Origin of the sequence: Nonomuraea sp. NPDC048892, assembly GCF_040649735.1 — a bacterium.
Taxonomy (GTDB): domain Bacteria; phylum Actinomycetota; class Actinomycetes; order Streptosporangiales; family Streptosporangiaceae; genus Nonomuraea; species Nonomuraea maheshkhaliensis.
In genome coordinates, this window is sequence record NZ_JBEZFZ010000003.1 from 112439 (window position 1) to 170109 (window position 57671).

Annotated in this window: 48 protein-coding genes and 1 pseudogene (2 of these 49 running past the window's edge); 22 read left to right on the plus strand and 27 right to left on the minus strand. The window is 71.6% G+C overall.

The features are described 5' to 3' along the window. From AB0C28_RS10290 to AB0C28_RS10310, 5 genes are all read left to right on the plus strand, one after another. Nucleotides 1-1237, plus strand: partial view of an acyclic terpene utilization AtuA family protein gene (locus tag AB0C28_RS10290; RefSeq protein WP_358074408.1) — the 3' portion only. The gene continues 509 nt to the left of window position 1, outside the view; 1237 of the gene's 1746 nt are visible here — the last part of the coding sequence; its start codon lies beyond the left edge, outside the window; its stop codon occupies nucleotides 1235-1237. Nucleotides 1238-1328: 91 nt separating this feature from the next. Next, the gene (locus AB0C28_RS10295; protein WP_357844964.1) at nucleotides 1329-2342 is read left to right on the plus strand and encodes a phosphotransferase family protein; all 1014 of its coding nucleotides are present in this window, start codon (nucleotides 1329-1331) and stop codon (nucleotides 2340-2342) included. Nucleotides 2343-2494: 152 nt separating this feature from the next. Beyond that, on the plus strand, nucleotides 2495-2755 hold the full coding sequence (locus tag AB0C28_RS10300) for a hypothetical protein (RefSeq protein ID WP_357844961.1): 261 nt from the start codon (nucleotides 2495-2497) through the stop codon (nucleotides 2753-2755). Nucleotides 2756-2812: 57 nt separating this feature from the next. After that, nucleotides 2813-3664, plus strand: a complete 852-nt coding sequence (locus tag AB0C28_RS10305) for a helix-turn-helix transcriptional regulator (protein ID WP_357844958.1) — start codon at nucleotides 2813-2815, stop codon at nucleotides 3662-3664. A 69-nt stretch (nucleotides 3665-3733) separates the two neighbouring features. Continuing rightward, on the plus strand, nucleotides 3734-4000 hold the full coding sequence (locus tag AB0C28_RS10310) for a hypothetical protein (RefSeq protein ID WP_357844955.1): 267 nt from the start codon (nucleotides 3734-3736) through the stop codon (nucleotides 3998-4000). Nucleotides 4001-4021: 21 nt separating this feature from the next. Here the strand turns inward: AB0C28_RS10310 and AB0C28_RS10315 are convergent, their stop codons facing one another. The 6 genes from AB0C28_RS10315 to AB0C28_RS10340 all read right to left on the minus strand — a co-directional run bounded on the left by AB0C28_RS10315 (nucleotide 4022) and on the right by AB0C28_RS10340 (nucleotide 10237). Then, nucleotides 4022-4981 carry an ABC transporter substrate-binding protein gene (locus AB0C28_RS10315; protein ID WP_358073649.1) on the minus strand — a complete coding sequence of 320 codons (960 nt, stop codon included), beginning with the start codon at nucleotides 4979-4981 and terminating at the stop codon, nucleotides 4022-4024. A 22-nt stretch (nucleotides 4982-5003) separates the two neighbouring features. After that, complete coding sequence (locus AB0C28_RS10320) at nucleotides 5004-5954, minus strand: ABC transporter permease (protein WP_357844949.1); 951 nt, start codon at nucleotides 5952-5954, stop codon at nucleotides 5004-5006. Continuing rightward, nucleotides 5951-6784, minus strand: a complete 834-nt coding sequence (locus AB0C28_RS10325; RefSeq protein ID WP_357844946.1) for an ATP-binding cassette domain-containing protein — start codon at nucleotides 6782-6784, stop codon at nucleotides 5951-5953. Before AB0C28_RS10325 ends, AB0C28_RS10320 begins: the two co-directional genes overlap by 4 nt. A 69-nt stretch (nucleotides 6785-6853) precedes the next feature. Continuing rightward, a complete protein-coding gene (locus AB0C28_RS10330) occupies nucleotides 6854-8251 on the minus strand; it encodes a HAMP domain-containing sensor histidine kinase (RefSeq protein WP_358073650.1) in 1398 nt (465 codons plus the stop codon). Beyond that, on the minus strand, nucleotides 8248-8946 hold the full coding sequence (locus tag AB0C28_RS10335; RefSeq protein WP_346113975.1) for a response regulator transcription factor: 699 nt from the start codon (nucleotides 8944-8946) through the stop codon (nucleotides 8248-8250). The genes AB0C28_RS10330 and AB0C28_RS10335 overlap by 4 nt, the downstream gene beginning before the upstream one ends. A gap of 88 nt (nucleotides 8947-9034) precedes the next feature. Then, the gene (locus AB0C28_RS10340) at nucleotides 9035-10237 is read right to left on the minus strand and encodes a cytochrome P450 (RefSeq protein WP_357844939.1); all 1203 of its coding nucleotides are present in this window, start codon (nucleotides 10235-10237) and stop codon (nucleotides 9035-9037) included. Between the two features lie 84 nt (nucleotides 10238-10321). Here AB0C28_RS10340 and AB0C28_RS10345 point away from each other — a divergent pair, with 84 nt between their 5' ends. Beyond that, complete coding sequence (locus tag AB0C28_RS10345) at nucleotides 10322-10879, plus strand: helix-turn-helix domain-containing protein (protein ID WP_357844936.1); 558 nt, start codon at nucleotides 10322-10324, stop codon at nucleotides 10877-10879. A 129-nt stretch (nucleotides 10880-11008) separates the two neighbouring features. On the opposite strand, the gene AB0C28_RS10350 is transcribed toward AB0C28_RS10345, so the two are convergent. From AB0C28_RS10350 to AB0C28_RS10360, 3 genes are all read right to left on the minus strand, one after another. Then, nucleotides 11009-11467, minus strand: coding sequence for a VOC family protein (locus AB0C28_RS10350; RefSeq protein ID WP_358073651.1), 459 nt, complete (start codon nucleotides 11465-11467; stop codon nucleotides 11009-11011). A gap of 148 nt (nucleotides 11468-11615) precedes the next feature. Next, nucleotides 11616-13121 (minus strand): NAD(P)/FAD-dependent oxidoreductase, encoded by a 1506-nt coding sequence (locus tag AB0C28_RS10355; RefSeq protein WP_358073652.1) that lies wholly within the window; start codon nucleotides 13119-13121, stop codon nucleotides 11616-11618. Between the two features lie 409 nt (nucleotides 13122-13530). Then, nucleotides 13531-14421, minus strand: a complete 891-nt coding sequence (locus AB0C28_RS10360; protein ID WP_358073653.1) for a LysR substrate-binding domain-containing protein — start codon at nucleotides 14419-14421, stop codon at nucleotides 13531-13533. 259 nt (nucleotides 14422-14680) lie between these two features. Here AB0C28_RS10360 and AB0C28_RS10365 point away from each other — a divergent pair, with 259 nt between their 5' ends. The 4 genes from AB0C28_RS10365 (at nucleotide 14681) to AB0C28_RS10380 (ending at nucleotide 20588) form a co-directional block, all read left to right on the plus strand. Then, nucleotides 14681-15667 (plus strand): putative sulfate exporter family transporter, encoded by a 987-nt coding sequence (locus AB0C28_RS10365; RefSeq protein ID WP_358073654.1) that lies wholly within the window; start codon nucleotides 14681-14683, stop codon nucleotides 15665-15667. A gap of 120 nt (nucleotides 15668-15787) precedes the next feature. Further along, a complete protein-coding gene (locus tag AB0C28_RS10370; protein ID WP_358073655.1) occupies nucleotides 15788-16714 on the plus strand; it encodes a pseudouridine-5'-phosphate glycosidase in 927 nt (308 codons plus the stop codon). Beyond that, the gene (locus AB0C28_RS10375; RefSeq protein ID WP_357844919.1) at nucleotides 16711-17640 is read left to right on the plus strand and encodes a PfkB family carbohydrate kinase; all 930 of its coding nucleotides are present in this window, start codon (nucleotides 16711-16713) and stop codon (nucleotides 17638-17640) included. Before AB0C28_RS10370 ends, AB0C28_RS10375 begins: the two co-directional genes overlap by 4 nt. A gap of 83 nt (nucleotides 17641-17723) precedes the next feature. Then, on the plus strand, nucleotides 17724-20588 hold the full coding sequence (locus AB0C28_RS10380) for a hypothetical protein (RefSeq protein ID WP_358073656.1): 2865 nt from the start codon (nucleotides 17724-17726) through the stop codon (nucleotides 20586-20588). Between the two features lie 141 nt (nucleotides 20589-20729). Here the strand turns inward: AB0C28_RS10380 and AB0C28_RS10385 are convergent, their stop codons facing one another. The 7 genes from AB0C28_RS10385 to AB0C28_RS10415 all read right to left on the minus strand — a co-directional run bounded on the left by AB0C28_RS10385 (nucleotide 20730) and on the right by AB0C28_RS10415 (nucleotide 30512). Further along, a complete protein-coding gene (locus tag AB0C28_RS10385; RefSeq protein WP_358073657.1) occupies nucleotides 20730-21080 on the minus strand; it encodes a VOC family protein in 351 nt (116 codons plus the stop codon). A 160-nt stretch (nucleotides 21081-21240) separates the two neighbouring features. Further along, nucleotides 21241-24219, minus strand: a complete 2979-nt coding sequence (locus AB0C28_RS10390; protein ID WP_358073658.1) for an AAA family ATPase — start codon at nucleotides 24217-24219, stop codon at nucleotides 21241-21243. A 173-nt stretch (nucleotides 24220-24392) separates the two neighbouring features. Beyond that, nucleotides 24393-24827, minus strand: coding sequence for a GNAT family N-acetyltransferase (locus tag AB0C28_RS10395; RefSeq protein WP_357844907.1), 435 nt, complete (start codon nucleotides 24825-24827; stop codon nucleotides 24393-24395). A gap of 45 nt (nucleotides 24828-24872) precedes the next feature. Then, nucleotides 24873-26009 carry an acyl-CoA dehydrogenase family protein gene (locus tag AB0C28_RS10400; protein WP_358073659.1) on the minus strand — a complete coding sequence of 379 codons (1137 nt, stop codon included), beginning with the start codon at nucleotides 26007-26009 and terminating at the stop codon, nucleotides 24873-24875. Between the two features lie 3 nt (nucleotides 26010-26012). Next, the gene (locus AB0C28_RS10405; protein WP_358073660.1) at nucleotides 26013-26918 is read right to left on the minus strand and encodes a hydroxymethylglutaryl-CoA lyase; all 906 of its coding nucleotides are present in this window, start codon (nucleotides 26916-26918) and stop codon (nucleotides 26013-26015) included. Beyond that, nucleotides 26918-28936: a biotin carboxylase N-terminal domain-containing protein gene (locus tag AB0C28_RS10410; RefSeq protein ID WP_358073661.1), complete on the minus strand. Its 2019-nt coding sequence runs from the start codon at nucleotides 28934-28936 to the stop codon at nucleotides 26918-26920. Before AB0C28_RS10410 ends, AB0C28_RS10405 begins: the two co-directional genes overlap by 1 nt. A gap of 4 nt (nucleotides 28937-28940) precedes the next feature. Beyond that, nucleotides 28941-30512 (minus strand): carboxyl transferase domain-containing protein, encoded by a 1572-nt coding sequence (locus AB0C28_RS10415; protein WP_358073662.1) that lies wholly within the window; start codon nucleotides 30510-30512, stop codon nucleotides 28941-28943. Between the two features lie 61 nt (nucleotides 30513-30573). On the opposite strand from AB0C28_RS10415, the gene AB0C28_RS10420 reads away from it, so the two are divergent. Next, nucleotides 30574-31185, plus strand: a complete 612-nt coding sequence (locus AB0C28_RS10420; protein ID WP_357844892.1) for a TetR/AcrR family transcriptional regulator — start codon at nucleotides 30574-30576, stop codon at nucleotides 31183-31185. Nucleotides 31186-31312: 127 nt separating this feature from the next. Then, entirely contained in the window at nucleotides 31313-31498 is a 186-nt protein-coding gene (locus AB0C28_RS10425; RefSeq protein WP_358073663.1) for a hypothetical protein, read from the plus strand. 61 nt (nucleotides 31499-31559) lie between these two features. Here the strand turns inward: AB0C28_RS10425 and AB0C28_RS10430 are convergent, their stop codons facing one another. Next, a complete protein-coding gene (locus tag AB0C28_RS10430) occupies nucleotides 31560-32885 on the minus strand; it encodes a hypothetical protein (RefSeq protein WP_358073664.1) in 1326 nt (441 codons plus the stop codon). 198 nt (nucleotides 32886-33083) lie between these two features. Between AB0C28_RS10430 and AB0C28_RS10435 the strand changes: the two genes are divergently transcribed. Next, nucleotides 33084-35303, plus strand: coding sequence for a thiamine pyrophosphate-dependent enzyme (locus tag AB0C28_RS10435; protein ID WP_358073665.1), 2220 nt, complete (start codon nucleotides 33084-33086; stop codon nucleotides 35301-35303). 8 nt (nucleotides 35304-35311) lie between these two features. Here the strand turns inward: AB0C28_RS10435 and AB0C28_RS10440 are convergent, their stop codons facing one another. Further along, nucleotides 35312-37180: a protein kinase gene (locus AB0C28_RS10440; protein WP_358073666.1), complete on the minus strand. Its 1869-nt coding sequence runs from the start codon at nucleotides 37178-37180 to the stop codon at nucleotides 35312-35314. A 45-nt stretch (nucleotides 37181-37225) separates the two neighbouring features. Continuing rightward, nucleotides 37226-37924, minus strand: coding sequence for a M50 family metallopeptidase (locus AB0C28_RS10445; protein ID WP_346113397.1), 699 nt, complete (start codon nucleotides 37922-37924; stop codon nucleotides 37226-37228). A 147-nt stretch (nucleotides 37925-38071) separates the two neighbouring features. On the opposite strand from AB0C28_RS10445, the gene AB0C28_RS10450 reads away from it, so the two are divergent. From AB0C28_RS10450 to AB0C28_RS10475, 6 genes are all read left to right on the plus strand, one after another. Continuing rightward, on the plus strand, nucleotides 38072-39043 hold the full coding sequence (locus AB0C28_RS10450; RefSeq protein WP_357844877.1) for an amidohydrolase family protein: 972 nt from the start codon (nucleotides 38072-38074) through the stop codon (nucleotides 39041-39043). Between the two features lie 4 nt (nucleotides 39044-39047). Further along, nucleotides 39048-39521 (plus strand): nuclear transport factor 2 family protein, encoded by a 474-nt coding sequence (locus AB0C28_RS10455; protein ID WP_357844874.1) that lies wholly within the window; start codon nucleotides 39048-39050, stop codon nucleotides 39519-39521. 19 nt (nucleotides 39522-39540) lie between these two features. Then, entirely contained in the window at nucleotides 39541-40659 is a 1119-nt protein-coding gene (locus AB0C28_RS10460) for a magnesium and cobalt transport protein CorA (protein WP_358073667.1), read from the plus strand. A 218-nt stretch (nucleotides 40660-40877) separates the two neighbouring features. After that, nucleotides 40878-41129, plus strand: a complete 252-nt coding sequence (locus AB0C28_RS10465) for a hypothetical protein (RefSeq protein ID WP_357844868.1) — start codon at nucleotides 40878-40880, stop codon at nucleotides 41127-41129. Beyond that, the gene (locus AB0C28_RS10470; RefSeq protein WP_358073668.1) at nucleotides 41126-43192 is read left to right on the plus strand and encodes a hypothetical protein; all 2067 of its coding nucleotides are present in this window, start codon (nucleotides 41126-41128) and stop codon (nucleotides 43190-43192) included. The genes AB0C28_RS10465 and AB0C28_RS10470 overlap by 4 nt, the downstream gene beginning before the upstream one ends. Next, nucleotides 43189-43740, plus strand: coding sequence for a hypothetical protein (locus AB0C28_RS10475; protein WP_358073669.1), 552 nt, complete (start codon nucleotides 43189-43191; stop codon nucleotides 43738-43740). The genes AB0C28_RS10470 and AB0C28_RS10475 overlap by 4 nt, the downstream gene beginning before the upstream one ends. A 32-nt stretch (nucleotides 43741-43772) precedes the next feature. Here AB0C28_RS10475 and AB0C28_RS10480 read toward each other — a convergent pair whose 3' ends face one another. The 8 genes and pseudogenes from AB0C28_RS10480 to AB0C28_RS10515 all read right to left on the minus strand — a co-directional run bounded on the left by AB0C28_RS10480 (nucleotide 43773) and on the right by AB0C28_RS10515 (nucleotide 54803). Continuing rightward, complete coding sequence (locus AB0C28_RS10480; protein WP_358073670.1) at nucleotides 43773-45350, minus strand: heparinase II/III family protein; 1578 nt, start codon at nucleotides 45348-45350, stop codon at nucleotides 43773-43775. 201 nt (nucleotides 45351-45551) lie between these two features. Continuing rightward, complete coding sequence (locus AB0C28_RS10485) at nucleotides 45552-46370, minus strand: hypothetical protein (protein WP_358073671.1); 819 nt, start codon at nucleotides 46368-46370, stop codon at nucleotides 45552-45554. Continuing rightward, a complete protein-coding gene (locus AB0C28_RS10490) occupies nucleotides 46363-46938 on the minus strand; it encodes an RNA polymerase sigma factor (protein WP_357844853.1) in 576 nt (191 codons plus the stop codon). The genes AB0C28_RS10485 and AB0C28_RS10490 overlap by 8 nt, the downstream gene beginning before the upstream one ends. Before the next feature lie 58 nt (nucleotides 46939-46996). Then, nucleotides 46997-47955 (minus strand): annotated as a pseudogene (locus tag AB0C28_RS10495) (winged helix DNA-binding domain-containing protein). Between the two features lie 3 nt (nucleotides 47956-47958). Next, the gene (locus tag AB0C28_RS10500) at nucleotides 47959-50265 is read right to left on the minus strand and encodes a DUF3488 and transglutaminase-like domain-containing protein (protein ID WP_358073672.1); all 2307 of its coding nucleotides are present in this window, start codon (nucleotides 50263-50265) and stop codon (nucleotides 47959-47961) included. 167 nt (nucleotides 50266-50432) lie between these two features. Then, complete coding sequence (locus AB0C28_RS10505; RefSeq protein WP_358073673.1) at nucleotides 50433-51560, minus strand: DUF58 domain-containing protein; 1128 nt, start codon at nucleotides 51558-51560, stop codon at nucleotides 50433-50435. A gap of 10 nt (nucleotides 51561-51570) precedes the next feature. Next, complete coding sequence (locus AB0C28_RS10510; protein WP_357844841.1) at nucleotides 51571-52647, minus strand: MoxR family ATPase; 1077 nt, start codon at nucleotides 52645-52647, stop codon at nucleotides 51571-51573. 14 nt (nucleotides 52648-52661) lie between these two features. After that, on the minus strand, nucleotides 52662-54803 hold the full coding sequence (locus AB0C28_RS10515; RefSeq protein WP_358073674.1) for a hypothetical protein: 2142 nt from the start codon (nucleotides 54801-54803) through the stop codon (nucleotides 52662-52664). Between the two features lie 237 nt (nucleotides 54804-55040). Between AB0C28_RS10515 and AB0C28_RS10520 the strand changes: the two genes are divergently transcribed. From AB0C28_RS10520 to AB0C28_RS10530, 3 genes are all read left to right on the plus strand, one after another. Beyond that, nucleotides 55041-56240, plus strand: coding sequence for a hypothetical protein (locus AB0C28_RS10520; RefSeq protein ID WP_357844836.1), 1200 nt, complete (start codon nucleotides 55041-55043; stop codon nucleotides 56238-56240). Further along, on the plus strand, nucleotides 56237-57478 hold the full coding sequence (locus AB0C28_RS10525) for a hypothetical protein (RefSeq protein WP_357844833.1): 1242 nt from the start codon (nucleotides 56237-56239) through the stop codon (nucleotides 57476-57478). Before AB0C28_RS10520 ends, AB0C28_RS10525 begins: the two co-directional genes overlap by 4 nt. A gap of 78 nt (nucleotides 57479-57556) precedes the next feature. Further along, nucleotides 57557-57671, plus strand: the 5' portion of a protein-coding gene (locus tag AB0C28_RS10530; RefSeq protein ID WP_358073675.1) for a chromosome partitioning protein ParA. It continues 3203 nt past the right edge of the window; 115 of the gene's 3318 nt are visible here — the first part of the coding sequence; it begins with the start codon at nucleotides 57557-57559; its stop codon lies beyond the right edge, outside the window.

Here is a 57671-nt window from a genome sequence, read left to right on the forward strand (position 1 = left end):
CGGCATCTGGCGGTACGGGTGGGGTCCCGGCGACCTCGACCCGCTGGCCGGGTCCGTGGTGGCGGGGCACGTCATCGAGTGCGGCTGCCAGGCCACGGGCGGCAACTACGCGTTCTTCCAGGACGTGCCCGACCTCGCGCACTGCGGGTTCCCGCTGGCCGAGCTGCGGCCCGACGGCTCCAGCGTGATCACCAAGCATCCCGGCACGGGCGGGCTGGTCTCGGTCGGCACGGTCACGGCACAGCTGGTGTACGAGCTGGGCGGCCCCCGCTACCTCGGCCCTGATGTGACGGCCAGGTTCGACACGATCACGCTCTCGGACGACGGGCCCGACCGGGTGCTGATCTCCGGCGTCCGCGGCGAGCCGCCGCCCGGCACGCTCAAGGTGGCCGTCAACTACCTCGGCGGTTACCGCAACACGATGACGCTCGTGCTGACGGGCCTGGATCTGCCGGACAAGGCGCGGGTGGCGGAGGAGGCCCTGTGGGCGCGGATTCCGCGGGAGTCGTTCGACGAGGTGGACGTGACGCTGACGGACTCGGGGCTGCTGCGGATCACGGTGATGTCCGCCGACGAGCGCACGGCGGGCCGGGCTTTCTCCTCGGCCGTGGTGGAGACGGGGCTGGCCAGCTATCCGGGCTTCTACGGGCTGACGCCGCCGGGGAACGCGTCGGCGTACGGGGTGTACTGGCCGGTCCTGGTGCCGGCGTCGGAGGTGCGGGCGCGGGTGTTCGTGGACGGGGAGGAACTGCCCTACCCGCCGCCGGACGCGCCGGAGCCTTCGGCCCCGCCGATCGCCTCCGCCACGCCCGCTGTGCCCGCAGCCCCGGCCACGCCCGCCGACACGGCCGCACCCGCCACACCTGTCGGCCCGGCCACGCTGGTCGCGCCGGTCGATCACTCGGCGACCGTGCGGATCCCGCTGGGCCGGATCGCCGGTGCCCGGTCAGGGGACAAGGGCGGCAACGCCAACCTGGGCGTCTGGGCCGACACACCGGAGCGTTACGCCTGGCTGGCGGGTCACCTGACGGTCGATCGGCTCAAGGAACTGCTCCCCGATCTGGCGCCGTACCGGATCGACCGCCATCCGCTGCCCAACGTCAACGCGCTCAACTTCGTCGTCCACGGGCTGCTCGGCCGCGGCGTCGCGGCCAGCCCGCGGATGGACCCGCAGGCGAAGGCCCTGGGCGAGGAGCTGCGCGCCTGCCCCACGGACGTTCCCCTCACACTCGTGTGAGGAGAGCGCCGGCCGGAATCCGGGTTGACCGTGCGTGCGACGCTCTCTAGGGTCGAGGCGCAGAACATCGTTCTGGTGAGAAGGGCGGTCCATGACCTCCACCCACATCGACGTCGCCACCGTGGACTTCGACGCGCTCGGCGCGTGGATGGACGCCCAGGGGCTCCCCGGCGGCCCGATCACGGGCGCCGCGCCGGTCCTGGGCGGCACGCAGAACGTCATGATCCGCTTCGAGCGCGGCGGCCGCCCGTACATTCTGCGCCGGCCGCCCGTGCACGCCCGCCGCAAGAGCAACGAGGTTCTGCGCCGTGAGTCGCGGGTGCTGGCGGCACTGCGCGGCACGCAGGTGCCAGCGCCCCGGCTGGTGGCCGCGCAGACCGAGCGGGAGCCGGTGTTCTACCTGATGGAGCCGGTGGACGGGTTCAACCCCTCGACCGGGCTGCCCGAGCCGCACGCGTCGGACCCCGCGATCAGGCACCGCATGGGGCTGGAGGCCGCGGCGGCGCTGGCCGAGCTGGGGCGGGTGGATCCGGAGGTGCTGCCGGGGTTCGGCCGGCCCGAGGGCTTTCTCGAACGGCAGGTCCCGCGCTGGCTCAAGGAGCTCGACTCGTACGGCGAGCTCGACGGCTATCCGGGGCCCGACATCCCCGGCCTGCGCGAGACGGCCGACTGGCTCACCCGGCACCTGCCCCGCACGTTCACGCCGGGCGTCATGCACGGCGACTACCACTTCGCGAACCTCATGTTCGCCTGCGACGGCCCCCGCGTGGCCGCGATCGTGGACTGGGAGATGTGCACGATCGGCGACCCGCTGCTCGACCTGGGCTGGCTGGTGGCCACCTGGCCCAGCAACAACGGCCACGTGCCCGGCCTGCCGGGGCCGCGGGAGATCATCGCTTACTACTCGGCGCTGTCGGAGCGGGACCTGTCGGCCGTCGGCTGGTACGCGGTGATGGCCTGCTTCAAGCTCGGCATCGTGCTGGAGGGCACCCACGCGCGGGCGTTCGCCGGCAAGGCGCCGAAGGACATCGGCGACCTGTTGCACGCGACGACGCTGGGGTTGTTCGAGCGGGCCGGGCAGTTCATGGCCGGCGCCCTCGACTGAACCGGACTTCAACCAGCAAAGCGCCCATTTCTTCCCTTTACCCGACGTTGCCAACTCGGACTTATGTCGTGATTTCCGGAAAAACGATCACACCTCATCTTTGGGGACGTACAATTGCGCGCAATTGCACCTTTCATCGGGGAAGGATCGTCATGCGCATGCGGTTCCTCGGCTCCACTTCGGAGGCGGGCGCCTGTCCCACCCTGTACGAGACCGACCGCGGCACCATCGTCGTCCAAGGTCTGCAAGTCACCGACGCGGAGGCGCTCGCCGATCTCCGCGACGTCCTCGACGGCGAGGCCGCGGTGGAGGTCCCCCGCGAGCTCCTCACCGAGATCGCCCGCCGCGTCCTGCCCGAGTACGCGGCAAACGCTTTCCCGACCAGCGAAAGAACACCCACGGCAACCGGTTGATCACAATTGCGGCAGGCCCTGGCATGATCGACGCAAGCGGGACTAGCCTCTTGCGGCGTGACGTCCTTTCAGCAGGCGCGCATCGACCTCGGCAGTCAGCTACGTCAGCTGCGCGAGGCCGCCCATCTGTCGGGCAAGGAGCTGGCGGAGCGGCTGCGCTGGCAGCCCTCCAAGGTCAGCAGGCTGGAAAACGCCAGGCAGACGGCGACCGAGGATGACGTGGTCGTGTGGGCGCAGGCGGTCGGCGCCTCGCCCGACACGACGGACGGCCTGCTCAGGCAGTCGATCGCGCTGCTGGAGCGGCACGACGACTGGAAGCAGCGCCACCGCAGCGGCCTGGCCGCGCTCCAGGAGGACGTCCGCGACCTCGAATCGCGCACCAAGCTCTTCCGCGTCTTCGAGCCCGGCATCATCGTGGGCCTGCTGCAGACCTCCGAATACGCCCGCCACGTCTTCCAGAAGGTCAAGCGCCTCTACAGCGCGGCCGACCAGATCGACGCGGCCGTGCGGGTGCGCATGCAGCGCCAGGAGATCCTGTACGACCGCACGCGCACGTTCAGGTTCGTGGTGAGCGAGGCCGCGCTGCGCACCGCGCTCGCGCCACCCGAGGTCATGCGCGGCCAGCTCGACCGCCTGCTCGCGGTCAGCACACTGCCGAACGTGGAGTTCGGCGTGATCCCCTTCGGCACCGAGCTGCCGGCCAACCCGGTCAACGGGTTCTGGATCTACAACGAGGCCATGGTCGCCGTCGCCACCATGACGAAGGACCTGATCCTGCGCGACCCCGACGACATCGCCTTCTACGTCCGGGCCTTCGACGATTACGCGAAGGTGGCGGAGTTCGAGGAATCGGGGCGGGAGGTCATCATGGCGATTCTTCACGAATATCGGAAACAAAGTCCACATTAACCGCAGCAATTGCTTGCCTCCCACCACAAGATCGTGCAATTCTGTCGCGAGACGTTGCGGAGGTGACGCATGATGCTCGATACCGCGCTCTGCCTCGAGCGGTTCGCCTGGCACGCCGGTCGGCACGCCGACCTGGCCGTCCAGAGCCTCGCGTTGGCCAGCGACCCGGCGTACGTGTCGGTCCGCAACCGTTTCTCGGCCACCCTCGCCGAGACCGTGACCTGCTCCGACGAGGGAGCGTTCATCACCTCGTGGGGTTATCGCCTGGGCACGGCGGCGGACGTCGAGTCCGCCGCCGCCCGCCTCGCCTTCCTCCTGGCCGCTCTCCCCGCCTGAGACCGTCGCTCTGGCGCCGGGTCAGCAGCCGGCTTTGTAGAGCACCTTCTGCACCTCGGGCTGGTCCACGTTCTGCGCCGTCACGATCGTGGCGTCGGTCGGGATCGACGGCGTGACCTGCTGTCCCTTGACCGCCGCGACCGCCTGCTCGACCCCCTTCGCCCCGATCTCACCGGGCAGCTGAGCGATCAGCGCCTGGACGACACCGTCCTTGAGCTGCTTGACCTGGGCCGGCCCCGCGTCGAAGCCCACCATCTTGACCTCACCCAGCTTGCCCGCCTGCTGCAGGGCCGACCCGGCGCCGGTGGCCGAGTTGAGGTTGGCCGCGAAGATGCCCGCCAGGTCGGTGTCCTTGGCCAGGGCCGCGTTCACGATCCTGGACGCCTCGCCGACGTCGTTGTGCGAGTACTGCACCCCGAGGTAGCCGACCCCCGCGTGGTTCGCCTTGATCTCGTCCTCGAACCCCTTGATCCGCGCGTCCACGGTGCTCACCCCGGGATCGGTCGAGATCACCAGCACCTTGCCCTTGCCGCCGATCTGCTCCGACAGCGCCTTCGCCGCCGCCGCGCCGCCCTTGACGTTGTCCGTGCTGATCCGCGAGAGCCCGATGCTCTGGTCCTCGACCACCGTGTCCACCAGGATGATCTTGATGTCCTGCTGTTTGGCCTGGGTCAGCGGCGCGATCATCGCCTTGACGTCGGTCGGCGCGATCAGCAGGGCGTCGGGCTTGCCCGCGACGACCGAGTTCACGATCGGAGTCTGCAGCGTGGGATCGAACTTCTGCGGCCCCTGCACGTCCAGCGCCACCCCGAGCTCCTGGGCCTTGGCCCGCGCGCCGCACGCCATGGTCTCGTAGAACTCCTCCCCCGCCAGGCCCTGCACGAGCGTCACCCTGACCTGGTCGGTTCCACCACCGCCCCCGCCGCCGCCACACGCGGTGATCAACATCAGCGTCCCGAGTACGGCCATCGCCTTGCGCATGGTGGTGCCTCCTGTCGCCTTGCTACTGATCGCGGGCCCTGCGCCTCCACTGGTCCACGTACACGGCGGCGACGAGCACGGCGCCCACCACCACCTGCTGCCAGAACGGCCGCACGCCGAGGATCTGGAACCCGTTCTGGAGCACGACGGGGATGAAAACCCCGATGACCGTCCCCGCTACCGTGCCGACGCCGCCGAACAGCGACGTGCCGCCGATCACCACGGCGGCGATGGACTGGAGGTTGTCGGTGGAGTGCGCGGACACGCCGGTGATGCCGTACTTGGCCAGCGACAGGTAGCCCGCCAGCCCGGCCAGCAGCCCCGCCAGCCCGTACACCTTGATCAGATGCCCGCGCACGGCCACGCCGCCGCGCCGGGCCGCCTCGGCGTTCGAGCCGATCGCGTACGTGTGCCGCCCGAAGCGCGTGAAGGCGAGCGCCAGCCCCGCGACGGCGGTGATGGCGGCGCACACCCACACGATCAACGGCACCCCGAGCCAGCGCGCGAGGCCCAGCCCCAGGTTCAGCTCGGTCGGCGCGCGCAGGTCCACCCCGCCCGTCAGCAGCAGCGCCCCGCCCAGCGACATGCCCAGCGTCCCCAGGGTGACGATCAGCGCGGGGATGCGTCCAAGCGCCACGAGGACGCCGTTCAGCACGCCCCACCCCAGCCCGGTGACCACCCCGGCCACCGCTCCGAGCGTCAGCGACCCCGTCCCCTCAATGACCTTGGCCGCCACCACGGCGGAGAAGACCAGCACGCCGCCCACCGACAGGTCGATCCCCGCCGTGACGATCACGAACGTCATCCCGGTGGCCAGCAGCAGCAGGATGGCCGCGTCGCTGACCAGGTTGAGCAGGTTGAACGACGTGGGGAAGGAGCCGGGGGCCAGCACGGAGAAGGCCACGAGCAGCCCGGCCAGCACCAGCCCGATCCACACGATCTGCAGCCGGCCCAGCTCACGCACCGCCTTCATGCCCGCCCCTCCCGCCGCTCGTCCGCCGCCTCCGCGGCCCCGCCCTGTGCGGACGTCTCGTCCCGCCCGTTCTGCTCGTCCTGTTCCATGGCGCCGGTCATGGCGCCGACGAGTTCCTCCATCGACGCCCGGCCGGTCTCGAAGGCGGCCACCCGCCGCCCCAGCCGCAACACCTCGACCCGGTCGGACACCGCCATCACGTCCTGCATGTTGTGGCTGATCAGCACGACGGACACGCCCGCGTCCCGGACGCTCCTGATCAGGTCGAGCACCCGCCGCGTCTGCAGCACGCCCAGCGCCGCGGTGGGCTCGTCCATGAACACCACCCGCCGCGCCCACGTCGCGGCCCTGGCCACGGCCACCCCCTGCCGCTGCCCACCGGACAGCGCCGACACCGGCGCGCTCATCGAGGCCAGCCGCACCCCGAGCCGTTCGCACGCCTCCAGGGTCTCCCGCCGCATCCGGGCGTTGTCCAGCACGCCGAGCAGCCCGAGCAGCCCCGGCCGGAGCCGTTCCCTGCCGAGGAAGAAGTTGGCGGCGGGGCTGAGGTCGGCGCACAGCGCGAGGTCCTGGTAGACGGTCTCGATCCCGGCCGCCCTGGCCTCCTCCACGGTCCCGAAGGCGACGCTCTCGCCATCGAGCGCGATCGTCCCGCCGTCGGGCCGCTCGGCCCCGGACAGGATCTTCGCCAGCGTGGACTTGCCGGCCCCGTTGTCGCCGATGAGCGCGACGACCTCGCCCCGATGCAGGCTGAAGTCCGCTCCCCGCAACGCCTCGACCTGCCCGTAGCTCTTCACGATCCCGCGGGCGTCGATCAGCGGTACGGCCATATGACCATCAAGAAACGCATTGACATCGTTGTCAACCCCCATCCGCGCCCGAAAGGGCACGCCCGGGGCTCAGAGCGGGGTGCCCGGCTCCGCGCGGCGATCCGGGCTTCCCGGCAGGTCCACGGTCGCGATCGCCCCGCCACCGGGCGCGTTGGCCAGGCGTACCTCGCCCCCGGCCTCGCCGACGGCCTGGGCCACGATCGCCAGCCCCAGCCCCGACCCCGGCAGCCCGCGGGCCGACGGGGAGCGCCAGAACCGCTCGAAGACGTGCGGAAGCTCCTCCTCCGGCAGCCCTGGCCCGTGGTCGCGGACGGTCAGGCGCCCGTCGCTCAGCCTCACCTCGACCTGGCCGCCGGGGCTGAACTTGGCGGCGTTGTCGATGAGGTTGAGCACGGCGCGTTCGAGCGAGGAGGCGCTGCCCACGACGTACCAGGGCTGGAGGTCGGTGGCGACCTCGGCCCCGCGCAGCCTGGCGCGTTCCACGGCGGCGGTGACGACCTCGTGCAGCCCCAGCTCGACGTGCGGCTCGTGGTCGCTGTCGCCCCTGGCGAGCTGGAGCAGGTCGGCCACGAGCGTGGACAGCTCGGCGAACTGCGCCTTGACGTTGATCAGCAGGCGCTCCTTGGCGCCTGGATCGAGGCTGCGGCCGGTCTGCTCGCTGCGCAGCAGCAGGTCGATGTTGGTGCGCAGGGTCGTGAGCGGGGTGCGCAGCTCGTGGCCGGCGTCGGCGACCAGCTGTTTCTGGCGATCCCTCGATCCGGCCAGGGCGGCGGTCATGGCGTTGAACGAGGAGGACAGGCGGGCGATCTCGTCGGTGCCCGTGACGGGGATGCGGGTGCCGAGGTCCTCGGTCTGCGCGATGTGCTCGACCGCCCGGGTCAGGTCGCCGACCGGGCGCAGCGCGGCACGGGAGATCGCGAGCCCGGCCCAGGCCGCGCCGAGCACGCCCAGCGCGGTGATGCCGCCGAGCGTGAGGGCGGCGATGCGTTTCGTCCGCTCGATGTGCCCGTACGGTCTGGCCTCCATGACGGCGACGCCGGGTTTGAAGTGCACCGTCACCACCCGGACCCGCTTGCCGTCGCGCGTCTCGCCGTAGCGGTAGACGGGCTCGCACGGCTCGAAGGCCTCTTTGTCCTGCTCGTAGTCGGCCAGGATGGGCGAGGGGCCGACCGAGCAGGTGGTGCCGTCCTTGAAGAGCAGCGTGGCCAACCCGTCGGCGAACGGGCCCGGCGTGCCGTCGGACGAGCAGTGCTCCATGAGCCACTTCTTGTCGCCCTGGTCCACCGACGCTTTGATGGTCATGTCGAGGTTGCCGCGCAGCCGGTCCGCCAGGATGACGTACGACAGCGCCGCGCACATCGCGATGGCCACCGCCACGGCCACCGTGACCAGGAGCGTCAGGCGGGTGCGCAGGCTGCCGCGGGTGGCCAGGCCGGCCACCCGCGCGCGCAGGCGGCCGGTTCTCACGCCGTGGCCCGCAGCACGTACCCCACCCCGCGCACGGTGTGGATCACCCGCGGCTCGCCGCCGGCCTCGGTCTTGCGCCGCAGGTACATCACGTAGACGTCGAGGGAGTTGGAAGTCGGCTCGAAGTCGAAGCCCCACACCTCGCTGAGGATCTGGTCGCGGGTCAGCACCTGGCGCGGATGGGCCAGGAACAGCTCCATCAGCAGGTATTCGGTCCTGGTCAGGTCGAGCCTGCGCTCGCCGCGGGTGACCTCCCTGGTCGACGGGTCCATCCGCAGGTCGCCGTAGGAGAGCGAGTCACCCTCGGGGGTGCCCGCGCTGAGCGCGCCCCGCCGCAGCAGGGCGCGCACCCGGGCCAGCAGCTCGTCCAGCTCGAACGGCTTGACGAGGTAGTCGTCGGCGCCCGCGTCGAGCCCCGACACCCGGTCGCCGACCGCGTCGCGAGCGGTGAGCATGAGCACGGGGATGTGGTTGCCGGACGCGCGCAGCCTGCGGCACGCGGTCAGCCCGTCGAGCCGGGGCATCATGACGTCGAGCAGCACCGCGTCGAAGGAGTCCGTGGCGACGGCGTCGAGCGCCTCCTGCCCGTCGACGGCGGTGACGACCTTGTAGCCCTCGAACTCCAGGCTCGACTGCAGGGCCTCGCGCAAGGCGGGCTCGTCGTCCACTACCAGCAACCGTGCGGGCTCGTTCATATAAGAAAAACTAAGGGGTCATCATGAGAACGCGATGAAGGATCTCACACCGGCTTCATGAGGAGTCGATGAGGGATTCGCCGACAGGTCACCACGTGACGGGCATCGCCGTGAGACCGAAGATGGCTCCATCGTACTTGGCGGGCAGCTCCTCGTCGGCCATCGTGACCCGCAGCCCCGGCACGCGCTCGAACAACGTGCGCAGGGCGATCTCCAGCTCGGCCCGCGCCAGGTTCTGGCCCAGGCACTGGTGCACGCCGTAGCCGAAGGCCACGTGGTGGTTGGCGCCGCGCCCGGGGTCGAACGCGTCGGGCCGCTCGAACGCCCGCTCGTCCCTGTTGGCGCTGGCGCCGAGCACGTAGATGCCCTCGCCCTTCTTCACCTGCTGCCCGCCGATCACCTGGTCCTCGGTGCTGACCCGGTCGAACGCCACCCAGTCCACGATCGACAGGTAACGCAGCAGTTCGTCAACCGCCGCGGGCCAGCCCGACGGGTCGGCGCGCAGCACGGCGAGCTGTTCCGGATGGCGCAGCAGGGTGAGCGCGGACAGCGGGATCATGTTCGCGGTGGTCTCGTGACCGGCGACGAGCAGCAGGAAGGCCACGCCCACGAGCTCGTCATGGGTGAGCGCGCCGCCGGCGATCAGCCGCCCGAACAGGTCGTCTCCCGGCTGCTCGGCCATGGAGGTGATCAGCGTGTCGAGGTAGTCGCGGATGTCCATCGCCGCGGCCATGCGGGCCTGCGGATCGTCGATGGAGGAGACCATCTTTCTGGTCCGCGACTGGAAGAGCTCGCGGTCGGCGTACGGGACCCCGAGCAACTGGCAGATGACGAGGGACGGCAGCGCCAGCCCGTACGCCTCCACCAGGTCGGCCTCGGGGCCCTTGGCGAGCAGGTCGTCGATGAGCTCGTCCGCGATCCGCTGGATGCCGGGCCGCAGCTCCCTCATCCGCCTGACGGTGAACTCGGGGATGAGCAGGCGCCGGAACCTGCTGTGCTCGGGCGGGTCGAGGTCGATGAAGTGGCCGGCGGTGAACTTCTCCCGCGCCGCCCGCTCCTCCGGCGTCGTCTGCTCGTCCTCGGGCGGGGCGCTGGGATGGCCGGGGGTGGCCGGGTTGGTGCTGATGCCGGGGCCGGCCAGGACCTGCTTGGCCTCGGCATGCCGGGTGACGAGCCACACGTCGGCGCCGAAGAGCGTGCCCTTGACGAGGGGAGCCTGCTCGCGCATCCGCTCGTACTCGGGCGGGGGCGCGAACGGGCACGTGCGCTGGACAGGGAAGGGCTGAGCCATAGTCTGCTCCCTACAAGCCGGACCGCATTGCTTACTTACGCGAAAGTAAGCAATGTTGGGCCGGTCGTCAAGTGAGGGAGTGGCATGGCCGGGCGGCGGACGGACACACGAGAGCGAATCCAGCAGGTCGCGCTGGAGCTGTTCGCCGAGCACGGATACGAGAAGACCACGCTGCAGGAGGTGGCCGAGCGGCTGGACATCACCAGACCGGCGCTCTACTACCACTTCCGGACGAAGGAGGCGATCCTCGCCAGCGTGGTGGACCGGCTCGGGGAGTCCATCGAGGAACTGGTGACCTGGGCCAAGCAGCAGCCGGCGACGGCCGAGGCCCGGCTGGAGATCCTGCGGCGCATCGCCGGGCTGCTGGAGGACCAGTGGCGTCCGCTGTTCAGGTTCGCGCAGGTGAACCAGGGGATCATGCGGCAGAGCGCGGCCGGCGAGCGGCTGCAGGCCGGGGTGCTGAGCATGCTGTCACTGCTGGCCACGCCGGACGCCGGCCCGGTCAAGCAGTTCGAGGCCAGGCTGGCGGTCTTCGCGGTGATCATCGGGAACGTGCCGTCGCTCTTCGACCTGGGGCTGGAGGAGTCCGAACGCACGGCGGTGGCGCTGGAGGTGGCCACCAAGCTCATCACGGACGACTGAGAGCCTGCCGGCAGAGGGGTTGATCGCCGACCCGACGGCGACATCGCTGACCCGACGGCGAAGACGCGGGACAGCCGTGACGACGTGCGGGGCACGGCGTCAGACCCACGACGACGTGCGGAGAAGGGGTCAGACCACGTCGAACTCGTTTCCCTCCGGATCCGTCATCGCCACCGCGTAGTGATCGACCCCGGGCTGCGACAGCACCCGCACGACGGACGCCCCCGCCTGGACCAGCCGTTCGACCTCGGCGTCCACCCGCGCCTTCCTGATCTCCAGGGGCACGTCCTCCCGCCTGCCGCCCACCTGCACGTCCAGGTGAAACCGGTTCTTGACCACCTTGGCCTCGGGCACCTGCTGAAACCAGATCCTCGGCCCGTGCCCCTCGGGATCGACGATGCTGTCGCTGCAGTCGCCCTCGCCCAGCTCGTCTTCCGGCACGCCGAGACTGCGCCAGTAGTCCCGCCAGGTCGCGAACGCGCCGGGCGGGGGCTCCACCGCGTAACGCAGCGCGCCGGCCCAGAACCGGGCCATCCGCTCCGGCTCCGTACAGTCGATGACCAGCTGATAAGAGATCACGGCGACCATCCTGCCGGACCCGTCCGACAATTACCGCTCACGGTCGGGACGGGTCCTGGGCCGCAGGCGCTCCGGCTCGATCGAGGCGGAGGCCCGGGCCGGTTCATAAGCCCTTGCCAGCAGCCGGCAGGCACCAAGACCGGCGAAAGGGCGTTCTTCAGCGTCTCAGCAGGGCCATCGCGGCGTTGTGGCCGCCGATCCCGCTCACCGCGCCGCCCCTGCGGGCGCCGGCGCCGCACATGAGGATCCGCTCGTGCTCGGTCTCCACGCCCCAGCCGCCCTCCTCCGCGTACGGCCAGCTCAGGTCGGTGTGGAAGATGTGGCCGCCGGGCAGGCCCGCGTCGCGTTCGAGGTCGACGGGCGACTTGGCCTCGACGCAGAGGGAGCCGTCGGGGGCGCGGAGCAGGCAGTCCTCGATGGGCTCGGCCAGGACCGTGTTGATGGAGGCGAAGGTGGCGTCCAGAGCCATCTTCCGCGCCTTTTCCGGATTTTTCCGGAAAAGGCGGGCGGGCATGTGCAGGCCGAACAACGTCATCGTCTCCGCGCGGCCCCGCAGCTCAGGACCGAGGATCGACGGGTCCGTCAGCGAATGGCAGTAGACCTCGGCCGGCGGCAGCTCAGGGATCTCGCCGCGCGCCGCCTGCGCGTACGCGGTGTCGAGCTGGCCACGTCCCTCGTTGATGTGGAACGTACCGCTGAAGGCCGCCCGCGGGTCCACCGAGGCGTCCTTGAGCCTGGGCAGCCGCGTGAGCACCATGTTGACCTTGAGCTGCGCGCCCTCCGGCACCGTCACGGGGCGGCCCAGCACCCTATCGAGCACGGCCGGCGGCAGGTTGACCAGCACGTGGCCGCCGTTCACCGTGTGCTCGCCGTCCTCGGCGACGTACGTGACCTCGCCCGTCGGCGCGATGCCGACGATCTCGGCGCCGGTCCTGATCTCGGCGCCCGCCCGCCTGGCCGCCGCCTCCAGCGCGCCGGAGACCGCGCCCATGCCGCCGACGGGGACGTTCCACTCGCCGGTGCCGTCGCCGATCACGTGGTAGAGGAAGCACCGGTTGGCCAGCAGATCGGTGTCGGGGTCGGCGAACGTGCCGATCAGCGCGTCGGTGAGCACGACCCCGCGCACGGTGTCGTCACCGAACCGCTCGTCCACCGTCCGGCCGATCGGCTGGGCGAACAGGTCACGCCACGCCTCGGCGCCGACCAGGCGCTCGATCTCGGCCTGGGGGCGCAGGGGTTCGAGCAGGGTGGGGGCCAGGGCCCGCGCCACCTCGCCGACCATGCCGTAGAAACGCCGCCACGCCTCGTGGTCGGCCTCGCCGCCGGTGACGTCCCTGAACGAGGCCGCCGTACGCAGGTCGTCCTCGTTGTCCACGAGCAGGCCGCGCTCGCCTCGCGGCGTGTAGGAGGCGTACCGGCGGCGGCGCAGCTCCAGGTCGAGCCCCAGGTCGCGGACGATGCCCGAGGGCAGGAGGCTGACCAGGTAGGAGTAACGCGACAGGAGCACGTCGACCCCGGAGAAGGCGCGCGTGGAGATCGCCAGCCCGCCCACGTGGCCGTAGCGCTCCAGCACCAGCACCCTGCGCCCGGCCTTGGCGAGATAGGCGGCCGCGACCAGCCCATTGTGCCCGCCGCCTGCGATGACCACGTCGAACCTACTCACCACCGCACCATACGACCCAAACCACACCATTCGTCAACGCCACGACCGACGTCACCGGCCCCCACCCCTGTCCGACGTCAAGAGCCGACGTCGGACAGGGGTGATGAGGCAGGGGTGATGAGGCAGGGGTGATGAGGCAGGGGTGATGAGGCAGGGGTGATGAGGCAGGGGTGATGAGGCAGGGGTGATGAGGCCGGAATCAGAGGGCCCGAGCCACGGAATCGGGGTCACGGGGTGGGGGCCAGTCGGGGCCGGCGTCACGGAGTCGGCGTCGAGGTAAGTCGGCCGGTGCCACGGGCGCCTGGTGTCACCGGCGGCCCGGCATCACGGGTGGGCGGCATCACCGGCCTGCGGCGTCAGGGGCGGGCCTGGTCGGGGCGGGGGCGGGCGGCGTCAGAGGCGACCGATGTCAGGGGCGGCCGGCTATTGACAGGAGGGTAGCGGCTGGGCCGGTCAGTGCTCGGCCGCGTCGCCATACCGCGCGCAGGCTTCTGACCAGGTTGATGCCCGCCAGCGGCACCTCCACCAGCCGCCCGGTGTCCACATCGGCCTCCACCGCGTATCGGCTCAGCACCGCCGGCGCCGCCCCCGCCTGGGCCGCGCCCTTGACCGCCGAGTTCGATCCCAGTTCCAGCCGCGGGCTGGCGCGGTGCAGGCCGCCGAAGGCGACGTCCAGCGTCTCCCGGGTGCCCGAGCCTGGCTCACGTACCACGAGGGGCGTGGCGGCCAGCTCAGGACCTCTCAGCGCCGTACGGCGGCGCGCCCACGGATGCCCCGGCGCCACCACGACCACCAGCCGGTCGGTCCCCACGACCCTCTCACCCAGCCCGTCCGGCACGCTGGGCCCCTCCACGAACCCCAGTTCCACCTCCCCGGCCAGCACCCGCGCCGCCACGTCGGCGGAGTTGACCACGTCGAGACCCACCTGCACGTCGGGCTCCCGGTTCTGCAGCTCGCCGAGCCAGCGCGGCACCAGGTACTCGGCCACCGTCATGCTGGCGGCCACCCGCAGATGGGCGGCCTCGCCGTGGCGCACGGCCTGGACGGCCCGCATGAGCTCCTGCGCGGCGGCGAGCACCTGCGCGGCCCACCCGGCCACCATCTTGCCCTCGGCGGTGAGCGCGGAGCCGCGCGGCGTACGCTCGATCAGCGGCAGGCCGAGGCGGCGTTCGAGCTGCGCGACGCGCTTGCTGGCGGACGGCTGCGCGATCCCCGCCGCCCTGGCGGCGCGCCCGAGGCTGCCCAGCTCGCCGACGTCGACGAGGAGCTTCAGCGAGTCGAGATCGGGCAGCACACTCATAGCCACAGGCTATGACCTCCCAGGCAAGGCGTGGCTACCGGCCGCTTCCGCCGCTCAGAAGACTGAGATCATGCCCGCCACCGCGCAGGAGCCCACCGCTCAGGAACCCATCGCGCAGGAGCCCACCGCCCGACCCACCCAGCAATCCGCCCGGAGAACCAGGTGGGCGACCGCCTGGGCACCCGTCCGCACAGCGATCCGCATCACGACCTGGGCATCCGTCCGGGAAAACGCCCGGCTCCTGTGGCCCGGTCTTCTCGTGGCGGTCGTCGCGACGGCGCTGTCGATGATCGTCAACCGGTACGTCCCCGCGCTCAGCCCCGCCGTCATCGCCGTCCTCGCGGGCGCCCTCATGGCCAACCTGACGGGCATCGGCACGCGGTTCCGGCCCGGGCTCGCGTTCGTCTCCAGGCGGGTGCTGCGCGTCGCGATCGCCCTGCTCGGCCTGCAGATCGCCCTTCCCGACGTGCTCGGGCTCGGCTGGCGGACGCTGGCGATCGTGACGGTCGCGACGGGGCTCACGTTCGTCACGACCCAGCTCATTGGGCGCGCGCTCGGCGTGAGCCCCGGCACGTCGCTGCTCATCGCGACGGGGGTGTCCATCTGTGGCGCCGCCGCGATCGCCGCCATGCGGGAGAGCGCCGGCCTGGCCGACGACGACGAGGCCGCGGCGAGCGCGCTCGGGGTCGTGGTCCTGTACGGGACCGCGGCCATCCCCCTCGTACCCCTCCTGGGCTCGCTCCTGGGCCTGTCGGCGGCGCAGCTCGGCGTGTGGACGGGCGCCGCCGTGCACGAGGTGGCGCAGGTGGCCGCGATCGGCGCCGCCTCAGGAGTGCTGGCCGGCGCAGTGACGGTCAAACTGGGGCGCGTGGTGCTGCTGGCCCCGATCGTGGCCCTGACGTCCTACCTGCGGCGCGGGACACACGACCGGCGGCTCGGGGCGCACGACCAGCGGCTCGGCGGGGCGAACGAGCGGAAGGCCGGGGCGAGGCCGCCGATCGTGCCGCTGTTCGTGGCCGCGTTCCTCGCGATGGTGCTGCTCCGCGGCACCGGGCTGGTGCCCGAGGCGATCACGGCGGCCGTTCCCGCGCTGACGAACGTGCTCATGGCCGCCGCCCTGTTCGGTCTCGGCACCGGCATCGACCTGCGGAAACTGGCCAGGGGAGGCCGGGCGGCGCTGCTCGGCGGGTTCGCCACGGCGATCATCGCGGCCACGTCCCTGGCGGGGGTCGCGGTTCTCGTGTGATCCTCAGGTGGACGGCCGGGCCGGGTGCCCGTACGCTGCTCGGTTCGGAACAAATCCCGTGAAAACGGCCGTTCCTCCTATGTCAGGGCCAAGGACCACACAAGGAGCACGAAACTCACCATGCGCAGCACCACCGACTCCCTTCTGCGGCCGTCCGACGAGGTCGCCGAGGCCCTGGCAAGCGGCGCGCCGGTCGTGGCCCTGGAGTCCACGATCATCTCCCACGGGCTGCCGCAGCCGCGCAACCTGGAGGTGGCGCGGGAACTGGAGGGTGTCGTACGCGCGGCGGGCGCCGTGCCGGCCACGATCGCCGTGCTCGACGGCGTGCCCCGCATCGGCCTGAACGAGGTCGAGCTTGAGCGCATCGCGACCGAGTCGGGGCTGCGCAAGCTGGGCCAGCGCGACCTGCCCGTGGCGGCGGCGCTGAAGGCCAGCGGCGCCACCACCGTGTCGGCCACGTCCTTCCTGGCCGCCCGCGCCGGCATCCGCGTCTTCGCCACCGGCGGGCTCGGCGGCGTGCACCGCGGCTGGGTCGAGGACCAGGACGAGTCCGCTGATCTCGGTACACTCGCCGCCACCCGCATCACCGTCGTCTGCGCCGGGGTCAAGTCGATCCTCGACGTGCCGGCCACGCTGCAGCGGCTGGAGACGCGGGGCGTGAGCGTGGTGGGCTTCCGTACCGACTACTTCCCCGGCTTCTACCTGCACTCCTCCGGCCAGCCGATCGAGTGGCGGATCGAGTCGCCCGGCGACGCGGCGGCCATCATGCGCGGCCAGGACGCGCTCGGCGGCGCGGACAGCGCCCTCATCGTGGCCAACCCGGTCCCCGAGGATCAGCAGCTCGACCCCGAGCTGCACGACCGCGTGCTCGGCGAGGCGCTGGCCGCCGCCGAGCGTGAGGGCGTCAAGGGACAGGCGATCACCCCGTTCCTGCTCGGCTACCTGGTGGACGGCACCGGCGGCGCGTCGTTGGAGGCCAACCTGGCCGCCGTACGCGGAAACACCGCCCTGGCCGCCCAGATCGCCCTGTCCTGGGCCCGATCGTGACGGACGGCGCCCTGCTCGTCATCGGCGACGTGGTCACCGACGTCGTGGCCAGGCACGGCGCACCCGTCACGGCGGGCACCGACACGGCGGCCGACATCGTGCTGCGTCCCGGCGGCTCGGGCGCGAACACCGCCGCCTGGGCCGCCTCTTTGGGCGCCGAGGTCCACCTGCTGGCCAGGCTCGGCTACGACAGCAGCGAGTGGCACGCCACCGAGCTCATCAAGACGGGCGTCACCCCGCACTTCGCCGTGGACCCGGCGCACCCCACGGCGGTGGTGATCGCGATGGTGGACAAGAGCGGCGAACGCTCGATGCTCACCAACCGCGGCGCCGCCGGCCTGATCTCCGAGGCCGACTGGGATCCGTCCCTGCTCGACGGCGTCGCCATGCTGCACCTGTCCGGATACGTGCTGTTCGCCGAGGCCGGGCTGCGCCTGGCCAGGCGGGCGATGGCGGACGCGGCGGCGGCGGGCGTGGCGATCAGCGTCGATCCGGCCTCCACGGGCCCGCTGCGCGACTTCGGCGTCGAACGTTTCATCCGCGAGACGGCACCGGCCGGGCTGGTCATCCCCAATCTCGACGAGGCCCTTTTGCTCAGTGGGGCGGCGACGGCCACGCGGGCGGCCGTACTCTTGAGTGAGACATACGGCACAGCGGTCGTGAAGCTCGGCGCCGGCGGAGCACTGGCGGCCGTCGACGGAGAGGTGGTGGCGACCGCGGAAGGTGTGTCCGCCGAGGTCGTGGACTCGACGGGGGCGGGTGACGCCTTCGCCGCCGGGTTCCTCGCCGCCACTCTGCTCGGCTCCGCCGAACAGGCCGCGCTGGAGGCCGGCTGCCGTGCCGGTGCCGCATGTGTGGCCCAGGTGGGGGGCCGTCCACGGTACGGTTTGGATCTGAACCGTCTTTACCCTATTCACACTGATTGATAGCTTGCCGCGTAGGCTTGCACCATTAGCCACATGCGTTACGGGCAGCACACGCGGCTCACTGGGGAGGATAAGGTCCGCCGATGGAAGTCGAGTCATCGATCTGCCTGAGCGACCTCATCCCTGCGCTGCGTTGGAGCCGCCCTCAGCAGGTGGCCGAGGCGTTGGGCGATCCGCGCCTGCCGGCGGGGTGGTGGTCCTCCCTGCCGCTGTCGAAGGCGCTCGGCACCGCCGGGCTCGACTGGATCTGCGAGCGCCTGGCCAAGCTGGCCGCCGCCCGCTGGGATCACCTGCCGCTGGCCGACCTGCTGCCCGCGCTGACCGTTCACCACATCGACCCCGCGCTGCCCGGGTGGTCCGAGGCCACCCGCACCGCCGTCACCGGTCTCGGCGGCTGGCAGCGGCTGCGCCGCCTGTCGCCCAGTGACCTGGGCACCCCGTCGGCCACGCCCGAGGTCGTGATCGGCTCGGTCCTGCGCGAGATCCTGGGCCGCATCCCCGCCCATCGCGAGATTCCGGTCGCCGCGGGCCATCCCGAGGTCACCCGGCCGCTGCAGCGTGACCAGATGCCCGTCACCTCTCGTGGCACGGGCACCTCTCGTGGCACGGGCACCTTTCCCGCGGTCGGGCCCGACGGCACGCCGCAGCCGCGCAGCGCCTTCACCCCGTCCGAGGCCAACCCGAGCGGCCCTCAGCCGACCGGCCCGTTCGCCGGGCAGGGGCAGGGGCAGGGCGACCTCCGCCGGCCCGCGCCCGGCCAGAGCGGCGCCTTCCCCGTGCCGTCGGCGGCAGACAGCGGCCCCCGCTCCACCGGGTCCTTCCCCGCGGTGCCGTCTTCTGAGGGCAACTCCCGCCAGCAGGGCGTCTTCCCAGCGCCGACCTCCACCGACAGCCCGACCGGGTCCTTCTCCGCCGCCGAGGGCACCTCGCCTCAGACGGGCTCGTTCCCCGCCGCACCCGGCCAGGGCGACGACCGGCGCCAGTCCGGCGCCTTCCCCGCGCCGCCGTCCTCGGAGGGCAACCAGCGTCAGACGGGCTCCTTCCCGGCCGTGCCCTCCTCGGAGAGCAGTCCGCGCCAGAGCCTCTTCCCCGCGCCGCCCTCTTCCGCGGGCAACCAGCGCCACACCGGTTCCTTCCCTGCCGTGCCCGGCCGGGACAAGGACCGGCGCCACACCGGCTCGTTCCCCGCCGTGCCGTCTTCAGAGGGCAAACCGCCTCAGACGGGCTCTTTCCCCGCCGTACCCTCCTCGGAAGGCAACGCCCGCCAGAGCGGCGCCTTCCCGGGGCCGTCGTCCTCCGACAACCCTTCGCGCTCGACCGGCTCGTTCTCCGCGCAGCCTCAGACGGGCTCGTTCTCGGCGCAGCCGCAGAGCGGCGCGAGCCCGCGTCAGGGGTTCGCGGGCGAGGGCGGCCTGCCGCAGCGCCCCGCGCCCGGCCAGTCCGAACGCCTTCCGCAGCGCCCCGCGGGCCCGCAGGCCGGCCGCCCTGACACCGGCGGCCCCGCGGCCCCGTCCGCCGCCGGCCCGGCCGGCAACGGCCCGCACCCGGGCAGCGGCGGCCCGCACACCGGCTCGATCCCGCCCGTTCCCGGCACCGGAGTCCCCGCCGCTGGGACTTCTGGAGCCCCCGGAACACCTGGCGCGGCGGCCCCTGGGAACGCGGGCGCGGGAACGGCCGGAGCCGCCAACCCCGCCGCCGGCCTCTCCGGGGCGGGAAACCCCGTCGCCGGGCTTCCCCCGGCCGGCACCCCCGGAGCCGGAATCCCCGGAGCGAGCGCCCGCGCGGCCGCGGGAACCCCTGCGGCCCCCGCGGGCACTCCCGCCGCCGCCCCTTCCGCTCCGCCGGCCTCCACCCCCTCCTACTCGGCTCCCAGCCCGGTCCCCTCCGACACCGACCACGCGATGGTCCGCGTCGTGGACAACCTGTTCCGCAGTCTGGACAAGCTGGAGCTGGCGGTGGCCGTGCACCGGCTGTTCGCCGAGGACCCGGTCAGTCTCCGTACGCTCGCCCACAAGATGCTCGTCGAGCGGGACGCGCTCTCGCAGGCCCAGCGCACCGCCGAGGAGCGCGTCCTGCACTGGCTGCGTTCCTCCGAGTCCGCCCCGGTCACCGGCCACATGTTCCGCCTGACCGAGTGGCTGGGCGCGGCGGCCACCGAGGATCAGCTCATCGGCGCCGACCCGGCGCACCCGGTGACGGTCCCGTCGCTGCGCACGCCGCTCTGGCGCGTCCTGGTGACGCTCATGCCGGACCGCCGCTTCCAGGACGGCTGGCTCGTGGTGGGCGACCTGCACGGGCTGCAGAGCCGTACGAGGCAGCTCCTGGCGGCCAGCCCGCCCGACACCGACCTCGTGGAGCTCATGGGCGAACTGGGCATCCGCGCCCATTCCGCCAAGGCATGGCTCGACGCGCTGCCACCGGAGACCGGCCCCGACCCGGTGGCCGCCGCCTCGTCCCCGGCCCAGCCGCTGCCCCGGCGTACCCCTGGAGCCAACGGCCACCACCACCGGGGTGGCCAGCCCATCCCGTCGGCGACGACCGCCGGAGCCATCGACCCCTCCGCCGCGCTGGCCACCCTGTCGGCGCTCTCGGGCGGCCGCTCCCCCATGCTCCCCGGCCTGGCGGGCGCCCCCGCCACCCCGCCGCCGCCACTGCCGGGACCGTCCTCCGACCCGCGCCGCTGGCAGCGCATCGAGGTCACCCCCGAACACCTCAGGGGCGGCCCGGTGCCGGTGCCGGAGGGGTACGCGGCCCAGCTGGGCATGCGTCCCGGCACCCTGCTGTCGGTGACGGGCCCCGGCGACAACGCCATCGTCCTGGTCTGGCAGGGCCACCAGCCGGTCTTCGACTCCCTGCAGCCGGTCCTCATGCGCCTGAACGCCCGCCCGGGCGACCAGGTCTACGTCACCGTGGACGGCTATCGCCTCGAAGCCCAGCTGACCGGCTGACCCCACCGGCTCGCCACGTCTCAACGGCGGGCCCCGGCCTCCACCGCGGACGTCGCAAGAGTCAGGCCCGCAACCGAGCCGCTCACCCAAGCCCGCGCGCTACGGCCTCTGACGAGGAATACCTGTCAGACGCCGGCGGTGTCAGGAAGGCGTCAGGCAGAAGGGGTGGCCGGCCGGATCCAGGAGCACCCGCCATCGTCCGTCGCCGGGCTGGTGGTCCGGTTTGGCCGCGCCGAGCTCCAAGGCCAGCGCTTCCACCGCATCGAGGTCGTCAGCCCGGAAATCCAGGTGGAGCTGTTGCGGCACGTCCTGACCCGGCCACTGCGGAGCCCGGTATCCGGCAACCCGCTGGAACCCCAGGTCACAGCCGGAGCCGTCCGTCAGAGCGACGAACTCGTCCGAACTGAAGAGTTCGCGCATTTCGGTGAGCGCACTGTAGAAGCCCGCCAGCGCCCGCGGGTCCGCACAGTCGAGAGTCACCCCGCGCAGCACAGCGCCTGGCACCATTCGCTCCTTCGCGTCCGCGCGTCCGTCTCCGTGAGCCGCCGAACGTGACCACCGGCCCCAGCCACACCGTACTCGCCACCTCCACCGTCGCAGTAGCGATTTATCCCCGCCTCAGCGCAACGACACCGGCGCCTTCGACACACTCCTAGTCCTGGTCGAACAGGCGGAGGCGGTGGGCGGTGGCGGCGGCTTCGCCTCGGGTGGCCACGCCCAGTTTGGCCAGGATGTTGGACACGTGCACGCTCACCGTCTTCACCGAGATGAACAGCGCCTCGGCGATCTCCCGGTTGCTGCGCCCGCTGGTCACCTCCCGCAGCACCTCCAGCTCCCGCGCCGTCAGCCCGAGCGGCTGACCGTCGTTGCCGTCGTCGGAGCCGCCGAGCCTGGCTCGCCGGCCGAAGACGTCGAGCTGTTCGAGCAGCGGCGTGGCGCCGAGCTCGCGGGCCAGCTCTCGCGCCCGGGTCAGCCGGGCGGCCGCCTCCTGCCGGTCGCCGGCCGACAGCGCCGCCTGCGCCGCCCCGACCAGGCACTGCGCCTCCGGGTACGGCTCCCGCAGCTCGGCCCAGGCCCGCACCGCCTGGTCCCACGCCTTGAACTGCCAGGAGGCCGCGTCGCTCACGTAGGCGGACGTCGGCTCGGGCCCGGTCAGGGCGGTGAACGTGAGCCGGTGGGCCTGCTGGGACTCCCCCATGGTGTCGAGCCGCAGGGCGATCGACCGGATCTCCGGCAGCAACGACAGCGCCTGCCGCGCGAGCGCCCCCAGCCCCGCGCCGGGCGCGGCGCCCATCAGGACCTCGGTGAGCTGCTTGGACGGCACCACGGCCCAGATGAGCCGCGCGACGGTCACCAGCACCGGCCACGAGTAGCGCGGGCTGCTCATCAGGTCGCGCTCCTCCAGCGCCCTGGCCGCCACCTCCACCGCCTGCTCCGGCTGCCCCCGCGCCGACAGCAGCTGCACCTCCCTGCGCAGGTGCGGCAGCGTCACCTGATCGCGAAAGGTGCCCCGCGACACGATCTGCCGTGAGGAGGCCATCAGGGCCTCGGCCCGGTCGAGCTGCCCCCGCGCGAGCGCGATGTCGGTGGCCAGCCCCTGCAGACTGGCCCGGTAGGGCGGGGGCGGCACGAGGTCGAGCGCGTGTTCGAGCACCTGCAGCGCCTCGTCCCAGCGCCCGAGCGACAGCAGCGGCTCGGCCAGGTTGATCGACAGGAACGTGCCGGACGTGCGGGCCAGCCCGTAGTGGGCGGCGTCGTCGATCCCGCGCCGGGCGACCTGGGCGGCCCGCTCGTGCCAGCCCGCGCCCTCGAAGGCGTCGGACTCGGAGACCGCGCAGCGCAGCAGCGCGTTGTAGGCCCCGTCGCGCTGGGCGATGCGGCGTGCCTCGGCGAACGTCTCGACCTGCAGCTCCATCTCGGAGTAGCACGCCTTGCCCCAGTTGAGGCTGATCATCGCGTGCGCCTCGACGTTGGCGTCGCCGATCTCGTGGCCCAGCTCGATCGCGCGCTGGGCCGTGTCGAGCCGTTCCTGGAGGTCTTCCGGGCCGGTGAGCATGCGCGCGAACGTCTCCAGCACCTGGCCACGGAGCCTGAGCTCGTCGTCCGGCACGAGGGCGGCGGCCTTGCGCAGGTCGTCGAGGAAGCCGGGACGGCCGAGATCCCAGCGGGTCAGGCCGCGCTGGCGCAGCACCATGGCCGTCCGCACCGGGTCGGCGTCGTGGTCGAGCTCGTCGAGGGCGGCGCTGCCCAGAGCGATGCCGCGTTCGTACTCGCCGGCCAGGTGGGCGACCGTGGCCGTCTGCCTGAGCACGTCGATCCGGTCGGTGCCGATGCGCTCGGCCGCGTCGGGCGCCAGGTCCCACAGCTCCAGCACTCTGGACAACATGCGCAGCTGCACGTCGTAGGCGGTGGAGGTGCGGGCCGCGTCAGCCGCGCGCCAGGCGCTGACCAGCGCCCAGGCGTAGTCGTCTGACTGCCGGGTGTGGTGGGCCAGCTCGATCGCGCCGCGCGGGGCGGGCAGGATCGACAGGTCGCGCTCCAGGGCCTCGGCGTAGCGGGTGTGCAGGCGGATGTGCTCGCCGGGCAGCAGGTCGTCGTCGAGCGCTTCGCGGATGAGCGCGTGACGGAAGGAGTAGCCCTCGCCGTCGACCACGAGCACGTTGCCCGCCACCGCGGGGCGCAGGGCGCGCGACAGCCTCTCCTCGTCGAGCCCGGCCACGGCGCTGAGCAGGTCGTGCTCGATGCGCTGACCGCCGACGCTGGCCACCCGCAGCAGCTCCTGCGTCTCCTCGGGCAGCCGCTCGACGCCGGCCAGCAGCAGGTCGCGCAGCGACTCGGGCAGCGCCTCCTGGCCGTCGGCCTCGCTGAGCAGCGCCTCCACGAACAGCGGGTTGCCCTCGCTGCGCGCGTAGATGAGGTCCATGTCGGCGGCGGACGGCTCGCGCTCCAGGATGCCCGCGGCCAGGGCGACGGCCTCCCTGCGGGTGAGCCGGCGCAGCTCGGCCCTGGTCACCCACTCGACCCGGCCCAGCTCGGCGAGCAGCGGCCGCAGCGGGTGGGAGCGGTGCAGCTCGTCGGTGCGGTAGGTCACGACGAGGAGCAGGCGGGCCGCGGTGCGCTGGTAGCGGACGAGGAACGTCAGCAGGTCGCGGGTGGCGCGGTCGGCCCAGTGGGCGTCTTCGACGATCAGCACCACGGGACGGTCTTCCGCGAGCCGCTCCAGCAGCCCGAGCACCTGCTCGAACAGCCTGGCCCTGGCCTCGGCCCCCTCCTCGCCCGGCTCGCCGAACTCGGGCAGCAGCCGGGCCAGCCCGCGCGTGTCGCCGCCGGGCACCAGCGCGGTGACGCCGTCGCGGCCGAGCTCGCGCACGAGCCCGCGCAGCACGGCGGTGAACGGCGCGAACGGCAGGCCCTCCGTGCCCAGCTCCAGGCAGCCGCCGATGAGCACCCTGGCGTCCTCGGCCCTGTGGCCGGTGAACTCCCTGACCAGCCGCGTCTTGCCGACCCCCGCCTCGCCGCCGACGAGCACGGTGGACGACGCGCCCGCGCGGGCCCGGCCCAGGGCGTCACCGAGGGCGGCGAGCTCGCGGGCACGCCCGACGAACAGGGGGCTCACGGCGTGGATGCTCACGCCCTAAGGATGCCATCCGGCCACGACAGAAACCCACGCCGAGCCGGAGCTTCGCGAGGAGCGTACGGAAACGCCCGGCCCGGGCCGTCGCGTCGCTCCCGAACTCAGCGCAGGACCTCAGCCCAGCGCGGGACCTCAGCTCACCGCCGGGCCTCGCGCAGGCCGGAGGAAGGTCAGCGCAGCACCTTGCGGAAGAACGTGGCCGACGCCTCGTAGCCCAGCGCGTGGTAGAACTCCGGCGCCCGCCGCGTGGCCATCGCCACGTAGCCGGCCTCCCGTGTGCGGGCCCACCGCTCGAACTCCTCCAGCAGCGTCCGCCCGATCCCCTGCCGCCGCGACCCGGACTGGACCATGGCCTCCTCCACCCAGGCCACCGGCCCGTTGGCGAAGAGCGTCAGGTGCACGAACCCGAGCAGGTAACCGTCGACCCGGCCGTTCACGACGGCCACGAGCAGGAGGGCGTCGTCGTTGGCGAGGAGTTGGGGAAGCGCCGCGTCGAAGGCCTCGCGCTCGGGCCTGAAGGTCAGGCCGAACTCGCGGGCCAGTGCGAACACCTCGTCCGCGTCCGCCTTCTCCGCCTTCCTGATGAGAAGATCGTCAGCCGTCATGACCATCGACCCTAGATCGTGCACCGCCGCCTCCGCAAACACCGTTCACAGGTCACCGAGCCCGAGCTGCCGGGCGATGAGCATGCGCTGCACCTCGCTGGTGCCCTCCCCGATCTCCAGCACCTTCGCGTCGCGGTAGAAACGCGCGACGGGGAACTCGTTCATGAACCCGTAGCCGCCGAACACCTGGGTCGCGTCCCGCGCGTTGTCCATCGCCGCGTTGGACGCGACCAGCTTGGCGATCGCCGCTTCCTTCTTGAACGGCACCCCGGCCAGCATCTTCTCCGCCGCGTGGTAGTAGGCCAGGCGCGCGGTGTGGGCGCGGACCTCCATGTCGGCGATCTTGAACTGGATGGACTGGTAGTGGCCGATCGGATGGCCGAACGCCCGCCGGTCCCGTACGTACGTCAGGCACTCGTCCACGCACCCCTGCGCCAGCCCGACGCTGAGGGCCGCGAGCGCGATGCGGCCCTCGTCGAGCGTCTGCAGGAACTGCGCGTAGCCCCGGCCGCGCTCGCCCAGCAGGTTCTCGGCGGGCACGCGGCAGTCGGTGAAAGCCAGCTCGCGCGTGTCGGAGGCGTTCCAGCCGACCTTGGAGTACTTCTTCGAGACCGTGAACCCGGGCGTGCCGCTGGGCACGAGGATCGTGGAGATCTCGCGTTCGCCGGTGAGCGCGGCCACGCCGACGACGCCGGTGATGTCGGTGCCGGAGTTCGTGATGAAGGCCTTCGTCCCGTTGATCACCCATTCGCCGCCGTCCAGGACGGCGGTGCTGCGCATCCCGCCGGGCACGTCGGACCCGCCGCCCGGCTCGGTCAGGCCGAACGCGCCGAGCATCTCCCCCGAGGTCAGCTTCGGCAGCCAGGTCATGCGCTGCTCGTCGGTGCCGAAGCGGTAGATCGGCATCGCGCCGAGCGACACCGCCGCCTCCAGCGTGATCGCCACGCTGGAGTCGACCCTGGCCAGCTCCTCCAGGGTCAGGCAGAGGGCGAAGTAGTCGCCGCCCATCCCGCCGTACTCCTCGGGGATGGGCAGCCCGAACAGCCCCATCGCGCCCATCTGCCGCACGATGTCGTACGGGAACGCCTCGCGCTCGTAGAAGTCCCCGATCACCGGGGCGACCACCTCGCGGGCGAAAGACTCGACGGTCTTGCGCAGCTCTTCGTACTCGTCCTTGAGCATGTCTCAGCCTTTCGACAGCGCCTGTACGACGCGGGAGGGGCTGGGCCGCCCGAGCAACTCCGCCAGCCAGGTGCTGGTGGACACGAGCTTGCCCAGGTCGAGCCCGGTTTCGATGCCGAGTCCTCGCAACATCCAGACGAGGTCTTCGGTGGCGAGGTTGCCGGTGGCGGACTCGGCGTAGGGACAGCCCCCGATGCCGCCCGTGGAGGCGTCGACCGTCGTGACGCCCGCCCTGAGTGCGGCGAGGGTGTTGGCCAGGGCCTGGCCGTAGGTGTCGTGGAAGTGCACGGCGAGGCGATCGGGCCGGCGGAAGGCGTTGATCAGGGCGGTGACGTGGCCCGGCGTGCCGACGCCGATCGTGTCGCCGAGCGACAGCTGGTAGCAGCCGAGCCCGAGCAGCCGTTCGCCGACGGTGACCACCTGGGCGATGGGCGTGGGGCCCTCCCAGGGGTCGCCGAAGCACATCGACACGTACGCGCGCACCTTGATCCCGTTGTCCAGCGCCCTGGCCACGACCGGCTCGAACATCTCGAACTGGCTCTCCAGGCTGCGGTTGAGGTTCTTCGCGGCGAAGGTCTCGGTCGCGCTGGCGAAGACGGCGATCTCGTCCACGCCCAGGTCGAGCGCGCGGTCGAGACCGCGTTCGTTCGGCACGAGCACGGGGTAGCGCACGCCCGGCCTCCGGTGCAGCCGCTCCAGCAGCTCGCCGGCGTCGGCCAGCTGCGGCACCCATCTGGGGTGCACGAAGCTGGTCGCCTCGATCACCTTGTGCCCCGCGTCCGCGAGCCGGTCGATGAACTCGGCCTTGACCTCGACGGGCACGATCGAGGACTCGTTCTGCAGCCCGTCGCGCGGGCCGACCTCGTAGACCGTGACCTGGTGCGGCAGGCCCTCTTCCTGGTACGGCATCACGACGCCTCCTCAGCGGTGATCACGGCCAGGACGGCGTCCATGTCCACGGGACGGCCCGCCTGGGCGGTCAGCTCGGAGACGATCCCGTCGCGCGGGGCCGTGACCGTGTGCTCCATCTTCATCGCCTCCACGACGATCAGCGGCTGCCCCTCGCTCACCCGGTCACCGCGCTCGGCCTTGACGAGCAGGACGGTGCCGGGCATGGGGCTCCTGACCACGCCGTCGCCCGCCGTCGCGGCGCCTGGCCGGTCGCCCGGGTCGCCGATGAGGTGCCTGGTCAGCTGCCAGGACGCGCCGTCGCGGCCGAGCCAGAGCGTGTCGGCGCGGCGTACGCACAGGTAGTGCTCGGTGCGGTCGCCGATGGTGACGCTGAGCGTGCCGTCACCCGCGCGTTGCCGGGTGCGGATCCTGGCCGGTCGCGGGCGTCCTTCGTCGTCCATGACCTCGGCGGACTCCTCCGGCAGGCCGCGCACCCTTACCGCGTGCACGCCGTCCCTCGACTCCAGCCGCCACGTCGTCCACGCGGGCTCGCCGACGCGCCACCCGTCGGAGACCTCCCACGGGTCGTCGCCCTGCGGCAGGGCGTGGAAGACGAGCGCCGCCGCGGCGAGCACGTCCCACGGGACTCCGTCCGCGCCCACCAGCTCGGGCAGCAGCCGCTCGACCAGCCCCGTGTCCAGCTCGCCCGCGCGTACGGCGGGGTGGGCGGCCAGCGCCCGCAGGAACGGGAGGTTGGTGACCACGCCCAGGACGGCCGTGCCCGCCAGCGCCCGGTCGAGTGCGCGCAGTGCCGCGTCGCGGTCGTGGCCCCAGGCGATGACCTTGGACAGCATGGGGTCGTACTCGCTGCCGACCGTCCCGCCCTCGACCAGCCCGGAGTCCACCCGCACGACCGCGCGCCCGCCACCGGCCGCTCCCACCGCCACGGGTCCCGCCGCCGGTCCCGCCACAGGCCCCGGGCCATCGGCGGGTTCGCGCAGGGCGAGCACGTGCCCGCCCGTCGGCAGGAAGCCGCGCGCCGGGTCCTCGGCGTACACACGCGCCTCGACCGCGTGGCCGTCGAGCCGCACGTCGTCCTGCCCGAACGGCAGCCGTTCGCCTGCCGCCACCCTGAGCTGCAGCTCCACCAGGTCCAGCCCGGTGACCAGCTCGGTGACGGGGTGCTCGACCTGGAGGCGGGTGTTCATCTCCATGAAGTGGTAGGCCCCGGTCGTGCCGTCCACGATGAACTCGACCGTGCCCGCGCCCGCGTAGCCCACCGCGCGCGCCGCCTCCACGGCCGCCGCGCCCATCGCGGCGCGCGTCTCGGGGGTGACGAACGGCGACGGCGCCTCCTCGATGATCTTCTGGTGCCTGCGCTGGAGGCTGCACTCGCGCTCGCCCAGGTGCACGACGCCGCCGTGGGCGTCGGCCATGACCTGGATCTCGATGTGGCGCGGGCGCTCGACGTAGCGCTCGATCAGCAGCGTCCCGTCGCCGAACGCCGCCAGCGCCGTACGCCGGGCCGACTCGATCGCGCCGGGCAGCTCGGCGGCCGAGCGCACCAGCACCATGCCCTTGCCGCCACCGCCGGCGGACGGCTTGATCAGGGCGGGGAAGTCGGTCCACGCCTCCAGCCCCGGCTCGGTCGCGCCCGGCACCACGGGCACCCCGGCGGCCGACACCGTGGCCTTGGCCCGGATCTTGTCGCCCATGGCCTCGATGGCCTCGGCCGGCGGGCCGACGAATACGAGGCCGGCGGCCACGCAGCGGCGGGCGAACTCGGGGTTCTCGGCGAGGAAGCCGTAGCCGGGGTGCACGGCCTGCGCGCCGGCCTCGCGGGCCGCCCCGATAATCGCCTCAATATCCAGATATTTCGGCACCTGGAGGGCTATGTCGGCTTCGCGTACGTGCTTGGCCTCCGCGTCGGACGGGGTGTGCACGGCCACGGACGTGATGCCGAGGGCGCGCAGCGTGCGCGCGATCCGTACGGCGATCTCGCCCCTGTTGGCGATCAGAACACGGTCGAACACCATCGCGTCACATCCGGAAGACGCCGTAACCGGCGGGTTCGAGCGGGGCGTTGGCCGCCGCGGACAGTGCCAGGCCCAGGACGGTACGGGTGTCGAGCGGGTCGATCACCCCGTCGTCCCACAGCCTGGCCGTGGAGTAGTAGGGATTGCCCTGGTGCTCGTACTGGGCCCTGATCGCGTCGGGGTCGGCGTCGCCGACGGTCGTGAGCACGCTCGCGGCCTGCTCGCCGCCCATGACCGAGATGCGGGCGTTCGGCCACATCCACAGGAACCTGGGCGAGTACGCCCGCCCGGCCATCGCGTAGTTCCCCGCCCCGAACGAGCCCCCGATCACCACCGTGAACTTGGGCACCCGCGCGCACGCCACGGCCGTCACCATCTTGGCGCCGTGCTTGGCGATGCCGCCCGCCTCATACGCCTTGCCGACCATGAAGCCGCTGATGTTCTGCAGGAACAGCAAGGGGATCCGGCGCTGGTCGCACAGCTCGATGAAGTGGGCGCCCTTCATGGCCGACTCGCTGAACAGGATGCCGTTGTTGGCCACGACGCCCACCGGGTGGCCGTGCACGTGGGCGAACCCGGTCACGAGGGTCGAACCGTACTCGGCCTTGAACTCCAGGAACCGCGAGCCGTCCACGATCCTGGCGATCACCTCGCGCACATCGTAGGGCTGACGCGTGTCGGCGGGGACGATCCCGTACAGGTCGCGGGGGTCGTGCAGGGGCGGCTCAGGCGCGATCGTGTCCCAGGGGCGGGCGGCGCGCGGGGCGAGCGTGGAGACGATGTCGCGGACGATGGCCAGCGCGTGCGCGTCGTCCTCGGCCAGGTGGTCGGTGACGCCGCTGACGCGCGCGTGCAGGTCGCCGCCGCCCAGCTCCTCCGCCGTGACCTCCTCGCCGGTGGCCGCCTTCACCAGCGGCGGGCCGCCCAGGAAGATCGTGCCCTGGCCGCGGACGATGACCGCCTCGTCGCTCATCGCGGGCACGTACGCGCCGCCGGCCGTGCACGAGCCGAGCACGGCGGCGATCTGCGGGATGCCGCGGGCCGACATCGTGGCCTGGTTGTAGAAGATGCGGCCGAAGTGCTCGCGGTCGGGGAACACCTCGTCCTGCCTGGGCAGGAACGCCCCGCCCGAGTCGACGAGATAGACGCAGGGCAGGTGGTTGTGCAGGGCCACCTCCTGCGCGCGCAGGTGCTTCTTGACCGTGATCGGATAGTACGTGCCGCCCTTCACGGTGGCGTCGTTGGCCACGATCACGCACTCGCGGCCCGACACGCGGCCGACGCCGGTGATGATGCCGGCCGCGGGCGCCTGGTCGTCGTAGAGTCCGCCGGCGGCCAGCGGCGACAGCTCCAGGAAGCGCGAGCCCGGGTCGAGCAGGCCGTCCACGCGGTCGCGCGGCAGCAGCTTGCCGCGCTCGACGTGGCGGCGCCGCGACCGCTCCGGCCCGCCGAGCGCGGCGGTCGCGAGCCGTTCGAGCAGCTCGGCGGCCAGCCGCTCGTTGAGCTCGGCATTGCTCTTGTACGCCTCGCTCCCGGGCACGGCGGCCGACCTCAGCACCGGCCAGTCACTGCTCATGAGTCCCCTCTCATGGCACGGATGTTAGTCATCATTAACGTCATCGTCTAGCATGTGAGACGTGGCCACCGTCTCCAGCGCTACCTCCGACACTCCTACCCGCGGGCGGCGCAACAGGCGTGCGCAGATCCTGGAGGCGGCCGCCCGGCTGTTCGCGGCGCGCGGCTTCCACGGCGTCTCGATCGAGGACATCGGCGGCGCGGTCGGGGTCTCGGGCCCCGCGCTCTACCGCCACTTCGACGGCAAGGACGCGCTGCTGTCGGAGATGCTGCTCGACATCAGCTCGCGGCTGCGCGAATCGGCGGTCGCGGCCGTCACGGCCTCCGCCGACCCGAGAGACACGCTCGACGCGCTGCTCGACGCGCAGATCAGGTTCGCGATCGAGCAGCCGGCGCTGATCACGGTGCACGACAGGGAGCTGGGCAACGTGCCCGAGCCCGCCCGCCGGCAGATCAGGCGGCTGCAGCGGCTCTACGTCGAGGAGTGGGTGACGGTGCTGGCCGAGCTGCACCCCGCCTGCCCGGCGGCCCGGCTGCGCGCGGCCACGCACGCGGTGTTCGGCCTGCTCAACTCCACCCCGCACAGCGCCGGCGAACTACCGGCCCAGGACATGCGGCCACTCCTGCACACGATGGCCCACGCCGCCATCGCCGCCGCCGTTAAAGCTCGCTAACTTCTTCCGGGTTACTCGGTCGAGGCGAACCGAAGAGGAGTGAGTTTCACATCTTTCTGCGCTTGATCTTGACGAGCCCCTCAGCGAGCTGGACCACAGTGTCTCGCTGCTCGGCGCCGAGATCAACATGCTCAGGACGACCGCCTATGAGATGTCCGACGGCATCGCCAAGATCAACAAGGACAGCCGGCGCCGGGATCTGCGGATCGACAAGATCGAGAAGCGGCTCGACGATCACGACGGGCGGTTCGACTCGATCGAGTCTCTCCTGATCCGCATCGACGCCAAGCTGACCGGCCCGCAGCCCAACTGAGCCGGAGAACGATCGAGGCCCGAGGTGGCGCCCCGGGCCTCGTTCGTTCAGTGGTGGATGATCAGCGTCGCACGCGGACGTAGTCCCTGCGGCTGTCGTCGCCGTAGGTGTCCTCGTCACCGCCGTACACGAACTTCCAGTGCCCCGACCGCCAGGCCTTGACCCTGGTGTAGAGCCGGCCGGTCTCGCTCGACCAGGTCGACTGCACGTACTGCCACTTCTTCGAGCCGAGCGGCTTGAAGTACAGCCGCACCTTGCCCTCGTAGCCTTCCCAGCTGCCCTCGTCGTCGATCTGCAGCTTGCCCTTGAACTTCAGGTACCGGCCGCGCTTGACCGGCTCCGGGTAGGCGTTGAACTTGATCAGCCGGGTGTCGGCCTTCGCGGGCTCGGGCTCAGGCTCGGGGGCGGGCTCGTTGACCCGCACCCGGTCGGCGTCGCTGATCGAGCCGTTGACGCCGCGCGTGCCGGCGTACTGGGCGCGCCACCAGCCGGAGGTCTGCGCCTGCGCCACGGCCCAGAAGCGGCCGTGCCTGCTGGTCACGTCGCTGGTGACGTACTCCCACCTGCGCGAGCCGTCGGCCTTGAAGAAGACGCTCACGCGCTGGCCGGCCAGGCCGCCGCGGCCGTCGACGCGCAGGGCGCCGGTGAAGGCGAGCCGGTCGCCCTTGTCCACCGGTTCCGGCCGGGCGTCGAAGCCGACGAGGTGGCTGGCGAGGTTGGCGCGCTTGACGTCCACCCGGTCGGACTCGCTGACGGAGCCCTTGGCGGTGCCGGTGGCGGCGAACGAGGCCCGCCACCAGCCGGTGGCCTCGGCCTTGACGCGGGTGCCGAACCAGCCGCCGCGGCCGGTGTTCACCTTGGCGACCTCGCGGTAGTCGTTCGCGCCGCGGGCGCGGAAGGCGATGGAGACGGACTGGCCGTCGTATCCCCTGCCGTTGGCCAGCAGCCGGCCGGCGACCCTGATGTCGTCGCCCTTGTCGACCAGGTCGGGGCTGGCGTCGAAGTCGCCGAACGAGGTGGTCAGGGCCTTGGCCACGACGAACGAGCCGGACTTGACCGCGGGCGGGGTGCCCTGGGCGGTGGCGGTGTAGTTGTACCTGCCGGGGCCGAGGGACTTGGTGCCCGTCCACTTCAGGCCGCCGTTGGCCGGCGCGGACGAGACGCTGACCGTCTCTCCGTTCAGCTTCAGGCCGGCCTCGGTCGCGTCCGTGGTGGTGAAGGTGAACGTGACGTTGACCGGCGAGTCGAAGACGACCGGCGCGGCCGGGCTGACGCCCACGTCGCTGATGGTGGTGGCGGTGGCCGCCGTCGCCGCGGGAGGAGCCATGACGAGCGTCCCTGCTCCGAGCACGACCGCGAGGGCGGCGACACGAATGCGTTGTAACATGCGGGTTCCTTTCTGGAGACCCCATTGGTCCAACGCGGCATTGAGGGTGCCACGTGTGTCATATAAGTAGACGTGCGCTCGGGCGACAGGGTTGAGCATTCTGACAAACCGTAATAATTGCGGGTCAAACGGACCGGTCCACAACATGTCACCGGTGTCCGGCAGACGTCAGCGCCGATCAGGGACATAATCGATGCTGTGGCGCGGGACACAGTTGAGACTCACTTCACCCAGGCGGTTGCGACGCTCAAGGCGGGCCCGGAGCGAGATCCGGGGCTGCCGGTCCGCGAGGGCACGTCTTTGACCGGCGGAGAGGCCAGGACGTTGTTCCTGCGCCAGCTCGACAGCCGGCTGCTCGACATCGCCGCCCGCTGGCTGCGCGGGCAGGACGAGGGCTACTACACGATCGGCTCCGCCGGTCACGAGGGCAACGCGGCCGTGGCCGCCGCCCTGCGGCCCGACGACCCGGCGCTGCTCCACTACCGCTCGGGCGCGTTCTATCTGACCCGCTCCGAGCAAGCCGGGCGACTGCCCGAGCAGGGCATCCGCGACGTGCTGATGGGCCTGACCGCCGCGGCCGACGAGCCCATCTCGGGCGGCCGGCACAAGGTGTTCGGCCACCCCGACCTGGCGGTCATCCCGCAGACCTCGACCATCGCCAGCCATCTGCCGCGGGCCGTGGGCGTGGCGTTCGCCATCGAGCGGGCCAGGGCGCTCGGCGTGCGGGCCGCCTGGCCCTCCGACGCCATCGCGGTGTGCAGCTTCGGCGACGCCTCGGTCAACCACGCCAGCGCCCTGTCCGGCTTCAACACCGCCTCCTACGCCACCTTCCAGGGGCAGGCGCTGCCACTGCTGTTCGTGTGCGAGGACAACGGCATCGGCATCAGCGTCCGCACGCCCAAGGGCTGGGTGGAGGCGGCCGCGCGGCGTCCCGGCATCGAATACTTCGCCGCCGACGGCTGCGACCTGGCCGCCGCCTACGACGCCGCCGCCCGCGCCGTCCAGCACGTGCGCGAGCACCGCTCCCCCGCGTTCCTGCACCTGTCCACGGTGCGGCTCATGGGCCACGCCGGGTCCGACGTCGAGTCGGCGTACCGCACCCAGCGCGAGATCAGGGCCGATCTCGAACGCGACCCGCTCCTGCGTACGGCCGCCCTGCTCGTCGAGGCGGGGCTGCAGACGCCGGACGACCTGCTCACCCTGTACGAGTCCGCCCGCGAACACGTGCTGCGGATCGCCCTGGAGACCACCCGCAGCCCGCGGCTCGGCTCGGCCGAGGAGGTCATGGAGCCGATCGCGCCGCGCCGGCCCGAGCTGATCGCCAAGATCAGCCCGATGGCGGCCTCCGCCGCGGTCAGGGAGAAGGCGTTCGCCGGGGCGCTGCCCGAGAACGACAAGCCGATGACGCTCTCGCAGTCCATCAACCGCACGCTCGCCGACGCACTGGCCGTCTATCCGGAGATGACGGTCTTCGGGGAGGACGTCGCCAAGAAGGGCGGCGTCTACGGCGTGACCAGGGGGCTGCAGAAGCGGTTCGGGGCGGGGCGGGTGTTCGACACGCTGCTCGACGAGCAGGCCGTGCTGGGGCTGGCGCTCGGCCAGGGCGTGTCGCGGCTGCTGCCCGTGCCCGAGATCCAATACCTGGCCTACCTGCACAACGCGCTCGACCAGATCCGCGGCGAGGCGGCCACGCTGTCGTTCTTCTCGCGCCACCAGTACACCAACCCGATGGTGGTGCGGGTGGCCGGCTACTCCTACCAGAAGGGGTTCGGCGGCCACTTCCACAACGACAACGCGGTGGCCGCGCTGCGTGACATCCCCGGGCTGGTCATCGCCTCACCGGCGCGGCCCGACGACGCCTCCGCCATGCTGCGCACCTGCCTGGCGGCGGCCCGTACGTCCGGATCCGTCTGCGTGTTCCTGGAGCCGATCGCGCTCTACCACACGCGTGACCTGTTCGACGCGGGCGACGGCGGCTGGCTGGCGCCCTACGCGCCGCCCGGGCGCTGGCCGGAGACGCACGTGCCGATCGGGCGGGCGCGCTCCTACGGCGACGGGCGCGACCTGACGATCGTCACGTTCGGCAACGGGCTGCGGATGAGCCTGCGCGCCGCGGTGCGACTCACCCAGGAGGGGTACGGCTGCCGCGTCCTCGACCTGCGCTGGCTGTCCCCGCTGCCGGTCGAGGACCTGCTGCGGGCGGCCGAGCTGACCGGCAACGTGCTGATCGCCGACGAGACCCGCCGCTCCGGCGGTGTCTCCGAGGGCATCGTGGCCGAGCTGCTCGACGCCGGCTACACCGGCACGGTCGCCCGGGTCACCTCCTCCGACAGCTTCATCCCGCTCGGCGGCGCCGCCGATCACGTGCTGCTGTCGGAGGACGAGATCGAGCAGGCGGCGCGCAAGCTCCTCGGCTGACGGGGTTGTCACTGGCTCTGCTTGGCCCGTGCGCCTCTGATGCAGTACGGCGCCGACCAGGCCACCGTGGAGTTCTCCGAGATCCGCAACGGCACGCCGACCAGGAAGCAGTAGCCGCGGCCCGGGTCGAGGCCGGCGACCCGGGCCGAGGTGGCGCCCGTGGTCAGCGCGGTGATCGCCTGCTCGCCCTGCTTGACCGGAGAACGCTGGAGGACCACCGGGTAGTCGCGGGCGCCGGCGGGCAGGGTCCAGCGCAGCTCCACCAGCGCTCCCTGGTCAGCCGCCGCCTTCACCTGGCGGGGCGCCAGGGCGGCCACCTGACGCTTGTCGATGGAGGTGTCGGCCTCGGGCTGCTGCTGGGGCTCGGTCGTGGTGGTGGCCTGGGTGTCCTGGGGGCTGGAGGGCGGCTGGAGCGACAGGTAGACCGCCAGCACGGTGCCGCCGGTGACGGCGACCGCCACCGCGCCGCCGATCAGGATGCCGTTCTTGACGCGGGTGGCGCTGGCCGAACCGGGCGGCTTCCGGTGTCCGGTGCTCGGCTGGGCGGTGGGAGGCTGGGCCGACGCGTAGGGAGCCTGTTGCGCGTGCTGGGCCTGCCCGGGCTGGGCGGAGGCGAACTGTGCGGCTTGGTGGGGATGCGCGGCTTGGTTGGGGTGTACGGCTTGGTTGTGGTGTGCGGGGCCGGACTGCACGGGGCTGGGCTGGGCTTGGCGGGAGGCGGAATACTCCGGACTCCACCGCAGGTCGTCCTGCCGGCCCGGCGCCGTGTACGCCTGTGACGACGCGGCGGCGGCCGTGTTGGGCGTCACCCCGCTCTGGCCGGTGACCTGCGGCGGGAAGGGCGGCAACTGGCTGCCCGTGGCGGGGAAGGCGCCCTGATGGTCGCCGGTGGCGGGAGCTCCCCCTTCCTGCGGCGCATGGTGGCCGGTGGTGGGAACAGCGCCGCCCTGCGGCAGGTGATGGCCCGTAGCCGGCGGGCCACCGCCGGTCTGGGACAAACCGGTGGCAGGTGCGGGGCCGGAGTCCTGGCCGAGCAGGTCGGTGACCGGGAGGCCCAGGTCCGCCTGCACCGCCTGGAGGTGCCTGGCCAGCTCACGCGCGGACCCGTACCGGGACTCGGGCTGCTTGGACATCGCCCGTACGACGGACTCGAACACCGCCCGCGGCACGTCCGGGCGGTTGATCGGCGGCGGCTCGACGCTGAGCACGCGATACATCAGCGGCGCGATCGACGGGTCGGCCGGATTGTGGAAGGCGGGCTGGCCGGCGAGCAGGTGGTAGAGGGTCGAGCCGAGCGAGTAGATGTCGGTCGAGGCCGAGTGGGGCTGGCCGGTGAGCACCTCGGGCGCGGCGTGCAGCGGGGTGAACGCCTGCGAGGTGGCCGAGATCTCCGAGGAGTCCACGACTCTGGCCACGCCGAAGTCGGCGATGGCGAGCTCGCCGTACCGCGAGATGAGGATGTTCTGCGGCTTGATGTCGCCGTGCAGCACTCCGGCCTCGTGTACGGCGGCCAGCGCGCCGGCGAGTTTGACGCCCGCACGCAGCACCTCGGGCACCGGCAGCGGCCCCTCCTTGCGGACCTTGTCGCGCAGGGAGCCGTTCTCGAAGAAGTCCATCGCGATGTACGGCTTGCCCGAGCTCGTCACGCCCGTGTCGAAGACGGTGACCACGTTCGGATGCCCGGTGAGGCGGCCGGTGAGTTGCAGCTCGCGCTGGAACCTGCGCATCGTGCGCTGGTCGACCCGGTCGACGGACAGCACCTTGAGCGCCACGACGCGGTCGAGGCGCTCCTGGTAGGCGCGGTACACGACGGCGAATCCGCCCTGACCCGCCTGATCGAGTACCCGGTACCCCGGGGCGTCCTCGACTGGCAGCACGTCATCTCCCCCTGTTGCTGTGGAGTTTAGTGCGAAATACAGGGATCAGAGGGGGTTCATGAGGTATGCGCCGAAGGCTACGGACAGCACCGACACCAGCAGGAAGAAGAACACGTAGAACCCGCCGGGCAGGAACGTCAGCCGGGCGAGCTGGTCGGCGTCGGAGTCTCTGGCCTGCCGCCTGCGCCGCTTGTGCTGCAGCTCGATGATCGGCCGGATCCCGCCGAACAGCAGGAACCAGGCCGCCACCATGGCCACGACCTGCTGCACATCGGCCGGCGCGTACATGATCAACGCGAACACCGCGCCGCCGGTCACCAGGAGGATCAGCGCGCCGTACAGGTTGCGGATCAGCAGCAGCATGCAGACCAGGAGCAGCAGCACGCCCCAGATCAGCAGCGTGATGCGCCCTTGCTCGGTCATCCACGCGGCGCCGAGCCCGAGGAACGGCGGCGCGAGATAGCCCGCGAGCGCGGTCAGCACCATGCCGGGACCGGTGGGCCTGCCCCTGGTGAGGGTCACTCCCGAGGTGTCGGAGTGCAGGCGGATGCCTTCGAGCTTGCGCCTGGTGAGCAGGGCCATCAGGGCGTGGCCGCCCTCGTGGGCGATCGTGATCAGCCCCCGTGAGACCTGCCAGGGCATGCGGAAGCCGACGATCAGCAGGGCGGCCAGCGCCGAGACGCCCACCACCCAGGGATCGGGGTCGGGCTGAACCGCGATCAGGTGGGCCCAGAACTTGTCCATCGAGGAGAAACCCTAACCGCTCGGCCTGCTCCCCGGAGCCCGTGAAGGCAGGGATTTCCGGCCGGCATGGACTGATCGGCGGACGAGCCGGCGACCTGGCTCCGGCCCGGCTGCCGGTCGCGGGAGCCCGTCGGTAGGGTCGGCACCGTGCCCGAAGAAGCCGTACCCTCAGCCACGCCCGCCGCCGCACCGGAAGAAGGCGTGCCGGCGGAGAGCGCGCCGGCGGAAACCCCCTTCGGCCGGCCCGAGTCCGACGCGCGGGTGCCCGGCTGGTGGGGCGGCCTCGGGCTCCCCGGACTCATCGACCTCCACGTCCACTTCCTGCCAGAACGCATGGAACGCCGGGTGTGGCACCACTTCGCCCACGGCGGGCCGCTCATGGGGAACGGATGGGACATCGCCTACCGCTGGCCGGTCGAGCGCCGGGTCGAACGACTGCGGGCGATGGGCGTGCGCACGTTCCCCGCCCTCGCGTACGCCCACAAACCCGGCATGGCCTCCGACCTGAACGCCTGGACCCTGGAGTTCGCCCGGCGTACACCCGGCTGTCTCCCGTCGGCGACCTTCTACCCCGAGCCTGGGGTCGAGGAGTACGTGCGGCGGTCGCTGGAGGACGGGGTCAAGATCTTCAAGGTGCATCTGCAGGTGGGCGCGTTCGATCCGCGTGCTCCGGAGCTGGACGGGGTGTGGGGGCTGCTGGCCGAGGCCGGGGTGCCGGTGGTGGTGCACGCGAGCTCCGTACCCGTTCCCGGAGGCTACGTCGGGGCGGAGCCGATCGGCGAGGTGCTGCGCCGGCATCCGGCGCTGCGCGCGGTGATCGCGCACCTCGGGATGCCCGAGTACGACCCGTTCTTCGAGCTGGCCGCGCGCTACGAGCGGGTGGCGCTGGACACGACGATGGCGTTCACCGAGTTCAGCGAGCGGGGCATGCCGTTCCCCGATCGGCTGCGGCCCGCGTTGCTTGATCTGGGCCTGGCGGGGAAGGTGGTGCTCGGCAGCGACTTCCCGACCATTCCGTACCCCTATGTCCATCAGCTCGACGCCCTGGCCCGCCTCGATCTCGGGGATGCCTGGTTGCGAGCTGTGTGCTGGGACAACGGTGCGGCCGTGATTCGATAGAGGGGTGAACGATCGGCACGTGGCGCTCATCAGCGCTTTCTACGACGCTCTGGGGCGCGCGGACTACGCGGCCATGGAGCGCTGCTACCACCCCGAGGTCAGCTTCGGCGATCCCATCTTCCAGGAGGTCGAAGGGCGGGACCGGGTGATGAGAATGTGGCGGCTGCAGCTCGGCGTGCGTAACGGGCTGAAGTCGGAATACCGGGACGTCACCGCCGACGGCCGCAGCGGCGCCGCTCACTGGACCGCCCGCTACACCTTCTCCAGCACCGGGCGTGAGGTCGTCAACGAGATCGACGCGCTGTTCAGGTTCGACGACGGCCTGATCGTGCGCCACCACGACGAGTTCGACTTCAAGCGGTGGTCGAAGATGGCACTGGGCCGGCCCCACGGGCTGCTGTTCGGCTGGACGCCGATGTGGCGCAAGACCATCAGAGACCGCGCCACCCAGCAGCTCGACGAGTTCCGTCCGTCATAGTCACGACAGTGGAGGTTTCATGGCCAGGGTGAAGGGGTTCAGGCGCGGCGCGGACGCACGCGAGGAAGCGCCGGAACACTCGATGGACCCGCGAGCCGCAGAAGAGCCTCCCTACCGTCCCACTGTCATCGACAACGCGATCTACCAGAACGGCGAGCGGGTCGACAACCCCGGCTCGCTCGCCGACGCCTTCGAACGCCTCAAGCAGATGCCCGACTCCATGGCCTGGATCGGGCTCTACCGGCCGAAGGAGTGGGAGCTGGTCAAGCTCGGCGAGGAGTTCGAGCTGCACGAGCTGGCGCTCGAAGACGCCATCGTCGGCTCCCAGCGGCCCAAGGCCGACCGCTACGGCGACACCCTCTTCGTCGTCCTGCGCGCCGCCCGTTACCTGGACGAGGCCGAAGAGGTCGCGTTCGGCGAGCTGCACATCTTCATCGGCCCCAACTTCGTCATCACCGTACGCCACGCGGAGGCCCCCGACCTGGTGGCCGTGCGCAAACGCATGGAATCCGACCCCGACCTGCTCCGCCAGGGCCCGCAAGCCGTCCTGTACGCCCTCCTCGACGCCGTCGTCGACGGATACGCGCCGGTGGTGGCCGGGCTGCAGAAGGACATCGAGGAGATCGAGGTCGAGGTCTTCAGCGGCGACCCGTCGGTGTCGCGCCGCGTCTACGAGCTGTCCGGCGAAGTCATCGAGTTCCAGCGGGCCACGGCGCCGCTGATCGGCATGATCAACGGCTTCATGGCGGGGGCGCGGAAATACGGGGTGACCGAAGAACTGCAGAGCTACCTGCGCGACGTCACCGACCACGCGATCACGGTGACCGAGCGCATCTCGTCGTTCCGGCAGATGCTGCAGAACATCCTGATCGTCAACTCCACCCTGGTGACGCAGGCCCAGAACGCGGAGATGGCCCGCATGACGGAGGCCAGCATCCAGCAGGGCGAGGAGGTCAAGCGCATCTCCGCCTGGGCCGCCATCCTCTTCGCCCCCACCCTGGTCGGGACCATTTACGGGATGAACTTCGACTTCATGCCGGAGACGCATTGGGTGCTCGGCTACCCGTTCGCCATCGTCCTCATGGGCGCCGTCTGCCTGATCCTCCACCGGGTCTTCAAACGCCGCAACTGGCTGTAGATTTACCCCGATCACCCGACATATCCACCATTCCGAAAGCAATAGCCGCCGAAATCACCCCCAAAAAACCCATAACCAGAAACGCCTGCTTGACGAGCGGCTCCCTCCCCCAGCTCTTCTGCGGAAATCACCTCGATCTCCTGCACTCCGCAGCCGACCTCCGGTTACCATTCCATCGGCTCGGCTTGCCCGTTCCACAGAACGAATGAGATCAGGCGATGATGGCGACGCGGGAACAGATCGACGCCGCCCGGCGGCACATTGAACAATTGCGGGACTATCACGCGAATGACGTGACCGCGCTTATCCGCCTGGTGGACGACGGCGCGCTCAAAGGCGCGTCCGGAGACCGGCTCGCCGCCGATCTGCGCGCCTGGGACCGCGGCTTCAAAGACCGCTTCACGCGCGCCCTCTCGCTCCTGGACTCACTCCGGCCGAGCGACCACGGCGCCGGAGGAGTTCCTCGATGAGCCCCATGGTCGGCATCGATCCCGCGCTGATGACCCGGCTGATCGACGGCATGAAGCGGGTCAGCGGCATGATCCCGGACGTCGACCTCCAGGTGGAGCGGGCCCTGACGTCACTGGGCGTCCCCCTGTGGGGCCCGTCGCCGCTGCGCGACATCAGCCGCCAGATGAGCGACCTGATCCCCTCGCTCCAGGGCCGCCTCGACCTCATCCTCGCCGAACCGGACCGCACCCCCGGCGCGGGCGGCACTCTCTGGGCCAACGAATCGAAGTGGCTGTCCAGCTCACCCGCCGAGGGCGCGGCCACCGCCAAGACCATGGCCACGAAGCTGCGCGAACAGGTCACGAGCCATTCCCTCGATCCCCACCTGGTGGCCGAGATCGAACGGCACAAGAACGACCCGTACTTCGCCGTGGCCTTCGCCATGGAGGTACCACCGCGCGAGTTGAAGGCGTTGATCAACGCGCTCTACGGCGCCGGCCTCTCCGCATCGGCCCGCCCGCTCCAGCGCGACGTCCAGACCCAGGACAGACTCCTCACCATGCTCAGCACCATCCTGGGCACGGCCTCACGGGGCGCGGGCCGGATGAGACTGCCGGACGGTTACGCCGATCAACTGGTCGACGGGATCGAGAACGGGCAGGACGCGTTCTCGGTGAAAAGGCTGCTCCAGGACGCGGAGTTCGATCACACGTTCCTGCTCACGGTGGTCCGGAAACTTTACGACAAGGACCTGGCCCACCCACCGGACCCGAGCCTCCCGCGAGACCCCTGGGCACTGCCCGGCCCGAGAGACGCCGCCCCCGGCGACCTCAGCCCCATGGGCGCCGCCCTGGTCGCACTCGCCCACCACTCCGCCGTCGCCCAGGACTTCTTCACCGACCCTCAGCGGCGCCCGCTGGCGTATCTGATGCGCAAGCACCACTGGGACGGCACCGCCGACGCGGACCTCGCCTGGGCCATCGAGGCGGCCGGCACGGAGTTCCGCGATCACGATCTGCCACCTGGGGGGTCACGCGGCTACAAGTCCGCGTTGATCGCCTCGTGGGCGGTCCACTTCTGGAGCGACCCCAAGGTACAGAAGAACCTCCCGAACACCCGCGGCAACCTCGGCACGATCTTGGCTCAGTACACCGGGGACATTCATCGTGCCACGCGCGCCTTCAGCGAAGAAGTGCCAGGCGTGGTAGCCGAACAGGACCCTGACAAGAACTTGAAGGGCACGGAACCCTATGGTGCCCTTTTCAACGCGATGGACATCAAGAAGGCGATGAGCTGGGCGTTCGCAAACGAACGCGCTTTTCAAGCCGTGACAGCCAGCCATGGGCTGTATTCCGCCAAGATGTTGGACGAACTGGCCATCAAGATCACCAAAGAGGTCGCGGCCGATCTTGCCACATGGTGCAGATCGCACCCAGAAGCAGCGCGGTATCAAATCGATACCAAGAGACAAGACATCCTCGAAGAGCGCATGAGTCGCAGCGGAGGCGCTGAATTCGCCCAGGCCATACAGAGCCTGAGCAGGACGACGTGGCTTATAACCAACGCCGCCAACATCTCCAGCATCCAAGCGGCGAAGAGCAACGACGCGCGCTTCACCACGTTCAAGAAGATGTCCGAAAATATCGTCGGACTCGCACCAGGGCCACAAGGCAAATTCATCGGCTTCATGGTCGACAGAGCCAAGGAAGAGATTTTCGAAAAGGTCAGTTCCAGCCACGAGGAACGCGCCAGAGCGGATGCGGACTCCGCGATGGGGGCGGCCAAGCACATGTTCGCCGATCTAACAGCGTCCGCGATGATGCGCCATGGCCTTTTCGGAGACGGTTCCGTCCCTGTCGAAACGCACCCGAGCTTTCACGAGGATTACGCCCCAGGCACAGAAGCGGACTTCATGGTCAACGGGGAGATCATGCCTTGGGACAGGATGAGCGCTGCCCAGCGCAGAGCTTATGATGATTGGCTGTCACTTAACTCAACCGGTCGCGTGTTCAAAGGACCGGGCCAGTCGATTGCGTTGGGCTTCAAGGAATCTGAGGCAAACTATTCTAGGCAAGGTTCATGAAAACATCCGCATCGGCCTACCTTGCCTTGATCAGCCTCGCTACGGCGGCAGCATGTTCGAGCCCTCCCCATTCACCACCAGATACCCGACCGCTCGCCGACGTTACTGCGACACCGCACGAATGCAACCTGATATCGTCGAGCGCCATCAAGATGGCCACCGGTTTCCAGAGTTACCTCGCCGTCGGCGGTAAGAGGGACAAGGGTCGTTTTGCATCATGCTCGGTGACCGACAGCACGAACGCTACCGGCGCGTTGGGGCTTACGATCGAAGTGTTCGAGCCGTCCCCCATCAGCCCGGAGGGATTGCAGAATACCAAGGCCATCACCAAGGGCAGCGACCTCCCGGTCCAGTTGGGCCCAGGCTTCGCAGCATGGCGGAGAGGCTCTCACAATAGAACCATCGCATCCGTCTACGGATGGACATCGGATTACAAACGTCTCCTCACCGTCAACATCTACAAGGGCGCTGTGGGGCGCAATGCGCTGGCGGACGCAACAGAGTTTTTCCGACAGCTCAAACCTATTCTGCTGGACAAACAAGAGTGAGACCGGTTGCACGTAGAGTTTGAGCCAAGAGCTCACCTTTCTCTCGCCATTCGCAACCACTCCTGGCGTCCGAGGGGGTGGAGAAGCGACCGAACCTGGTAGTACGACTCGCCTTCCGCGTGTGGTTGGGGCACGATCACTGTTAGGACACTCTGTGCCTCTGGTGACAGCACCGTGACGTTCTCCGCGGTGCGTAAGTAGCCGATTGAGATCAGGCCCGGCCGTATCGCCTCTCCCTCCCCGGGGAAATGCAGGAGTGTGACGAGGAAGCCTTCATCGTCGCCCAGTATCACCGCCCCCTCGCTCCGGGACAGGAGCTGGAGGGAGGGGTCGAGGTGGATGGTGCTGCGTAGGGTGCCGGAGGCGACCGTGTCGTGTATCGCCATCCAATCGGGGCCGTGGTTGATCAGGATGCGGCGGGTTCTGCGGACCCCGTACGCCTCGTCGGCGAGGTCGAAGGACTGGCGGGACGGGGTGATGGAGGAGGAGAGCAAGTGGGTGGGGGTGCCGGGGTCGAAGGTGCCGGTGGTCGGGATGGGGACGTTGTGGGCCTCGGGTGAGCGGGTCCAGGTGACGTAGCCGGTGCGTTCGTAGGAGTGGAAGCCGGTCTCCACCAGGATGCGGCGGCCCTGGGCGGAGTAGGTGATGCCGAGGTGGTCCTCGTGGCCGTGCAGGCGGCGGCCTGGGCCGAATCTGATCGAGTAGTAGGCGGAGTCCGGGTCGTTCCAGGCGGTTCTGCCGAAGACGTAGCCTCCGTCGAACACCCGCACCGTCGGCCCCGAGTGGGGGAAACCGTCCGCACGGGTGTCGGCGGGGCTGTCGCCGATGGGGACGAGGTGGCCGTCGGGCTGGGTGGCGTGCGCCACGTAGGTCTCCAGGGCGCGCCGTCTGGCCAGCAGGCGTTCGGAGGGCTCGGCGCCGCTCTCGCGGATGGCGCGCAGGGCGACGCCGAGGCGGCGGTGGACGTAGAGGCCGTAGCGGGGGGCCTGTTCGTGCAGGACGCCCTGGGCGTCGATGGCGAGTTCGGCGGAGGTGGTCATCCTGCGTATGGCCAGGTCCCGCCAGCGGGCCCGGCCCAGGCGGCAGCCGACGAGGAGCAGGGCGATGTCCTGGTCCAGGCCGTGGTTGTGGCCTTCGCGGTAGAGGGCCGGGTTGGCCAGGACCTGCCCGTGCTCGGCCAGGGAGTCCCACAGGGCGGGTGTGCGTACGTGTTCGCTGAGGCAGACCAGGGCGGGGGCGCGTAGCGCGACGGCGTGTTCGGCCCACGCCCACGGGCTGACGCCGGCGCCGTCCCGGGGGTTGGCGCGCAGCCACTGGGCGGTGATGTCGGCGGCGCGGTCGAGGCAGGCTCGCTCGCCGCTCTGCTCGTACGCGCCTACCAGCCGGCCCATCCAGCGCAGGGCGTGCAGGTTGAGTGCCCAGGAACGGTTGCCGTGCGGGTTCGCGGTCCAGTCGATCTCGCCGGTGCCGAGGTCGACCGGTGGCAGGCCGACGAAGGTCACCTGGCCGCGCATCACCTCCTCCACCTTGATTCCGGGGAACTGGTCGCTCAGGCAGATGGCCTTGCCTGAGGTCGTGCGGGCACGCCAGAACACGTCGTCATGCTCCAAGTGGTGAAATTTCGGGATATGCACGCAGGCCAACCCTGCGCAGGGCCGGCCCCGTGCCGAGGTCGCCTGTGCGGGTCCATCCAGCCCCCTGCCAGGGTCACCCGCCCTCTACCGGGGTCGCCTGTGCCGGTCCATCCGGCCCTGCCGGGGTCACCCGTGCGAGGTCCACGTAGAGGGCTGCTGAGGCGGGTGGAAGGGAGGTCAGGGTAGGTTCGGCGGGCCTTGGTCGGTCCAGCCGGCGGTCAGGATGAGTTCCGAGCGGCCGCCCTGGCCGCTGTCGGCGCTGGACAGCACCTGCGAGGAGGCCGGGTCGATGATCAGCGTGCGCCGGACCCCGGAGGGCAGGGCGTAGGCGAACGCCTGCCCGCCGCGCCCCCGCGGGTCCGTGGCGGCCCCCAGGTAGTGGACCTCGGGCAGGTCGGCCAGGGCCCGGTACGCGGCGGCGCGCACCCCGGGGGCCGAGGGCTTGGTCCACAGCAGGCCGCTGAGCGCGTCGGCGAGCAGCGCGCGTGAGCCGCCGGGCAACATTGCGGCCACGTGGTCGCTCAGCGCGCCCGCCTCCGCGGGCAGGGCCTGGATCTGCTCGTACGTCATCCCGCGCCCGCCCATGCTGAACGGCGACCGGCCGGTGACCCGGCTGACCCGGCCGCGTTCAAAAGTCCACGCCCGGCCCTGCGCGTTCACCCAGAGCTCGGTCTCAGGGCCGCCGTCGCGCTGCTTCCTGACGTGCCAGTACGCGCCGCCAGAGCCACCGGAGCCGCCGGAGCCGCCGGAGCCGCTGGACGTGGCGGGGGCGGCGGAGGCGGCGGCCGTCAGCAGGATCGAGCGGCCGGGGGCCGGCGGCGGATCGCCGGCGGGGAGCACGGTCAGCAGGATCGCCGTCAGCGCCACAGTGGCGGGGATGGCCAGCCAGGTCAGCCGCCCGCGCCGGCGCCTGGCCGCCACCTTGCGCCACACCCGGTGCCGGGCCCGCGGGTCCTCGCGGGGAGTCCCGTACAGTTCGCGGATCAGCTCATCCATGGACGGCCACCTCCCCGAGCAGGGCCCGCAGTTTCCTTCTGGCCCGGTTCAGCCGGGAGCAGACGGTGCCGTACGGGATGCCGAGCGCCGTGGCGATCTCGTCGTGGCTGAGCCCGGCCAGCGCGACCAGCAGCAGGACGTCGCGGTCGCGCCGGTCCAGCCCGGCCAGGGCGGCGGCCAGTTCCGGCCGCAGGCTCTGGGCGCTGACCCGTACCGCGACCGTCTCCTCATGCCCGGGCGCGTCGGTGTCGGGGGCGCAGCGGGCGAGCGCGCGCAGGGTGCGGGCCTCCAGGCGGCGGTGCTTGCCGACGAGGTTCGTCGCGATGCCGTACAGCCAGGCCCGCACCCCCGCGCGGGACGGGTCGTACTGGGCGCGCTTCCTGAACGCGGTGAGGAAGGTCTCGGCCACGATGTCCTCGGCGTGGTCTGGGCCGACCCGCTGGGCGACGTAGGCGTGGATCTCGCTGAAGTGCGCCTCGAACGCCGCCTCGAACCTCGCCTCGTCCGCCAGTGTGCCCGGCGCACGGGCCGCCCAGGGCATCATGGCCGCGATGCTCTCCCCTGTCATGTGCAACCTTCCGGTGTATCGGTGCTCATGACTAATCACCCGATACGCCGATTCGGCTTCACGCCCCCGTCTCCGCGCTGAGGAAGCGGTGGACGTCGGCGATCTCCGCGTCGAGCGCCCCCTCAGGGAGTTCGCCGAACGGTTCCACGCTCGCGCGCGTGCCCTTCCGCGTCCACACGCCCTCGATCAGGCCGTTCACCAGGACGACGGGCCGTAGGACGCCGCCTCCGGGGAAGACCTTCCGCGCGTGCTCGGCGGCCAGGTTCGGCGTCCTGTCGCGCCAGCCCATCAGGTATTCGTCGAAGGCGGGGGCGAGCCGGAGGAAAGGTTCTGTACGTGGGACAGGCGCGGGGGCCGCGTTCATCGCCCAGGCGGCGCGGGCCTGGCCTAGTGGGAGTCCGGACCAGGCGGCGAGGTCCTCGGGGGCGGCGGGGTGGTGGGCGTGGCGGTAGCGGACGGCCAGCTCCTTCAGGGCTCGTTCGCGGTCGGGCTCGGGCGTGACGGGGGCGCCGAGCCAGTCGGCGGTGTGGACGTACGTGGGTTTGCCCGCGTGCGACGGGCCCAGTACGGCCAGGCCGTGGTGGACGGCCAGGGCCACCAGGTGCACGACGCCATGGCCGCGGGCCCGGCCGCGAGACGTTCCTCCAGGTCGGCCTTGGTGAGCGGGCCCTGGCCCGCGAGGGCGCGGTCGATGAGGGCGAGCAGGTCGTCGCCGGTGACGCCCTCCTCCGCCAGTCGGCGGGTGGCGTTCGTGGCGCTGCTGGTGAGGGCGTGGATCCAGGGGAGGTCGTCGGCGTGCACGAGGTGGAGGGTGCCGCGCGGGCCCCACGTCCTGACGATCTCGCGGGTCTGTACGGCGGCCTCGACGTCGGCCCTGGTGAGGGTGGCGGAGCGGGCGCGGAAGGCGAGCTGGGCGGAGGGCATGTCCTGGGCCTGGACGGCCGTCAGATGGCGGACGATCTCGCCCGCCGTCAATCCGGGAGGGCGGTGCAGCAGCTGGGCTTCGACGCTTCTCATGGGCTAACGGAGAAGGAGGCGGTCGCGCAGGCGGGTGGTGAAGGGGGTTCGGGCGCGGACGATCCGGCGGATGGCGTCGCTGTGCCGCCAGGCTTCGGTGGCCGCCACGTCGGTGCCGGTTTCGGGGGCGTACCGGACGAAGTTCGAAATTTCGGCCAACGGCCGAAGATGGGGTGAGATGTCGGCAGGTTGGCGGGACAGCACGTCCTCCGCCGTCAGCGCGGGCTCGTCCCGCAGCCCCAGGTCGTCGCACGTCTGCCGCCACGCGCCGAGCACCCGCCGTTCCGGCTCCTGTGCCAGGCGGCGGCCACGTCTGCGCCGCCACGGCACCGCGACGATCACCGCCGCGTACGCCACCAGCAGCCCGCCCGCCGCCACCGCCGCGATCACCCACGCCGGCGGGCCGGAATCGGCCTGCTCGCCGTTCCGCGTGGCCTGCGGTCTGGACTGCCGCGCCCGGTCGCTGCCGCCCTTGGCGAACTCCCCCTCCAGCTCCTCGCTCTCCTCGATCGCCGATGAGACGACCTCGTGGTCATCCTTGGCCCCGCTGCGTCCCGGCGTCGGATAGAACGGCCGCCAGCCCAGCCCCTCGAACTCGATCTCCGCCCACGCCATGACATGTCCGGACTTAACGTGGTACACCCCGCCGGACGCCTGCCCGGGCCGGAACCCCACGACCACCCGCGACGGCAGCCCCAGAGTCCTGGCCATGAGCGCGAACGTGGCCGCGAACTGCTCCGACGTCCCCCGATGAGTGGTCTGCAGGAAGAACTCCAGCCCCTTGAGCGAGTGCCCGGGAGGCGCGGTGACGTCGTAGCTCGCGCTCGTGCGCAGGTAGCTCTGCAGACGGTACGCCTGCTTGATCGGCGCGTCGGCGCCCTTGACGGCCTGCTGGGCGAGCCGGCGGAACAGCCGTTCCTGGGGGCCGTCGGGGAAGGCGGTCAGGGCGGGATCGCGTACGGGGGTGGCGGCGAGCAGGTCCTCCTTGGACGGCTTGGGCACCCGCGAGGTCACCTGGTAGCCGAATCCCTTGCCCGTCTTCCCCTCGGCGACGAGCAGGGCGCCGCTGCCCGGGTCCACCGCCAGGCCGCGTACGCCGGTGACCTTCTCGGGGCGTTCGGCGGCGGGCAACCAGGTGCCGGGCAGGCCGCCGAAGGTCACCTTCTGGTGGACGACGTCCGCCGCGCCCGTCCACTCACCCTCGGGAACCCGGCCGCCGGTGGGCTGGAAGCGGGCGCCCGAGGTCCAGCGGACGCCGTCGTACCGGTCGAGCACGGCCAGCCGCCAGTTCTGCGGCTTGTCGGCCCTGACGGTGAACAGGTCGCGGTCGGGGATCTGCAGCCACGCCGAGACGCGGTCGAGCGGGCTGACGCTGTCCACGCGGGCCGGCGGCGGCAGCTCGACGTCGTTCCTGGGGTTGTACGGCTGCGCGGCCATCGGCAGCAGCGGGCCCGCGACCAGCGCCAGCGCGGCCAGGGCGGCCGCCGCGGGAAGGCCGGTGAGCAGCCAGACGGGCGAACGGCCGTCGCGCAGGAGGGCGAGGGCGGCGATCAGGACGAAGAGCGCGGCGGCGACCGGGAGGTTGGAGCCCTCGCCGTCCACGCCGAGCAGCAGCGCCACGCCGTAGACGGCGAGGGCGGGCAGGGCGGCGGCGATCCTGGTCCTGGTGCGGGTCAGGATCTCCGCGCCGATGGTGGCGGCGGCCCAGACCAGGGTGTGCACGAGGACCAGCAGCCGGGGTTCCGGCTGGGCGGGCAGAAGGGTGGTGAGCAGCGTGTGCCAGGCGCCGGCCACGTCGGCCAGGACCGTGGGGGTGAGGGCCTGGTAGAGGGGGACGGTGCCGGCCAGCCAGAGCAGCACGTCGAGGGCCAGGGCCAGCCAGAGGGGGCGGCGGTGGACGAGGGCGGCGACGACGGCGGGGGCCACGGCGGCGGGGACGACGGCCAGGAGCAGCCCGTCCGACGGGAAGACCCGGTGAAACCCCCATCCGGCCACCACCGCGATCGCCGCCACCACCCCCAGCCCGGCCACCCGCCGCCACACCGGCCCGTCCGCCCCGCGCCCCCGCCGCTCGCCGCCGTCCCGGGTGTCCGCGCGCCGGTCACCGCCGGACGCGGCTCGCCGAGCGCGCCCACGGGACCCGGCACGGTCGTGCCGCGATGACCGCGACCCCGCCGCCCGCTCACCACCGCCCACGCCGCCGGGCGCCGCGCCACCGCCGGGCCCACCGGCCGGTGCCGTCCCGGGTCCGTGCCCGCCCGAGCCGGGCGCGCCCATCGGCGTCGCCTCATGAGCGGGTACGCCGCCCACGGGCCCGTACCCGGGCGCGCCGCCGGGCGGCCGAGCGTACTCGGGTGCAGGGCCAGGCGGTGGACCGTATCCGGGTGCGGGACCGGGCAACGGTGCAGGGCCGGGCGGCGGAACGGGTCCGGGCGGCCGGCCAGGCGGAGGAGGTGGGCTGCCGAGGGTCTGGTCGGTCATCGGGTGCCCCACGCCACCGGCAACTCCTCCAGCGACGAAACACGCACCACCGACACCCCGGGCGGCGCGGCAGGTGCGGGGCCGGAGCCGACGTACACGCAGATGACCCGGTCGAAGCGGCGCCGCACCCCCGCGACCCGCCCCACCTCCACCGGATCCCCTGTCACCAGCACGAGCGATCCCCCACCCCGCGCCGTCCGCAGCGCCTCCGCGACCCCGGAGGAGCCCCCGGGAGAGGCCCCGGAAGGTCCCCCCGAAACACTCGCCTGGACCAGCGCGAGCCGGTCCAGGACCGCCTCCGCGTCCGTCCGGGTGTCGGGCAGGGGCCCGGCGTCGGTGAGAAGGCGTACCGGGAAGCCGGAACGGGCGGCGGCCACCGCGACCGAGGCGGCCGCGTCCACCGCCGGCTCCGTCAGCCCCCGCGTGTCGAGCAGCACCGTCGTGATCGGCAGGCTGGCGTCGATGAGCTGGCGCACCATCAGCGTCCCCGTGCGGGCGCTCGACCGCCAGTGGACGTGGCGCAGGTCGTCGCCCACCACGTACTCGCGCAGGGTGTGGAAGGTGACCGTGCCGCTGGGCGCGTTGTCGCTGGTGGGGCCCTCCAGGTGGTGGGCCTTGCCGGACGGGGGGACGGGCAGGGGGACCGTGCGGGGCCGTACCAGAAGAGTCGCGGGGCGACCGTACGAGCGGACGCGGCGCGTCAGCCCGAACGGGTCGGCGCGCACGAGCGCGAGCGGCCCCACCGGGATTTCCCCGCGCGTGCCGGTCGGCAGCGGGTACGAGACCGTCCGCGTCGCCCCCTTGGGCACCCTGGGCAGGTCGACGGTGTGCTCGTCGGCCCCGATCCGGTCCTGGGCGCGCAGTCCGGAAAGGCCCCGGCCGCCGAGGTTGGCCACGTTCAGGACGGCGACGGCGGCCTCGCCGCGCGGCACCTTGACCGGCGTGACCTCCCTGTGCACCTCCAGCCGCGGCTTCGGGGCGGTCCAGGCCAAGGCGGCGGCCAGCGCGAGCAGGGCGCCCGTGGCGAGCACGACGGGCTCGGGGTAGCCGAGCGCGAACCCCGCCCCGTACAGGAGGACGGCGCCGGCGAGCGTGCCCCGGCCCAGCGGCGTCAGCACCGCCATGAGCCGCACCCTAGGCCGCCTGCGGCACCGGCATCCCGGCGAGGATCTCGCCGAGCGCGGCGGCGGCGGTGACCTCGCGCAGCTCGGCCTCCGGGGTGAGGATCAGGCGGTGCGCCAGTACGGGGACGGCCAGCGCCTTGACGTCCTCGGGCACGACGAAGTGCCGTCCGGCGGCGGCGGCCTTGACCCTGGCCGCGCGCAGCAGCGCCAGGCTGCCGCGCGGGCTGGCGCCCAGCCGCAGGTGCGGGCTGGTACGGGTGGCGCCGCACAGCGCCACGATGTAGTCGTAGACCGGATCGGCGACGTGGATCCGCGAGGCGAAGTCGATCATCCCGGCGACGTCGGAGGCGCGCGCCACCACCGGCAGCCGCTCGACCTGCGGCCCCGTCGGCATGCCCTTGAGCACCTCGACCTCCGACAGGTGGTCCGGGTAGCCGACGGAGATCTTCATCAGGAACCGGTCGAGCTGGGCCTCGGGCAGCGGGTACGTGCCGTCCATGTCGACCGGGTTCTGCGTGGCCACCACGAGGAAGGGTCTGGGCACCGGATGCGGCTCGGCGTCCACCGTGACCCGCCGCTCCTCCATGACCTCCAGCAGCGCGGCCTGCGTCTTCGGCGAGGCGCGGTTGATCTCGTCGGCGAGCACGATGTTGGCGAAGACGGGCCCATGGTGGAACTCGAACTTCTGGTGTGCCTGGTTGAAGATGGACACGCCGGTGATGTCGCTGGGCAGCAGGTCGGGCGTGAACTGGATGCGCCGCCACTCCGCGTCCACGCTGGCCGCGACGGAGCGGGCCAAGGTGGTCTTGCCGGTGCCCGGCACGTCCTCGACCAGCAGGTGCCCCTCGGCGAACAGGCAGACCAGAGCCAGCTCGATGGCCTCGTGCTTGCCGCGGATGATGCGTTCGATGTTGCTCGCGAGCAGCTGGAAGCGCTGGGCGAACTGCCCGGCCAGCTGCGCGGGCTGCTGCTGCGCAACCTGCTGGGCCGCCTGCTGCTGCGGCACCTGAGGCTGCTGCTGGTACGGCTGCGCGGTCTGGTCGAACTGGTCCCCGTAGTTCTGGTCCCCGTAGTTGTACTGGTTCAACTGAGTTCCCCTTCTCAGTCGGTGCACTCGAACAGGGGCCCCTCGGGGAAGCCTCCGTCCGGAGTCGCCACCAGGGTGTCGTTCAGGTAGCCGTTGCCGTACTGGCTCTCGATCCGGTTCCAGATGTCGCTGGTCCTGCCGGTGGACGAGTCGGTGTACGAGGCTCCCTTGACCTGGCAGATCACGGTCAGGGTGATGTACTCCTTCTGCGGGATGGTTCCCGCCTTCGCGCCGGCCGACGGGGTCGTGCGGATGATCGTGTTGGTGTCCTCGTTGCTGGCGTTCTTGTACTGCTGCTTCGGGTAGGCCAGGTCCACCTCGGTGGTGGCCACGTCGGGGCTCTCTCCCGCCGCGTTCCTGGCCTTGAGCTTGAACGTGTGCTTCTGGTTGTTCTTCAACCCCTCGACGGTGAACGAGGTGCCCTTGATCGCGTCGTTCGTGGCGGCGCCGGTCAGCTCGTACGTGGTGGCGTCGTCGGCGCCCTCGGGGGCGTTCCAGGTGAGCTCCGCGCCGCGATTCCTGGCCTTGGCCGCGAATCCGGTCGGCGAGCCGGGCGCCACGCAGGGCTTGGCCTCCGCGCTCGGCTCGGACTCGACCTCGCCGCCCTGCCAGTGCGCGACCACGGTGAACGTGTACTCGCCTGTGCAGCTCCCGCCGGTGAACTCGAACCGGTACGGCCCGTCAGCGCCCACCGACTGCGGCACCGACCTGCCCTCGCCGGAGGTCTTGAGCGTGTACCGGTCGACCTTGCCGCCCGCGGACGGGCTGAAGGTGACGGTCACCTTGCCCGGCCCCGACCTGGCGGTGACGCCGCCGGGCGGCGCCGGCGCGCTCGGCGTGGGGGTCGAGGACGGGGTCCGCGTCGGCGTCCGCGTCGGCGTCCGCGTCGGCTCGCGGGTCGGCTCTCGGGTCGGCTCACGCGTCGGTTCGCGCGTCGTCGGCGGCACCGGGGCCCTCGTGGTGGTCTCGACGGGATCGGTCTCGGGCGGGGTGTCGGTCCGCGTCGGGTCGGTGCGCGGCGTCTGCTTGGGTTTGGGGGTGCTGGTCGGCCCCGGTACGTCGGAGTCGTCCTTGGGGATGTCGTGCTTGCGGCCTTCCGGGTCGATGACGATGGCCTTGTCGCCGTTCTCGTCGTTCGCCCACAGCAGGCCGTCCTTGACGAAGACGTCCACCGGGCCCGGCTCCTGGGTCACCCTGAGCGTGGAGGGTCGGCCGCCGTCCGCGCTGTCCCAGACGATCAGGGAGCCGCTGGCCTGGTCGGGCACGTACACCTTGGTGCCGAGCACCTGCGGCGTGCCGAGCGCGGCCGGGTCGCCGGTGCTGAACTTGGTGCTGAGCACGGCGTTGGAGGCGGTGTCGATCACCACGAGCAGCCCCGAGTCGCCGGGCGTCAGGATCGGCACCAGCGAGCCCTCGGTGGCGGCGGGGGTGAGCGCGCCGCCCTTGGCGGCCTGGGAGACGCCCTTGGGCAGGGTGATCTCGCCGACGCCTCCGTCGGACCCGATGACGGTGGCGGTGGCGGCGCGGCTGTTGACGACGACGGGCAGGCCGCCGGCGATCGTGACCGACAGCTCCTCGCCGGGCTCTCCGACCTTGACCGGGGCCGCCGCCGTGCCCTCGGCCACGGGTACGACCTCGCCCTTGGCGGTGACCGGCACCCACAGGCGGCCGCCGCCGTCGATGCGGGCCGCGCCGAGCGGGGCGGGCAGGGTGAGCGCGTTGCCGACGGTGTTGAGCGTGGCGGGGTCGAGCTGTTGGATCCGGCCGGCCGCAGGATCGACCGCGTAACCCGTGCCACCGGACACGGCCAGTTGCAGGCCTGCCGCGCCGAAGTCGCGGGTCTGGGCCACGCTGAGCTGGCTCGGCTCGATCCGGCTGACGTAACCGGTCCGGTCGTCCACGAGCAGCACGTCGCCGCCGTCCTGCACCACTCGCAGCTGACGGCCGGCCTTGTCGTTGAGGTAGCCGTCCACCTCGCCCGACAGGCCGTTGACGTGCACGATCTTGCCGCTGGCCTTGGTCCAGAGCCACGCGCCGACGTCGGCCAGCTTGGGGTTGGCGCTCGACACGCCCACGCCCAGCCACGCCGCCACGGCGACCAGGATCGCGGCCAGCGCGGCGGCGACCAGTGCCGTGGCTCGATCGCCTCGGAGCATGCGCACTCGTCACTCACCCCGGTTTGTACGATTACTGAGTGTTTCGCCCCCGTGTTATCGGGCATCACCCTAGCGCCCAGGCGTCCCGTACGCGTACGTACTCGCTGGTATACCTGTGGTTCGGCTGGACTCGGACTGCGCGCGGACTGAGCTCGGATTGGGCTCGGATCGGGCTCGGATCGGGCTCGCGGTGCGGGCGTGCCAAGAGTGTCGGTGTGAAGCCGTACCTTAGTGCCCGTGTCCGAACAGCCCCTGACCCTCGACTCCGTCCTCACCGACGAGGCGGTCCTGTCGACCTACCGCCGCATGTTCGCCGCGCTGGCCCGTGACAGCGGGGCAGTGGTCGACGATCCCGCCCTGGTCGACATCGCCGAGACGCTGTTCGCGGCGTTCGCGGAGGCCGGCGAGGAGTGGCTGACCCACGAGCAGATGCGCTTCGCCTGCCGGGCCCATCCCGCCGACCAGTTCGACAACCGGCTGCGCGTGCTCAAGGGGCTCGGCGCGATCCGCGAGGTGTTCCCCAAGCCCAACCAGCTCCGTTACCGCGCCTCGTTCACGAGTGTGGTGGGGCTGATGTTCATCCGGCGGATGATGGACGACGGCGGGCAGTCGGAGATGCACCGGCTGCTCGCGCTCGAAGACCTCAACGTCGCCGATCCGCGCACCACGATGGAGGAGGCCAGGCAGAGCGCGCTCAACCTGGCGCGGGCGTTCCGGCTGTGGGCGCTGGAGCTGATCACGCTCACCACGGGCACCATCGAGGAGCTGCGCGAGCAGGCGCCCAAGCTGTGGGGCACCGAGGAGATCGCGCGCAGGGCGCAGAGCCTGCACGGCACGATCCTGACCCGGTGGCCGGAGCTCGACCGGGTCTGCACCGACCTGCGGGCGGCCATCTACGCCTACAGCGACGCCTCCCGCCGCGCCGCCGGGCGCCTGGCCGACTCGGCGGGCACGACGCGCAACCTGACGCTGCTGCCGACGGAGACGTGGCGCACGTTCGCGCAGACGGCGTCCAGGGAGCGGCTGGCGGCGGTGCTCGACGGGTTCGTCTTCGACGCGCCCGCGCCTTGGCACGATCCGGCCGCCATCGCCCGCGCCGTCGACGAGGCCCCGCGTCCCGCCCCCGCGCAGCCCACTCCCCCGCGTTCCAACCTGCCCGACCCCGGGCCCGAGTCCTCGCTCGACTCCTCGCCGGGCGCGGCGCTCGAACGGCTGACCCAGATGGCCGAGTCACTGCTGGGCGAGGCCGACCGGGTCGCGCTGGCCGACGTGCTCGGCTCCGACTGGCCGTCCGCGCGGCGGGTGCTGGCCGACCTCACCACCGTCGACCTGAGACCCGAGCTGCCCTACCGGCTGGCCTGGGCCGACGGGCTGAGCGTCGATCCTGAGCGTGAGCCCGCGTGGCTCTCCCACGGTTACCTGGAGCGGGTCTCATGAGCGCCGATCGGCGGGCTCACGCCGTCGCCCACGCGCGGGTGCGGTCGGGCGGGCCGGCCCGGCTGGGGGCCGGGGTGGCGGCGGCTCCCGGCATGCTCCGGCTGACCAGGCCCGACTCCACCGGCGAGGCCGTACCCGTGTGGCCCGACGGGGTGACGCCGTCGCTCCTCGACGAGCACCAGGTGCCGCCCGTCTCCGTGGAGCGGTCCGGGGAGACCAGGCGGGTGCTGGCGGCGGTGCTCAAGTGCTGCTGGCGCGACCAGTCGGTGGATCCGTGGCCGGGCGAGCCCGCCCCCGTGGAGCTGGTGCTCGACACCTACCGCGAGCTGATCGGCCGCACCGACGACCTGATGCGCAACTGGGCGCGCGGCGCGCTGCGGCGGCTGCACGACTCCGCCTGGATCGTCGTCGACGACGGCGTGGTGCTGCTCGGGCCCAGGTGCGCACTGTGGCCGGTGGAGTCGCACGCGCAGCTGCAGGAGCTCGTACGCCGGCTGCCCGAGCCCGAGCGGCCCGAGCTGACCGTGGTCGGCGACGCCGACATCGTGGCCGCGGCCGTCCCGCACCCCGAAGCGCCCGCCGGGGCAGGGGGCCGGGCCGAGGGCGGGGCGGCCGAGTTCGACGACCTGCTCAGCGGCTACGACGAGCGGCGGCGGGCGGAGCTCGTGGCGGCGTTCATGGTGGTCGAGCACGCGGCGGAGCCGGTGCAGGAGGTGCGGTTCGCGGCCCTGCGCGATCCGGCGCTGCGCCACACGCTGGGCGAGATGCTGTCCAGGCGCGGCCGTACGCTGATCCAGCACCGTGAGCGCTGGACCTCCGGCTACGACGACGCCGTCGCCGCCGAGCTGGCCGGCTTCGAGGGAGAGAGCACGCGGCTGGGCGTGAGCGAGCGGGCGGTGCTGACGCTCGTGCTCGTGCACTCCGTGGCCATCCCGCGCGCCGAAGGGCTGCTGCCAGAGGACTCCTGGCTGTCGCCGCACCCGACCCCGGTCGACGAGCTGCGCCGCCACACCCAGCTGCCGATCGGCGAGCTGGAGGCGGCGTTGCGCTCGCTGCGGCACGCCGGGCTGATCGGGCAGGTCAAGGCGGGCGAGGAGGCGGGGGGCTACGTGCCGGGGCCGCAGTTCCACCGGCTCACGCCGGCGGCCAGGCGGCGGTTGCAGGAAGAGCTGATCCTGGCGGCGGGGCCGAACACGCCGCTGGCGGCGGCCGTACTGGCGCGTAGATCGGCGAAGTGACGGCTCTCGCAGCCTTGTAGTGGCTTTTGTTGGTTTTCAATGCGGATGGAAGGACAACGGGGGTTTCAGGTGTCGCAGGTGGAGAACGTCGTCGGAGACCGGGTGCTGATCGCCGTGCAGGCGGTCAACATCTCGCGGCTGTCGACCCATCCGGTGCCGACGGTCCCCGGCACGCTCATCGTGGTGGCGGGCG

Coding starts and splice junctions, on each gene's coding strand:
- AB0C28_RS10295 (WP_357844964.1), top strand. CDS start 1,329: ATGACCTCCACCCACATCGACGTCGCCACCGTGGACTTCGACGCGCTC.
- AB0C28_RS10300 (WP_357844961.1), top strand. CDS start 2,495: ATGCGCATGCGGTTCCTCGGCTCCACTTCGGAGGCGGGCGCCTGTCCC.
- AB0C28_RS10310 (WP_357844955.1), top strand. CDS start 3,734: ATGATGCTCGATACCGCGCTCTGCCTCGAGCGGTTCGCCTGGCACGCC.
- AB0C28_RS10315 (WP_358073649.1), bottom strand. CDS start 4,981: ATGCGCAAGGCGATGGCCGTACTCGGGACGCTGATGTTGATCACCGCG.
- AB0C28_RS10320 (WP_357844949.1), bottom strand. CDS start 5,954: ATGAAGGCGGTGCGTGAGCTGGGCCGGCTGCAGATCGTGTGGATCGGG.
- AB0C28_RS10325 (WP_357844946.1), bottom strand. CDS start 6,784: ATGGCCGTACCGCTGATCGACGCCCGCGGGATCGTGAAGAGCTACGGG.
- AB0C28_RS10335 (WP_346113975.1), bottom strand. CDS start 8,946: ATGAACGAGCCCGCACGGTTGCTGGTAGTGGACGACGAGCCCGCCTTG.
- AB0C28_RS10340 (WP_357844939.1), bottom strand. CDS start 10,237: ATGGCTCAGCCCTTCCCTGTCCAGCGCACGTGCCCGTTCGCGCCCCCG.
- AB0C28_RS10345 (WP_357844936.1), top strand. CDS start 10,322: ATGGCCGGGCGGCGGACGGACACACGAGAGCGAATCCAGCAGGTCGCG.
- AB0C28_RS10350 (WP_358073651.1), bottom strand. CDS start 11,467: ATGGTCGCCGTGATCTCTTATCAGCTGGTCATCGACTGTACGGAGCCG.
- AB0C28_RS10360 (WP_358073653.1), bottom strand. CDS start 14,421: ATGAGTGTGCTGCCCGATCTCGACTCGCTGAAGCTCCTCGTCGACGTC.
- AB0C28_RS10370 (WP_358073655.1), top strand. CDS start 15,788: ATGCGCAGCACCACCGACTCCCTTCTGCGGCCGTCCGACGAGGTCGCC.
- AB0C28_RS10380 (WP_358073656.1), top strand. CDS start 17,724: ATGGAAGTCGAGTCATCGATCTGCCTGAGCGACCTCATCCCTGCGCTG.
- AB0C28_RS10395 (WP_357844907.1), bottom strand. CDS start 24,827: ATGACGGCTGACGATCTTCTCATCAGGAAGGCGGAGAAGGCGGACGCG.
- AB0C28_RS10400 (WP_358073659.1), bottom strand. CDS start 26,009: ATGCTCAAGGACGAGTACGAAGAGCTGCGCAAGACCGTCGAGTCTTTC.
- AB0C28_RS10405 (WP_358073660.1), bottom strand. CDS start 26,918: ATGCCGTACCAGGAAGAGGGCCTGCCGCACCAGGTCACGGTCTACGAG.
- AB0C28_RS10410 (WP_358073661.1), bottom strand. CDS start 28,936: ATGGTGTTCGACCGTGTTCTGATCGCCAACAGGGGCGAGATCGCCGTA.
- AB0C28_RS10415 (WP_358073662.1), bottom strand. CDS start 30,512: ATGAGCAGTGACTGGCCGGTGCTGAGGTCGGCCGCCGTGCCCGGGAGC.
- AB0C28_RS10425 (WP_358073663.1), top strand. CDS start 31,313: ATGCTCAGGACGACCGCCTATGAGATGTCCGACGGCATCGCCAAGATC.
- AB0C28_RS10430 (WP_358073664.1), bottom strand. CDS start 32,885: ATGTTACAACGCATTCGTGTCGCCGCCCTCGCGGTCGTGCTCGGAGCA.
- AB0C28_RS10445 (WP_346113397.1), bottom strand. CDS start 37,924: ATGGACAAGTTCTGGGCCCACCTGATCGCGGTTCAGCCCGACCCCGAT.
- AB0C28_RS10460 (WP_358073667.1), top strand. CDS start 39,541: ATGGCCAGGGTGAAGGGGTTCAGGCGCGGCGCGGACGCACGCGAGGAA.
- AB0C28_RS10465 (WP_357844868.1), top strand. CDS start 40,878: ATGATGGCGACGCGGGAACAGATCGACGCCGCCCGGCGGCACATTGAA.
- AB0C28_RS10470 (WP_358073668.1), top strand. CDS start 41,126: ATGAGCCCCATGGTCGGCATCGATCCCGCGCTGATGACCCGGCTGATC.
- AB0C28_RS10475 (WP_358073669.1), top strand. CDS start 43,189: ATGAAAACATCCGCATCGGCCTACCTTGCCTTGATCAGCCTCGCTACG.
- AB0C28_RS10485 (WP_358073671.1), bottom strand. CDS start 46,370: ATGGATGAGCTGATCCGCGAACTGTACGGGACTCCCCGCGAGGACCCG.
- AB0C28_RS10490 (WP_357844853.1), bottom strand. CDS start 46,938: ATGACAGGGGAGAGCATCGCGGCCATGATGCCCTGGGCGGCCCGTGCG.
- AB0C28_RS10505 (WP_358073673.1), bottom strand. CDS start 51,560: ATGGCGGTGCTGACGCCGCTGGGCCGGGGCACGCTCGCCGGCGCCGTC.
- AB0C28_RS10515 (WP_358073674.1), bottom strand. CDS start 54,803: ATGCTCCGAGGCGATCGAGCCACGGCACTGGTCGCCGCCGCGCTGGCC.
- AB0C28_RS10525 (WP_357844833.1), top strand. CDS start 56,237: ATGAGCGCCGATCGGCGGGCTCACGCCGTCGCCCACGCGCGGGTGCGG.